Consider the following 54,447-nt stretch of genomic DNA (forward strand, 5'->3'; position numbering starts at 1 on the left):
TGCAGAAGCGCATCGAGATCGCGAACTACGAGAAGGCGATCCAGTCGGCGTTCCGCGAGGTGTCGGACGGTCTTGCCGCGCGCGGCACGTACGATCTGCAGATCGCCGCGCTCGAGCGCAACGAGCATGCGCAGCAGCGTCGCTTCGATCTGTCGGACCTGCGTTACAAGAACGGTGTCGACAGCTATCTGTCGGTGCTGACCGCGCAGACGGATCTGTATTCCGCGCAGCAGTCGCTGATCAGCGCGCGCCTCGCGCGCTGGACCAACCTCGTCGATCTGTATCGTGCGCTGGGCGGCGGCTGGATCCAGCACGCCGGCGAGACGCCGCGCGCGCCGGATGCGTCGGCCGATTAGCGCCCGGCGTGGTCATCCGGCTGGAGCGGTAAACGTCGAAACAGGGAGGCCGACCACGCCGGGACCGAAGCGATGTGCGGAGCGGACAGCTGCACCGAGACGATGTTCACGATGGCGAGACTGGATGGCTTCGTGCCAGCCGATCGTCCGCTGCGCCCGATTCCGCCGTCGGCGAATCCGCGTGGCTCCGGTATCAGATTGACTATAATCGCGCATCATTTGATACCTGCCAGGGAGCCGCCATGTTGCTCGTCACCCCTGAAGCCGTGGCTGCGGTCATGGAGTTGCAGCCGGTCCCGCACACGCTGGCGGAATTGGAGGCGCTCGTGCGCGACGGCCTGCCGAAGTCTGCGCCGTCCCTTCCGTCGTCGTCCGGGCAGCGTTCGACGTGCTGGTGAATCCGGCACATCCCGACGCGGCGCGAATCGTCGTGACAGATCCTCGACCCGTGGTGTGGGATGAACGCCTCTTTGCCATGCCACTGGCCGGGCAGTCATAGAAGTCGATGGTGGTCTGCCGCGGCTTCATACAAATAGCTGGGTCTTTGCAATGCCGCGCTCAGTGACAACCTTATTGCGCGGCGTGCAGCCTCACGACTTCCGCAGGGTTTCGGATGTCTGGTCAACGGCGACGGGCGAGGCGACATCTCCGCATCCCCGACGGTGGCGGCTTTATTTTGGTCTACGAGCGATGCATGACGTCGCCCGCCTCGGAATCGGGGCTACATGACACCGCGTCCCGTGGCATCCCGCTGCAGACCGCCGCGTCCACGAGATTTTTCAAGAATCCGACGCATTTGCCGTAATCTCGATAGACCCTTAACCTTTTCCTCGTCGTGGCGGGGATACCGCGTTGACGACGGCGATGAAAGTCGATCTGGCTACCCTCTACCTTCTAGTGATCGGCACCTTGTGGGCCAGTTCCGCCATGACATATTGGGAGCACGTATCGCATCCCAAGCGCAGCAACGAACTGCGAATGCTGGCGGCCGGATATGCGACGCTCGGGATCGGTTGCGCCGTGGCCGCGTTCCGGCTTGAACTGCTGGGCGCCGCGGGCGCGGCTGTAAGCAATCTCGTGATTCTGAGCGGCTATCTACTGGTTCTGCGCGCTGTGGCAATGTTCAACGGCCGGCGGTATCTCGCAGGCTCGATCGGCCTGCTGATCTTGATGGGGTTGACCTGGGCGGCGGCCGGCGCGCGCGGGCAGGCCGCCGTATGGCTCTATGCCAGCGCGCTGCCCATCGCGCTCGTCTCCGCGATGACGGCCCTCGAACTGACACGACGCGACGGGATGCCGGCCGTTCAAGCTCGACGCGTCGCTGTGGCGGTGACGGGCGTCCATGCACTGTTCTACGCTGCCAGAGCCTTCGTCCTGCCTTGGGTGGTCCCGGTCTTTGGAGCGAGCGCACTGTCGATTTCGAGCAAGATCACGATGTACGAAGGCGTGCTCTATTCGGTCGTTTTGCCGATGACGCTACTTCGGCTCACCCGCGAGGAGGTTCACGGCGAACTCCTGCAAGAGTCCCGTACGGATTACCTGACGCGCCTGGGAAATCGCAGGCTGTTCTTCGAAGAGGGGGAGCGAATCATCAACGATTGCGCGATACGTCGACGCCCGGTCACGCTCCTTGCATTTGATCTCGACCACTTCAAGAAGATCAACGATCGCTATGGGCACAAAACCGGCGACGAGGTGCTGAGATCGTTCGCGGGCGTGGTTCGCGCCAGTACCGACGCGAACACGATTCTGGCGCGCATCGGTGGTGAAGAATTCGCTGCTCTGCTGCCCGATCACGACAGCCATCGCGCGAACGAGATCGGCGAAAGCATTGCGAGCCAGTTTGCCAGGATGGTCCACAGCGCCGACGATCATCGGATTTCCGCAACCGTCAGCATTGGCCTGGCGACGTCGAATTCCGAGGTGCCTTCACTCACCGATTTGCTCGCAGCGGCAGATCAGGCGCTATATCGGGCGAAGTCGCAAGGCGGCAGTCAGCTGATTCATCATGCTGAAGGACGATAGCTAGACCAAGCCACACCTTGGCGTATCACTCCGAAGGATGGCACAGCATGCTGATCAGCTTGTCGCGGTACAGGTTCTTCTCCGCCGGATTGCGCTGTACGCAGACGTGGAGATTGCGCTGAGACCAGGGCTCGATTAGCGGGATGACCGCGACCTTGCCTTCGTCGGATGATTCAATCGCCGTCCGCGGAACGATGCCGATTCCGGCTCCCGACGATACGAGCCGAGCGATAGCCCGATAACCGGATACCTGCACGCGAATGTCGAGTCGTCCGTCGAGCGCGGCGGCATGATTCACCAGAAAGGTGTGCAGCGCAGCCCCTGATTGCAGACTGATGAACGGCTGACCCAGGCACGCCGCGAAGCTGACTTCGCTTTGCCTCGCGAGCGCGTGCGTCACGGGCGCGAGCAAGACCAGCTGGTCCTTCTTGTACGGTACGAATCGCAGCGCCGAATGCTCGGATTCCAATGCCACCACACCCACGTCCGCTCGACCGGCCACCACGGCGCCCACGATGTCGTGGCTGAGTCTTTCTTCCAGTGTGATGCGCACGCTCGGGAACGCCGCGAAGAAACGAGCGAGATCGTCCGGCAGATGGGAGCTGATCGCGTTGTTGTTGGCGAATACGGTGACGTGCCCGGTCAGTCCTTCGGCGAAAGGCAAAAGATCCGAGCGCATCTGGTCGAGTTGAGCGAGACAACGCCGTGCGTGCTCCACGAGCACCTGGCCCGCCGCCGTCAGCGCGACGCCTCTCGGATGCCGGCTCAGCAACGTCACGCCTACCGAGTCTTCAAGATTCTTCACGCGAAGGCTCGCGGACGATGGCGCAAGGTGGCAGCGTTCAGCGCCGCGCGAGACGTTGCCCTCTTCGGCGACGGCGACGAACACCTTCAGGTCAGTCAAGTCATAGCTCATCGTGTTCGAATTTCGCGAAGATGATGCCGGCTTTATAGCACAGGAGTACTAGCTGGCATGCATGCCGGCGATTGCTGCATTGCACGATTTCGTTAATCACGAACGATCCCTTCGTGAAATCTCGCTGTAATCGACCGCGGCGTTTTCCGATACTGATAGCCATCATCCCAACTCAGGAAGGCAGTGATGGTCGCATCAGTTGCTGAAACACCGTCGGCGAAGCCGCTCGCCGGCGTAGTCGTCGTCTCCATCGAACAAGCCCTGGCCGCGCCTCTGTGCACCGGTCGCTTGGCCGAAATGGGGGCGCGAGTCATCAAGATCGAGCGCGCGGAAGGCGATTTCGCGCGTGGCTACGACGCGGCCGCGAACGGCCAATCGTCGTATTTCGTGTGGACGAATCGCGGCAAGGAATCGGTCGTGCTGGACTTCAAGGACGCCGATGACGCCGCGCTCCTGCATCGGCTGATTGCGCAGGCCGACGTCTTCGTTCAGAACCTGGCTCCCGGCGCATTGGATCGAGCTGGATTCGGCAGTGAAAAACTGCGCGAAATGCACACGGGTCTGATCACGTGCGATATCAGCGGCTACGGCACGAACAACGCCGCGAGCAATCTCAAGGCGTACGACCTTCTCGTGCAGTGCGAAAGCGGTCTCGCGGGTATCACGGGCGCACCGGATGCGTGCGGGCGCGTGGGCGTTTCCATCTGCGACATCGGCGCGGGGATGAACGCGACCATTGCAGTGCTGTCGGCGCTCGCGCTTCGCTCGAGCACGGGCAAGGGCTCGGGTGTCTCGGTTTCGTTGTTCGACGGCGCGGCGGACTGGATGACGATTCCCTATGTTCACCAGGTTTACGGAAACGGAGCGCCTACGCGTCAGGGGCTGAAGCATCCTTCCATTGCGCCGTATGGCGCTTTCAAGACCAACGACGGCGACGACATCGTCATCAGCATTCAGAACGAGCGCGAGTGGCGCCAGTTCTGCTCGGCGTTCCTGCAGCAACCGGACGTGGCAGAAGACTCGCGCTTCTCGTCCAACACGAAGCGCGTGCAAAACCGCGAAGCCCTCGATCGGGTGATTGCCGAAGCGTTCGCGAGGCTCGACTCCAGTGAAGCACTGCAACGCCTGGCAGCTTCGAACACCGCCTACGGTCAGGTTCGCTCGGTTGCCCAGATGGCTGAACACCCTGCGCTGCGGACGTGGCCGATGACGGTCGACGGCGAAGAATTGCGCATGATTGCGCCGGCGGTTCGCGCGCCGTGGGACAGCCGGCACTTTGATGCAGCGCCTCGATTGGGTGAACACACGGAGCGCATTCGGGCCGAGTTCGCCACGAAGCAAGTGGGAGAATTCGCATGAGCGGCGTCGATATTGCGCACCTGCGCGAATGGATCGGCAAGAGCGAGTGCAGCCGTGACGTCCTGTCGTCGCGTCACGCGCGGCTGATGGCCGCGACGCTCGGCATTCCGCAGTCCGGCTTCGTCGACGGCGCACGCTTGCCTCCGCTTTGGCATTGGCTCTATTTCCTGAGCGGTGAGGCGCCTTCGGCGCTCGGCCGAGATGGACACCCCGCACGAGGCGGCTTCCTGCCTCCCGTGCCGTTGCCGAACCGCATGTGGGCCGGCGGCAAGCTCGAATTTCATGGCGACCTGCCGCTTGGCGCAGAAGTGGAAAGGCGTTCAAGCATCGCATCGGTCGAACACAAACAAGGACGCAGTGGCGAACTCGTCTTCGTGACCGTCCTGCATGAAGTCGTGCGCGAAGGGGAGGTGCTTGTCACCGAGCACCACGACATTGTCTACAAGGAAGCGTCGAAGGCCGGTGCTACACCTGCGCAAACGAACATGCCGCCACCGCAGCGGACGCGTCGCGTGAAACCCGATTCGACGATGCTGTTCCGCTACTCCGCGCTGACGTTCAACGGCCATCGCATTCATTACGACGCCGACTACTGCCGAGCGGTCGAAGGCTATCCGAATCTCGTGATTCACGGCCCCCTCAACGCAACGCTCCTTGCGAGCTTCGCCGAGGAAGTGAGCGGACGTCGCCTGAAGCAGTTCCATTATCGCGGCGTTCAGCCGTCGCTACTGGGCAACGAATTGGAGCTCAACGCCGCGCCAGACGGCGACCAGCTCGTCGTCTGGGTGAGCTTGCCCGGCGGTGCAGTGTCCATGCGAGCCGAAGCCTCGTTCTGAACGCACACACGCCTGCCTCGACAAAATTTCTCAAGATTGGAGACATAGATGCACCCGAACGCCCGTCATGGTCAGGCCGTTGCCTCGACCCAGTCGAAGGACTCGAAGCGCATTGAGCGCCGCGCCGCAATCGCAAGCGTCATAGGCACCACGATCGAGTGGTACGACTTCTTCATCTACGGCACCGCAGCCGCCCTGATTTTCCCGAGGCTGTTCTTTGCACACGGCAGCTCGGAAGGCCTCATGGAGTCGTTCGCCACGATTTTCGTGGGCTTTCTGTCGCGCCCCTTGGGCGGCGCCATCTTCGGGTACATGGGCGACCGTGTGGGCCGCAAATCGACGCTCGTCGCCACGCTGACCTTGATGGGCGTCGCGACGTTGCTCGTGGGCTTGCTGCCCACCACGCAACAGATCGGACCCGCTGCCGGCTGGCTGCTCGTCGGACTTCGGTTCCTCCAGGGAATCGGCGTAGGCGGCGAGTGGGGCGGCGCCGTGCTCCTCTCGATGGAGAGTCATCAAGGCAAGCGTCGCGGCTTCATGGCGTCGCTGCCGAATGTCGGCGTACCGCTCGGCCTCGTCATCTCGGTGCTGGTCTGGAGCGTCTGCAGCCGCTTGAGCGGCGACTCGCTGATGGACTTCGGCTGGCGAGTTCCCTTCTATGCAAGCGGTGTGCTTCTGGTGTTCGGCCTGCTGATTCGCATGGGCGTGCCGGAGACCAGGGATTTCGTCGAGGCCAACCAGTCGGTCGACCGCACCAGGAGTCCTGTTCGGGAAGCCATTAGAACCGAGTGGAAGGCGATATTGCTGTCGGCACTCGTCCGTCCCGGCGAACAGGCCGCGTTCTACATGCTCACGTCGTTCGCCATGCTGTACGGCTCGAAGAACCTCGGCCTCGGCAAGGGGTTCATCCTGAACGCGGTGTTGATTGCCGCCGTTGTCGCGTGTTTCGCGTTGCCGTACTTTGGGCATCTGGCGGACCGTATCGGCCGTCGCAAGACCTACATGTCGGCAGCCGTCTGCATGATGCTGTTCGCTTTCCCGTACTTCGCGTTGCTCAATACGAAGATTCCGCTCGCCGTCATTGCGGGCACGGTCATCATCATGGTCATTCATGCGGCGCTCTACGGGTCGCAGGCCGCCTTCATCGCCGAGTCGTTTCCTCCCGGCATTCGCTACAGCGGTGCGTCGCTCGGATACCAGGGCGCCTCGATCATTGCCGGCGGCCCCGCGCCGATGATTTCGCTGTGGCTGTTTCAGACGTTCCATTCCGCATACGCCGTTGCCGCTTTTCTCGCGGCCATGTCTCTCGTCAGCGCCTGCGCCGCGTTCTTCCTCGGCCGGCAACGGACGGTCGAACCGAAGGCGGTATCGGAGCGTCTCGTAGAGGCTGCGCACTAAGGAAAGCAGCGGGCGCTCTCGATCGCTTGTCGCGATGCCACTGCGGTCGCGTCTCATCAGGACGCCCGCTCACCTCCAGGACAAATCTTATGTATCCGAGATCCTATTTGTTCGTTCCCGGCAATCGACCGGAACGATTCGACAAGGCGTGCGCTGCGGGCGCAGACGCAGTCATCCTCGACCTTGAAGACGCCGTGCCATCCACCGCGAAAGCGCAGGCTCGTGACGCCGTCGTGTCGTGGCTTGGAAAAGGCGGGCGAGCGTACGTCCGAGCGAACGCGGTCGGTACCGCGTGGTACCAGGACGATATAGCGGCCCTTCGGACCTGCCCGAGCCTGCAGGGCATCGTGGTCCCCAAGGCCGAGCGAGCCGACCTGCTCTCGAACCTCGCGAACGAGATCTCCGATGAAGCGGTGTTGCTGCCGCTCATCGAGACCGCGGTTGCATTTGACGACCTCCGCTCGCTGGCGAAGGCGCCGAAAGTCGCGCGCCTCTTGTTTGGCACCTTGGACTTTCAGGTCGACACCGGTATTCAAGGTGACGGCGATGAACTCGTGTATTTCCGCTCACAACTGACCATCGCGTCACGGATTGCCGGCATCGCGGCCCCGGTGGACGGAGTCACTGCTGCAATCGATGACGCTCAGCGGATCCGCAGCGACACGGTTCGAGCCCGCAATCTCGGTTTCAGGGGCAAGCTGTGCATCCACCCAAAACAGATCGAGCATGTACACGCGGCTCTGCGCCCTTGCCCGGAAGAGCTCGCGTGGGCGCGACGAGTCCTTGCTGCCGTTCAGGAAAGCGACGGCTCGGCCATTAGCGTCGATGGAAAAATGGTGGACGCTCCTGTCATTGCCAAAGCGAACGACATCGTAAGCAGTTCGGCCAGCGCATGCGATCTTCTTCCTGAAATGCCTGCGCATTCCCAGGAATTCCACGTTGAACGATAGAGGAGGGGATCGAGGTTTCCGGACGGAGTGGGGCGTCGGTCGGCTAGACCGTCAGGACATCGACGCGGCGCTGACGAAGATCGTCGACAAGCGCTCCTGCCGAGCGCGCCAGCCGGCCAACGTTATGACGCAGCCCGATTAATTTATCGCTTTATATCGCTTGGGATACCGGGATCGGCGGAACAGAATGCCCGCTGCCGGAACGCAATCACGTCAGCCTGTCGACGCGCCCGCGTTCCGTCGAAATCCTGCCGATCGCGAATGCACCAGCCTGGGCTCCGGCTCCACGCCGGCCTCGGCGTGCATTCCGCCAAACCCCAAGGAATGCGATGAGTTCGATCGATCTAAGCCCTGCCACACCGGTTTCCGCTCCCATCCGCTCGGCCAGCGACGTCGCGCGCCTGATCAATACCGTGGACAGTTCGGTCAGCCATGCGCGGATGATCGTGCTGCTGGCGCTCGGCGGCGTGTTTCTCGACGCGTACGACCTCACGACGCTGTCCTACGGCATCGACGACGTCGCGCGCGAATTCGGGCTGACGCCCGCGCTGACCGGGCTCGTCGGTTCGGCGATCATGATCGGCACGATCTTCGGCAGCCTGATCGGCGGCTGGCTGACCGACCGGATCGGCCGCTATCAGGTGTTCATGGCCGACATGCTGTTCTTCGTGGTCGCGGCGATCGCGGCCGGCCTCGCGCCGAACGTCTGGGTGCTGATCGCGGCCCGCTTCGTGATGGGGCTCGGCGTCGGCATCGACCTGCCCGTCGCGATGGCGTTTCTCGCGGAATTCTCGAAGTTCAACGGGCGCGGCAACAAGGCGTCGCGGCTCGCGGCGTGGTGCCCGATGTGGTACGTCGCGTCGTCGGTCTGCTTCCTGCTGATCTTCGGCCTGTATTTCCTGTTGCCGGCCGAGCATGCGGGATGGCTGTGGCGCGCATCGCTGATCTTCGGGGCGGTGCCGGCGCTCGTCATCATCCTGTTCCGCAACCGGTTCATGAACGAATCGCCGCTGTGGGCCGCGAACCAGGGCGACCTGGCCGATGCCGCGCGCATCCTGCGCGAGTCGTACGGCATTCACGCGCATGAGGCCGACGATGCGCGGCGCGAGCCGAGTCCGCCGCCCGTGCGGATCCGCGTGCTGTTCCAGCGCCCGTATCTCGGCCGCACGATCGTCGCCAGCGCGATGAACCTGTGCATTCCGTTCGAGTACACGGCGATCGCGTTCTTCCTGCCGTCGATCCTGTCGCAGTTTCTCGGCGCGGGCGTGTTCGAAACGATCGCGGCCTCGCTCGCGCTGAACGTGCTGTTCGCGTTCACCGGCGGCTTGCTGGGCATGCGCCTCGCGTATCGCTATCCGTCGCGCCACGTCGCGATCGCGGGCTTCGCGCTGCAGACGATCGCGCTGGTCGCGCTGGCGCTCGCCGGGCATCCGCACGGCGCGATCGCGGTGGGCGTCGTGCTGCTGATGCTCGGGACCTGGCTGTTCGCCGAAGGATTCGGCCCCGGTGCGCAGATGATGATCTATCCGACGCTGTCGTATCCGGCCGCGATCCGCGGCACCGGCGTCGGCTTCGGACGCTCGCTGTGCGGCATCGGCCAGGCGCTCGCGCTGTTCGTGCTGCCGATCCTGCAGGCGCGTCTCGGCACCGACATGTTCTGGGTCGTCGCGGTCAGCGCGGTCACGCCGATCGCGTTCCTGCTGATCGTGCGGTACGAACCGACGGCGCACGACATCGACGACGAAAGCGTCGCGTGAACGCGCGGGGCATCGACCGCCCCGAAAAGCGCCAACGGCTTCGTCGAACCGCACGAAGCCGTTGGTATTGCAGCCGGTCGGCCCGCACGCGGGCAGACCGGCCTCGACATCCCGCTACGCGCCGACCGCCTCGCGCTCGGCTTCGCGCTTGACCTGCTCGATATTGCGAAACTGCGCGGCGGGATGCTCGTCGGGCAGCCGCGCCGCGCCGCCGAACAGCTTTTCGCGCAGCGTGCCCGGCGCATACGCGGTCGGATACACGCCGCGGCGCTGCAACTCGGGCACGAGATGACGCACGACATCCTCGAAGGTTTCGTGCGCAACCGCATACGCGAGATTGAAGCCGTCGACGTCGGTCGCCGCGACCCATTCCTGCAGGATGTCCGCGACGGTCGCGGCGGAGCCGACGAACACCGGCCCCATTCCGCCGATACCGCCCCACGTGGCCAGCGCCTCGATCGTCCACGCGGTGTCGCCGCCCGCCAGGTGCTCGACGGCCGACACGATGGCATTCGTTTCGACGCGCCGCACGGGATCGGTCGGCGCGTACTGGCCGAAGTCGATGCCGGTCCAGCCCGACATGAACACCAGCGAGCCATCGTACGACACGTAGCGGCGGTACTCGTCGAACTTGGCCTGCGCCTTTTCGTCGGTTTCGTCGACGATCACCGTGACGAGGTTGTAAATCAGCACCTTGGCCGGATCGCGGCCTGCCGCGGCAGCCTGCGCACGCACGTCGGCCACGTAGCGTGCGAGCTGCTCGCGGGTGGGCGCGGCGACGAACACGCATTCCGCGTGCTGCGCGGCGAACGCCTTGCCGGGGCCGGACGCGCCGGCCTGGAACAGCACCGGCGTGCGCTGCGGCGACGGTTCGCACAGGTGGTAGCCGGGCACGTCGAAGAAGCGGCCCTTGTGGCCGATCTCGTGCACTTTCTCGGGATGCGTGAACACGCGGCCGTCGCGATCGCGCACCACCGCGCCATCCTCCCAGCTGCCCTCGAACAGCTTGTACAGCACCTCGACGTATTCGGCCGCGACCGCGTAGCGGTCGTCGTGCGTGCGCAGGCCCTGGTCGCCGACGTTCTTCGCGCCGCTCTCCAGGTACGACGTGACGATGTTCCACGCGAGCCGGCCCTTCGTGTGATGGTCGGCCGTCGACAGGCGGCGCGCGAACGTGTACGGGTGCTCGAACGTCGTCGACGCGGTAATGCCGATCCCGAGATGCTCGGTCGCCATCGCGATCGGCGCGGCGAGCTGCAGCGGATCGTTGACCGGGATCTGCGCGGCCTGATGCAGCGCGTGATAGTTGCTGCCCTGGTAGACGTCGTAATAGCCGATCACGTCCGCGATGAAGATCGCGTCGAAGATCCCGCGCTCGAGCACGCGGGCGAGGTCGGTCCAGTAGTCGAGGTCCTTGTACTGCCACGAGCGGTCGCGCGGATGCGCCCACAGGCCCGGCGACTGGTGGCCGACGCAGTTCATCTCGAACGCGTTGAAACGGATCGTCTTGCTCATCGTGCGCCTCCCGCTTCCACGCCGGTGCCCGCACCGTTGCCGACGCGCCAGACGAACGGCGGCGTGCGGCCGTTGATGACCCAGTCGCCGACGATCCGCGCCTTGTAGACGAGCGGATTGTGCGACGACACCGTGCGCGCGTTGCGCCAGTGGCGGTCGAGTGCGGTCGTGGTGCGCGTCGCGGACGCGCCGAGCGCGTCGAACCGGCGCGTCGCCGCGCGCAGCACGAGTTCGGACACGACGAGCTGGCTCTGCGCGGATTCGATCTCGGCCGCGACGTTCGCCGCGTGCTCGGTCGCTTCGTCGTCGCCGAAGCGCGCTTCATAGGCCTGTTGCAGCGGCTGCGCGGCGCGCAGCGCGAGCGCGTCGGCCGCATACGCCCACGACGCGATCTCGCCGATCACCTGCTGCAGCTGCACGTCGTCGCCCGCGCGCGGTGCGTTGCCGTGGCTGTACACGCGCGTCCGGTTGCGCACGAGCTCGCCGGCGTCGCGTACGATCGCGTGGCCGATGCCGGCCAGCGTCGCGACGTGGAACAACTGGTAGAACGCGGTCTGGTACTTGAAGCGGCGCGCGAAGTCGATCACGTGGTCGGCGTCGACGGTCGCATCCTCGAAGCGCGTGGTGCCGCTGCCGGTCGTGGTCTGGCCGAAGCCGTCCCAGTCGTCCTCGCGGATCACGCCGGGCTGCGCGGTCGCGACCGCGACGATCACGTCGCTGCCGTCGTGCGCGCGCTGCGCGAACACGTCGATCCAGTCGGCGAACAGGCTGCCCGTGCTGTAGAACTTCCGGCCGTTCAGCACGAGCCGGCCGTTGCGCTCCGACACCTTCGTGACGGTCTGGCCGAGCGGCACGTCGCCGGCCTCCGACCATGCGTTGCCGACCAGCTGGCCGCTTGCGAAGCGATCGAACCAGGTCGTGCGCTGCGGCCCGGACGGGGCGTTCAGCCAGTCCTCGACGAACGCGAAATGCCCGCGCAATGCCTGCGGCAGATTGGAATCGGCGGCGGCTAGTTCGGTCAGCAGCCGGAACAGCTGCGGCAGCGAGGCGCCGGCGCCGCCGGCGCTGGCCGGCAGCCGCACCGCGCCGAAGCCTGCGGCCTTCAACCAGCCGATCGCCTCGTGCGGCAACTCGCGGCGGCGTTCGCGTTCGGCGGTGCCCGTGGCGATGCGCTCGAAGATCGGCCTGAACCGGCTCGCGAGTGCGTCGTAGTCGGTACCGGTGGATAGGTCGGGGGCAGCGTGCAACGAAGTCATGCGGTGTTCCTCGAAGAGCGGGCCGATTGCGCCGGGAGGCCAGTATAGGAAGCGCGACATGCGCGTTCCAATAACGGATTCGCAGATCGTTATCGTCGCTGGGTATTACCGCAGGTGCACCGCGATGCGGCGACGCCGGCGCGTCGATTGCGGCGCCGAAGCGCGTGTCGCCGGCGTCGATCGGGTCGTTTGTTATCCGGAGGAATATCGTTCCGAGAATCGCTCGTTTTTCCGGCCCGCGCTGCGCTGCTAGATTGAGTGCTTTCGCCATTCGACAGGAGAACCCGATGTCAGACACGAGCGCGACGATTCAGGAGCAGCCAGCCGATGTGCAACCACCCGCGGCCCGCGTGATCGCCGACGATGCGCAGGCGATCGCAGCCGCGCACGCGCTGGCGAAGCGGCTCGCGGAAGATGCCGCCGAGCGCGATCGCACGCGCCGTCTGCCGCGCGACGAAATCGAATGGTTCTCGCAGTCGGGGCTGTGGGCGATCACGGTGCCGAAGGCATACGGCGGCGCAGGCGTGTCGCATGTCACGCTGACCGAGGTCGTCAAGATCGTCGCGGCGGCCGATCCGTCGCTCGGGCAGCTGCCGCAGAATCATTTCGGGCTGGTCGACGTGATCGCGCTCACCGGCACCGACGCGCAGAAGCGCCATTTCTTCGCGGAGATACTGAGCGGCAAGCGCTTCGGCAACGGGTTCTCGGAGAAGGGCACGAAGCACGTGCTCGACCTGAAGACGCGCGTGCGCCGCGACGGCGACGACTACGTCGTCGACGGCACGAAGTTCTACTCGACCGGTGCGCTGTTCGCGCATTACGTACCGGTGCTCGGTCTCGACGACGCACGCCAGGCATGGCTCGCGTACGTGCCGCAACCGACGCCGGGGCTGGCCGTGATCGACGACTGGTCGGGATTCGGGCAACGCACGACCGCGAGCGGCACGGTCGTGCTCGATGCGGTGCGCGTTCCGGCGTCGCACGTGCTGCCCGCGCAGCGCGTGTCGGACGTGCCGACGCTCAACGGCCCGCTGTCGCAGATCATCCAGGCCGCGATCGACGCGGGCATCGCGAAGGCGGCCATCGACGATACGCTGGCGTTCGTGCGGACCCGCACGCGCCCGTGGGTCGACAGCGGCGTCGATCGTGCAGTCGACGATCCGCTGACGATTCGCGAGATCGGCCATCTGCACATCCAGCTGCATGCGGCCGAGGCATTGCTCGAACGCGCGGCACGCACGCTCGACGAGATCACGGCGCGCGGCGACGTGACCGAAGACGACGTCGCGCGCGCATCGGTCGCGGTCGGCGAGGCGAAGGTGCTGACGACCGAGGTGGCGCTGCTCGCGGGAGAGAAGCTGTTCGAGCTGGCCGGCACGCAGTCGACGCTCGCCGAGCACAATCTCGACCGGCATTGGCGCAACGCGCGCACGCATACGCTGCACGATCCGGTGCGCTGGAAATATCACCTCGTCGGCAACTACTACCTGAACGGCGTGCGTCCGGCACGCCATGCGTGGAACTGAGCCGCTCGTGGGCCGCCGATCGCGGCCCGATCGATCGTCGCGTTGGCGATCGGCCGCGCGGTACCGTCGAGCTCGAACCCGAGTGCATCGACGACGAGAATCACGGCCGTCGGTTCGGAATACGCGCGCCGATCATGAATGCTCGAGAAGACGAGTAATGTTCTCACGCAGTTGCATCGTCGCGATGGCCCGCATCGATGAACGTCCGCTGTTGCGTGCGGATTCGCCCCGTCGCGTGCCGACGCGACGGTGAGATGGACATTCGGCCGTTGCGGAATCCTACGTCGATGCGCGGGGACGCGCTTCCGACTCCTGCTTCAACGCATCGGCGATATCCAGTGCCGCCTTTTGCAGCTCCGGCACATAGCGGCGCACGGCGTCTTCGAGCCGCACCGCGCGTGACAGGAAGATGACGTTGAGACTCGCGATCACGCGCTCGTCCGCGCTGATCGCGACCGCCACCGCACCGATCTTCGCCTGCGCGGTCCAGTCACCGTGGTTCGATCCGAAGCCGTCGTCGCGCACACGCCGGATCAGCTTGCGCACGAGCGCATCGTTTCTCGCGAACGCCTGTTGCTCGTCACCGCCCACACCGGAGCGCAGCAGCTCCAGAATGTCCTCGCGCTCCTCGTCGGGGCACATTGCGAAGTAGGCGCGGCCCGCAGCCGTCAGCAACATCGGCAGGCGCCGCCCGACCATCGCGCGATGAAACGACAGCCGGCTGAAGCGATGCGTCGTCTCGCGGATGATCATCGCGTCGCCATCGGGCGTGGTCAGATCGGATGGCCATGCCACGCGCTGCAGCAACTGACCCATGATCGGCGGCGCCACGGTCGCGATGCGCTCGGTATCGGTGAATCCTTCGCTCAACGAACGCACCGCGAGCGTCAGGCGGAAGCTGTCGTCCGATGTGCTGCGGCGCACGAAACCTTCTTCCATCAGCGTCTCGAGCAGACGGCGCACCGTGGTGCGATGCAGGCCGGTCAGATCGGCGAGTTGCTGACTCGTTGCATGGCCGTCTTCCATCGCGTTCAGCGCCCGCAGCACCTGCAGGCCGCGCGCCAGGCCGCGCACGTTTGTGTAGGTTGTCATGGAAAAAATCCCATTTAAATCAATCATGTGCATTCTATGCACATTCCTGAGATTTTGTTGAGGGGGTTTTCAGCCATCCCTAAACTGCGTCCATAAGCTGAACGAGCGACAGCCACGCGCTGCGTCGATTCAGCACAACGAACAAGCCCAGTCAGGAGACAAGCATGCGCCCCGCTTTTGAACCGGCGGCCGGCCTCGGCCGCGCTCATCCTCACGAAACGACACATCGCTCGATCGACGCCGATGTCGCGATCATCGGTGCTGGCCCGGTCGGCCTGATGATCGCGAACATCCTCGGCCTGCAGGGCGTGCGCGTCGTCGTTGTCGAGAAGCTCACGCAGATCATCGACTATCCGCGCGCCATCGGGCTCGACGACGAAGCACTGCGCGTATTCCAGTCGGTCGGCCTCGCAGAGGCGCTGCTGCCGCACACCACGCCGAATCACTGGATGCGTTTCACGCTGAATGGGAAGTGCTTCGCGTCGATCGAGCCGCGCACCGACGAGTTCGGCTGGCCGCGCCGCAACGCCTTCATCCAGCCGCTCGCCGATCAGATCCTGTACCGCGGTCTCGAGCGTTTCGACCATGTGTCGACGCTGCTCGGCCACAACGTCGACCGCTTCGCGCAGGACGAAAGCGGCGTGACCATCGACGCGACCGATGCGCACGGCGTGCGCACGACGATCCGCGCCGCATACATGGTCGGCGCGGACGGCGGCAACAGCTTCGTGCGCCGCACGCTCGACGTGCCGTTCGAAGGGCGCACGAAGCCGAATCAATGGATCGTGATCGACGTGCGCAACGATCCGATCGGCTCTCCGCATGTCTATCTGCATTGCGACGCGCGGCGGCCCTACGTGTCGGCGGCGCTGCCGCACGGCATCCGGCGCTTCGAATTCATGGTGATGCCGGGCGAGACGGAGGAGGAGCTGTCGAAGCCGGAGAACATGGCGGCGCTGGTGCGCGGGGTGGTCGACGATCCTGACAAGGTCGACTACATCCGCCAGCGGGTCTATACGCACAACGCGCGGCTCGCGAGCGTGTTCCGCGTGAAGCGCATCCTGCTCGCGGGCGACGCCGCCCACATCATGCCCGTGTGGCAGGGGCAGGGTTACAACAGCGGGATTCGCGACGCGAGCAATCTCGGCTGGAAGCTCGCGATGGTCGTGAAGGGCGCGGCGCGCGACGCGCTGCTCGATACCTACACGATGGAGCGGCGCGCCCACGCGCGCTCGATGATCCACCTGTCGGAAGTGGCCGGCGACATCTTCGCGCCGACGAGCTTCGTCGGAACGCGCGTGCGCGACGCGTTCGTGCGCTGCTTCGACGTGCTGCCGTCCCTGAAGCGCTACTTCGTCGAGATGCGTTTCAAGCCGATGCCGCGCTATGAAGACGGCGTCGTGCTGCTGGCACGACGCGCGCGGTCCGAAGGCATGCTCGCGCGGCTGATCGCCAGCCGGGGGCACGGCGCGTTCGGGAGGCTGGTCGGTCTGATGAGCGAGAAGCGTGAATCGTTGCTCGGACGGATCGTGCACGGCCGCGATGCGCAGGCGGGGACGCCAGTGGGCCGCATGTTCATCCAGCCGCGCGTGCGTGTCGCGGATGGCAGCATCGTCCGGCTCGACGATGCGATCGGCAACCGCTTCGCGATCCTGAGCTGGGGCACGGACCCGACCTTCGGCCTGACGCCCGAGGCGCGCCGCATCTGGAGCGCGCTCGGCGGATGCTTCGTGCTCGCGAAGCCCGACCCGCAGCTCGGCTTCCGCGACGACGTACCCGCAGACGTGATCGCGATCGGCGATGTCGACTCGCGCCTGCGCGACTGGTTCGCGCGGGTGCCGGAGTCGGTCGTGCTGTTGCGGCCGGACCGCTTCGTGGCAGGCATGTGCTCGCCGCAATGCGTATCGGAATGCGTGTCGCAGCTCGCCCAACGGCTGTCGCTTTCCGTGGCAACGGGCGCGCAGGCCGACGACGCGACGTTCGCGCCGGCCGCAGGCCTGGTGGGAGCCTGAGATGCCGATCCATCTCGAATGCATGTCGCACACGCCGCTGCACGGCTATTTCGATCCCGCGCCGGCAGTCGTCTCGGAAGTCGAGCGCGTGCAGCGCGCGGCGCGCGAGCGGGTCGACGCGTTCGATCCGGAGCTGGTGATCGTGTTCGCGCCGGATCACTACAACGGCTTCTTTTACGACGTGATGCCGCAGTTCTGCATCGGCGCAAGCGCGACGGCCGTCGGCGATTTCGGCAGCGCGGCCGGCCCGTTGCCCGTCGCGCGCGATGCGGCGCTCGCGCTCGCCGATGCGGCGCTCGCGAGCGATATCGACGTCGCCGTGTCGTATCGGATGCAGGTCGATCACGGCTGCGCCCAGGCGCTCGAGGTACTCACGGGCCGCATCGACCGCTTTCCGGTGGTACCCGTCTTCATCAACTCGGTTGCGCCGCCGATGGCGTCGTGCCGCCGCGCGCGCCTGCTGGGCGACGCGATCGGCCGTGCCGTCGCGCGCATGAACCGGCGCGTGTTGGTGATCGGCTCGGGCGGCATCTCGCATGAGCCGCCCGTGCCGGAAATCGCCGGCGCGGACGACGTCGTCGCGGAACGGTTGATCGCGGGCCGCAACCCGTCGCCCGCGTCGCGCGATGCGCGGCAATCCAGCACCGTCGCGGCGGCCAGGGCGTTCGCAGCGGGCGACAGCCGCCTGCATCCGCTCAATCCCGCATGGGATCGCAGGTTCCTCGAATTGCTCGAACGCGGTGACCTCACCGCCGCCGATGGCCTCACGAACGAAGCGATCACGCGCGATGCGGGCAAGTCCGCGCACGAGATCCGCACGTGGGTCGCCGCATTCGGCGCACTTGCGGCGAGCGGCCCGTACGCGGCGTCGATCGATTACTACCGCGCGATTCCCGAATGGATCGCGGGTTTCGGCGCGATGCACGCGCGAGAGCGGACCCTTTCCAGGAGATAGAACCATGTCGGATGACAACAGCATTGCTTCGATGGCCGCGCGCCTGCGTGAAGCACAGGCGTCGGGCCGGACGATCGCACCGCTGCGCGATACGTGTCCGGGAGGCGACGCGACGCTCGCCTATGCGATCCAGCAGATCAACAACGACTTGCGCAAGACCAACGGCGAGCGTGTCGTCGGCAGGAAGATCGGCCTGACTTCGCCTGCGGTGCAGAAGCAGCTCGGCGTCGATCAGCCGGACTTCGGTGCGTTGTTCGCGTCGATGGCGTACGGCGACGGCGAGCCGATGCCGCTTGCGTCGTTGATCCAGCCGAAGGTCGAAGCGGAGATCGCGCTCGTGCTCGAACGCGACCTGACCGCAGAAAAACACACGTTCGCGGACCTCATCTCCGCGACCGCGTATGCCGTGGCCGCGATCGAGGTCGTCGACAGTCGCATCCGCGACTGGGACATCCGCTTTTTCGACACCGTCGCGGACAACGCATCGAGCGCGCTGTTCGTGCTCGGCAGCCGGCCGGTCCTGCTGCGCGACATCGATCTGACCGCGTGCGCGATGACGCTCGCGCAGGACGGCGAAGTCCTGTCGCGCGGCAACGGCGCTGCGTGCCTCGGCAATCCGCTGAATGCGGCCGCGTGGCTCGCGGACCGGATGGTCCGACTCGGCACGCCGCTGCGTGCGGGCGACGTCGTGCTGACGGGCGCGCTTGGCCCGATGGTCGCAGTGAAGGCGGCCGGCACCTATGCGGCGCACATCGACGGGCTCGGCAGCGTGCGCGCCACTTTCACCGAATGACGGACGGAGACATTCCCATGGCAACAGACAACACCCGGTGCAAGGCCGCGATCATCGGCTCCGGCAACATCGGCACCGACCTCATGATCAAGATCATGCGCAGCGGCAAGCACCTCGAAATCGCCGCGACGGTCGGCATCGATCCGGCCTCGGACGGCCTCGCGCGCGCCGCGAGGCTCGGCGTGGCGACGACGCATGAAGGCGTGGAAGGGCTCGCGCGCCTGCCCGTGTTCGACGAGATCGACTTCGTGTTCGATGCGACGTCGGCCGGCGCACATGTGAAGAACGACGCGTTCCTGCGCGCGCTCAAGCCCGGCATTCGGATGATCGACCTGACGCCCGCTGCCATCGGCCCGTACTGCGTGCCGGTGGTGAATCTCGACGCGCATCTCGATGCGCCGAACGTGAACATGGTCACCTGCGGCGGGCAGGCGACGATCCCGATGGTCGCCGCGGTGTCGCGCGTCGCAAAGGTGCATTACGCGGAGATCGTCGCGTCGATCAGCAGCAAGTCGGCAGGGCCGGGCACGCGCGCCAACATCGACGAGTTCACGGAGACGACGTCGAAGGCGCTCGAAGCGGTCGGCGGTGCCGGCAAGGGCAAGGCGATCATCGTGCTCAATCCGGCCGAGCCGCCGCTCATGATGCGCGACACGGTGTATCTGCTGTCCGAAGCGGCGGACCGCGCGCTGATCGAAGCGTCGGTCAGCGAGATGGCCGCTGCGGTCCAGGCCTATGTGCCCGGCTATCGGCTGAAACAGTCCGTGCAGTTCGACGACATCCCCGCCGCTGCGCCGTTGCATATCCCCGGACTCGGCCGTTTCAGCGGACTCAAGACTTCGATCTTCGTCGAAGTGGAAGGCGCGGCGCATTATCTGCCGGCCTACGCCGGCAATCTCGACATCATGACGTCCGCCGCGCTGGCAACGGCCGAGCGCATGGCCGCGTCGCTCGTGAACGCCTGACGCAAGGAGCACTCGATCATGGACAAGAAACTCTACATTTCCGATGTGACGCTGCGCGACGGCATGCACGCGATCCGTCATCAGTATTCGATTCAGAACGTGCAGGACATCGCCCGCGCGCTCGACGAGGCGAAGGTCGACAGCATCGAGGTCGCACACGGCGATGGCCTGCAGGGTTCGAGCTTCAACTATGGCTTTGGCGCGCACAGCGATCTGGAATGGATCGAGGCGGTAGCCGAGGTGGTGAAGCACGCGCAAATCGCGACGCTGCTGTTGCCCGGCATCGGCACGATTCATGACCTGAAGGCCGCGTACGACGCGGGTGCGCGTGTCGTCCGTGTCGCAACCCATTGCACGGAAGCGGACATTTCGAAGCAGCACATCGAATACGCACGCAGCCTCGGCATGGATACCGTCGGCTTCCTGATGATGAGTCACATGACGACGCCCGACCATCTCGCGATCGAAGCGAAGAAGATGGAAAGCTATGGCGCGACCTGCGTGTACGTGGTGGATTCCGGCGGCGCGATGAACATGCACGACATCCGCGCGCGCTTCCGGGCGCTCAAGGCAGCGCTTCGCCCGGAGACCCAGACGGGCATGCATGCCCATCACAACCTGAGCCTCGGCGTCGCCAACTCGATCGCGGCGGTCGAGGAAGGTTGCGATCGCATCGATGCGAGCCTGGCGGGCATGGGCGCGGGAGCGGGCAACGCGCCGCTCGAAGTGTTCATCGCGGCGGCCGAGCGCCTTGGCTGGCACCACGGCACCGATCTCTATCGGCTGCTCGACGCGGCCGACGACATCGTGCGCCCGTTGCAGGACCGGCCGGTGCGGGTCGACCGCGAAACGCTCGCGCTCGGCTATGCGGGGGTGTATTCGAGCTTTCTGCGGCATGCCGAAATCGCGGCGAAGAAATACGGCCTGAAAGCCGTCGACATTCTCGTCGAACTGGGCAAGCGACGCATGGTGGGCGGTCAGGAAGACATGATCGTCGACGTCGCGCTCGATCTGAAGAAGCGCGAAGCACGCGCCTGAACCATCCGATATGCCAGGCGCCACGAAGAGCGCTGCATCGTTCAACCTGGAGACAACAATGAACACGTCAACGGCTTCCCCCCCGCGCGTCGGCGGCGCCATCACCATCGGCCTGTGCCTCGCGGTCGCGCTCCTCGAAGGGCTCGATCTGCAATCCACGGGCATCGCTGCGCCGCGCATGGCACGCGAGTTTCATCTCGCGGTGGCGCAACTCGGCTGGGCATTCGGTATCGGCGCGCTCGGCTTGTTGCCGGGCGCGGCGCTTGGCGGCAGGCTCGCCGATCGCATCGGCCGCAAGCGCGTGCTGATGATGTCCGTCGCGCTGTTCGGGATATTTTCGATTGCAACGACCCAGGTGTGGGATCTGCAGAGCCTGCTCGTCGCGCGCTTTCTCACGGGCCTCGGCCTCGGCGCGGCGATGCCGAACCTGATCGCGTTGTGCGCGGAGGCAGCGCCGCCCCGACAGCGCAGCACGGCGGTCGGCGCAATGTACTGCGGCATGCCTTTCGGCGCGGCGCTCGCGGCCGTGATCGGCATCGTCAGCCCGGGCGCCGAGGGCTGGCGGCAGATCTTCTATGTCGGCGGGATCGGGCCGCTGCTGACCTTGCCGCTGCTGGCGCTGTGCTTGAAGGAGTCGACGCAATTCGCCGCGGCGAGCCAGGGTGCGAGCCGCGCGTCGAAGGACGGCATCGTGCGCGCGCTCTTCAGCGACGGACGCGCGGGGACGACCATCGCCCTGTGGATCAGCTACCTGGGGACGCTGATCGTGCTGTATTTCCTGATGAACTGGCTGCCGTCGATGGTGCTCTCGCGCGGCCTCACGCCGGTCCAGGCGAGCGTCGTGCAGATGATGTTCAACATCGGCGGCGGCATCGGCGCGATCGTGATCGCGGGGCTGTCGGATCGCATCGGCAAGCGGCCGGTCGTGGTCGGCATGTATGCCGGCATCGCGCTTGCGTTGCTGGCGCTCGCCGGTGCGACGGGGAGCGTGTCGATGGCATGGGGCGGCCTGCTGGCCGGCCTGTTTCTCGTCGGCACGCAGTCGGTGCTGTATGCGCTCGCCGGCGCGACGTATCCGACGCGGGTGCGGGGCACGGGCGTCGGCGCAGCGGTGGCCGTCGGCCGCATGGGTTCGATGATCGGCCCGCTGATCGCCGGGCAACTGCTGGCGTTGGGCCAGAGCGCGTCGCTGCTCGTGATCTCGAGCATTCCGCTCATCGTCATCGCGGCGCTCGGTGCGCTCACCGCAGTCGCGAAATCTCCGCGCGAGTCGGTCAACGGCTCGCACACCCTTGGAACCGAATCGATCTGACGAAGGACATCGACATGACTGACACTGTGATTCATACCGAAAGCGCGACCAGCAAGTACGTGAACGTGGTGGAAGACGGCACGGAACTGCGCGTGCACTACAACGACACGGGCACCGGCAACGAAGCGCTCGTTCTGCTGCACGGCTCGGGGCCGGGCGCGACCGGCTGGGCGAACTTCCATCGCAACGTGGACGCATTCGCGAACGCGGGTTATCGCGTGATCCTCGTCGACTGCCCCGGCTGGGGCAAGAGCGATTCGATCGTCTGTACGGGCTCGCGCTCCGACCTCAACGCGCGCGTGCTGGCGGGCGTGCTGGATACGCTCGGCATCGGGCGCGCGCATCTCGTCGGCAACTCGATGGGCGGGCATAGCGCGGTGGCCTTCGCGCTGTCGTATCCCGAGCGGGTCGGCAAGCTGGTGCTGATGGGCGGCGGCACGGGCGGTCCGAGCCAGTTCGTGCCGATGCCGACCGAAGGCATCAAGCTGCTTCAAGCGCTGTATCGCGACCCGACGCTCGAGAACCTGAAGAAGATGCTCAACGTGTTCGTCTACGATGCGAGCACGATGACGGAAGAGCTGATGCAGACGCGGCTCGAGAACATGCTCGGACGGCGCGATCATCTGGAGAATTTCGTGAAAAGTCTGACGGCCAATCCGAAGCAGTTTCCGGATTACGGTCACCGGCTGAGCGAGATCAAGGCGCCCGCGCTCGTGATTTGGGGCCGCGACGACCGGTTCGTGCCGATGGATGTCGGGCTGCGGCTCGTCTGGAATATGCCGAACGCCGATCTGCACGTGTTCGGGCGCTGCGGGCACTGGGCGCAATGGGAGCACGCGGAGCGCTTCAACCGGATGGTGCTCGAGTTCCTGCGCCGATAACGAAGGGTGGCATCGGTGGCGGCCGGTTGCTCGGCCTAACGACGTAAATCAGTCCAAGAAAATGGCCGCATCCCCGAAATCAACGGCGGCCTTTATGATCCGCCGCCGGCGAAGCTGAACAACCCCTTTGTCCGCCAAGGAATCGCAACGACCCTGTCAAAAGTGTCAGTTTCAATTCCATTAATATTTTGTTTTAATCGTCGTCCCTATTCCGAGGGCCACCAATAAATTGCCGGTGTCGTGAGTAGTCGTTCGTATGAAGATGCGCATTCGGCGCGATTCGATCGATTGCTTCTTCAAAACCGGTGTCTAAAAGTACCAGCCGTGCTTACGCCAGGCTGGCGCGTTGAAACTAAATCGCAAAAGAGTCAGGGCGGTGATCGCTGTTCATCTGCGCCTTGCGCCAGCGTGCGTACGTCGACATGTTCGGCTCGAGCACCGCAGACTCGAGTCGACTCCAGCCGTAGAACGCGCCATCCCATCCGGGAACGGGCAGCGGCCGGATTGACGGAACCCCCATCATGCCCGCGCGGTAGGCCTGAAATGGCCAATACAACGGCATGATGCGACGGGCTTCCATTTCCCGGCGCAGTGGGGAAATGTCGCCTTCATCTGCCACGATGCCGCACTGGAATGCCCATTCGTCGGCGTCCCACACGAGAAAAACACTCGGCTGACCACTGGCGTCGAACATCAGCACGGCGTTCTGATCGAGACGCCAGTAATATTCCACGATCCGTTCCCGCTCGACGATGGTCTGCATCACCGCCAGCGCTCTCGCGTCGCAGTACGTGGATCCGACGTCGTTGGCGCTGATCATTCCTCGCTCGGCACAGTGGCGTGCCTTCGCCTCCGTCAGCGCGCGGGTCAGCTTCTCCGTCATGTCCGGCGCGGACTTCTTCACGTACAGGTCGATGACGCCGGCGTTGAACGCCTCAACGGCTTCCCGCTCCGTCGCCACGCCCGTCAGCAAGATCTTCGTACACGGCATGTCGGCCAAGGCCGCGAAAACCTCGACGCCGTTCATTTCGTCCATCTCGTAGTCGGCAACGACGGCGGCCACTTCGTCGAATCGCGTCACGTCGGTCAGCGCATCGAGCCCCAAGGCATTGAAGCTGCGCTTTTCAAAATCGGAAAATTGCGATCCCGATAGCCGCTCGGGCGTGCCGCGACGGTGTTGCGATGTCAGGAAGTTCAATGCTTCGCGCGGTGAGCTGAAAAAGCGGTTCAGAGGCCCGTTCCGATAGGTTCCACGTAGCGCGTCGAGGAAGCCCGGATGATCGTCGACAAATACCGTGGACACGGGATAGAACACCGGCTGCCTGACAAAGCGACGCATAGCTGATCCGAGAAACGTGAATTAAACGAGCGAGCCATCCCGCATCGGGATATGGCGCCGCGCACCAGCGTCAGATTATCGGACATCTCAAAGGCGACCGGCAACTGCAGCCCATTTTGTCCGGGTACGACCAACAAAAATAGGGCAAATCCAAAATGGGACACGCCCTCATGCCGAAGGCGTGCGTTGCTGCCGCTTGCAGTCGTTCTTCTGGAAAAAAATCCATGTTGACGCGAAACGCAATCCCTCAAATCCTGCTCAATAACCCGGAGCTGCTGTCGTCGGAATTAAACACGGCTGCGCCTCACAAGACGTTCCATCACGTGATCGACATTTATCTGAAAGATTCCAATGCATTCATGAACACGTATTTCGCACGCTATTTCGAGTGGCAGGGCGTATGTCGTGAGCGCTGGTTCCACGAGTGCATTCACAACAATCTGCTGGCTTCCGGCGGCACGTTCGTCACGAAACGTGCGCACCAGGAGTACGTCCAGGAGACGTTCCCGTTTCAGCGCGTCGATTGCTACCTCAATACGCTGCAGGTGCGGCAGTGCTCGGCCTATCTGGTGTTCCGCTTCTGCGTCGACGAACGCACGGTTTCGCTGGGATACCAGCAGATCCTCTTCGCGGGAACCGACAAGCGGATCCGCCGCTTCCCGGCCGGCATCATCGAGCGGGTCAAGGAATATGAACTGAACCTGCCGTCGCTCGAAAGCTAAGCTGTGTCGTCCCGCCCGGCGCGCCAGTGCCGGGCGGGCGCCGTATCGGCACGCCGGTCACCTGCGCGACGCAGGTGACCCGGCCTCAGGCAAGCGAATCGTGAAGGTCGTCATGACGCCCGGCACCGACTCGCACGAAATCTGACCGCCGAACATCTCGCAGACTCGACGGCAATACGCCAGCCCAAGGCCAGCGCCGCGGCCGTGCGACTTCGTGGAATAGAACGGATCGAAGATGTGAGGCAGAACATTGGCGTCGATGCCGGTACCGGTATCTCGAATCTGGAGCACGCAAGAACCGTCGTCTCGCTCGGCGAGGATCTCGATCCTGCCCGTTGTGCCGCCCGTCGTTGCGTGCAGCGCGTTTTTCAGCAGGTTGAACACGACGAAAAGCATCAGCGAATCGGACCCGAAGTACTGCAGCCGCGGGTCGATCGGCGCGACGTCGACACGCTCGCGTTCCCCGGCGGAAAAAGGATAGCAATCGAGCGCAACGTCGATGCAGCGCCCGATCGAATGAGTCGAGAAGCTTTGGCGATCGACGCTGTCCAGCGTAAACATCGCCAGCGACATTTTGACCATCGCATGCGTGCTGTCGACCTGGTGGCGTATCGCAGCGGGCAGCGCCGGAAGTCGCTCGAGCTGCTCGGTGTCCAAATCGCCATCCACGAGCCGATGCGTCACGGCGAGCTGATATCCACGTAGCAGGGCCGGCAGCGCTCGGTCGATTTCTGCCACATACATGCCGATCGTCGCAAGCGGGGTGGTCACTTCATGCGCTACCGTCGCCGCGACCAGGAACGGCCGCATCAGCCGATAGCGAACGATCGTCACAGCGAGGATGCCGAGGCTGAGCGCGATGAAGACGACGCCCGGCGGATAAAACGGGTAGCCGTAATTCACGGCGTAGTCGATGGCCGCGAGCGAATACAGCCCGAGGCTCAGCAGGCAGAGATCGAGGAGCTTGCGCTCGTCCCGGCCGCGAGCCGCCCGACGGCGCGCGGTGACCAGGAGCCAGCCGCTGCGACCGGCGAGGACGATCGTTTGCACGACGTGCACGGGATGCAGACGCCCGGCGCGGGGATAATCTCCGAAAGCAAATTGACGAACGCCGTCGACGACCTCGTTGCCGGTGAGCAGCAGTACCGCCAGCACCGCGCTGATGGCATATGACGCCAGCAGCAGCGGGCGTTCGTTTCGCCGGGCAACGGTTGCCGTTACAAAGTGATAGAACGTCGTCGGCAGGAACATGATGAACAGATAGCCGACCTTGGCCAGCACGCGGGCAACGTCCGGCTGGCTGGTCTGAAACAGAAAGGCCCACGTCCCCTGCCAGACGAAGGTGGTCATGCACATCAGCACGAAGGGCGTCGATCGTCGGGTCACGCCCTCGGTCAGCCATACATAGACACCAAATCCGAGAAAGAGGGCGGACACAAACGCCGGCAAGATCGAATACATGCAACTCGGTTCCGTTTCACAGGGTTGCCTACAGCGGACTGCTTAGTGCAGGGTTGAAGTTTCGTCGTCGATTCCGATAGCTGGCGGGCCATTCCGGCGCTGCGACGTGGGCGCGTACGTTGAATACACCGTCTCATGTGACGCCCGCCAAGTGTCACTACCGCATAACGCCCGTGCCAGCGGCGGACTCGTTCAACGATCGCATGGCTTGCCTGCTTCGATCGCGCCGCCTCCGGCATTCCGTTGCGACGCAAACAGACGGATTGCGGCACGGAAGGCCGCGGTACGCCCCAGCCTCGAGAATATCGACGGTATTCTGCCTTGGAGGTCATCAACGATACCAGAGGATGAATCACGGTCGTGACGGTCAGCTTCAGATACTCGAGCGCGAGCATTTCGCTTTGGTTTTCGATTGCGTCATGTTTTTACTTTTCCGTGCGGGCGTTGGCACTTGCCGCCGCCCGTTTAAGAAAAAGCGCCGACGGGTGTGAACCGGTCGGCAGATGGAGTCCCGGCATCCGAGGGTTGAATTGCATTGTCGAAACCGGGCAAAAGGGGACGCCGTCGTGGATTTACGATCGGCTTCGTTCTTGCCAGTCGATCAATTCGGTCTCCATTGTCGGGAGGTGCTGCGACGGCTTTTCTTGATGAGCAGGGCAGGCACGCCGTCATGTGTACCCCAAGGCGCAGGAGATTGAGTCACGCGGGACATGGCCTCGACGGAGGCACCTTCGCCAATCTCGCATCCCGGTAGTACGGAACCCGCGCCGATCGTTACGTGGCGGCCTAACCGCGCGGAAGCGATGTCGACACCTGGACGTTGTTCGGGCGGTACCAGCCAATGGCGCCTTCGACAGTCTCGAGGAAAGTCATCCGGATCAGTGGGGTGGCTCACAGTTGTAATTCTCTCGACATCGGCAGGAGTTTCTTGGTGTGCGTACAGACGCGATTCGATGGCGGGGATTACTGCCGGTGTCGATAACGCCGGTTGCATCGCATGTCGGTTGCGAAGTGTGCGAGCCTGAGGCGCCGCAAAGTGGTGCATCCACGGCGGCATCATCGGGCGAACTTTCGCGCCGTGCGCGCAAGAGTGGGTGGACTTTAATTGCAGCCAGCGAACGCGGCGTGCCGCGTTGTGCTGATTAAATCAGACGCGCTCCAGTCGAGGCGGTGGTTGCGCGCTGGGAAGCCCTCGCGACGGGCGTTCGGATGTATATCACGGGTCGCCTGGTGCGCACCGCGCGCTGCCAGCCGAATGTCCCTCAATGTTGCCGAATGTCCGATTCGGCCACCAGAGCCCTAAATCGGCGACATTTGGTTCGTCGGACGGTACACGGACCGACTTACCTCCCCACGCTCGCCCCCTTGCCCGCATGAAATCGGCGTGCTAATTTTTCATGAAATTCACCTGCAAAAATTTCACGAAAACCCGCATGTTCGTGCAATCCGACCGTCACGTCGCCAGCTACTACGCCGCTGCCCACCCGGCACCGATCCCGCAGCGTCCTGAACTGGACGAGCGTATCGACGCCGACGTGCTGGTCGTCGGCGCCGGCTTCAGCGGCCTGCATACGGCATTGCGCCTCGCGCTCGCCGGCAGGCGCGTCGTCGTGCTCGAAGCGAGCCGGGTCGGATGGGCCGCGTCGGGGCGCAACGGCGGGCAGGCGCTGCTCGGCTGGTCGTGCGACATGCAGCCACTCGAGGATGCGCTCGGCCGCGATGGTGCGCGCCTGCTCTGGGACAGCATGCGCTGGGCCGCCGCCGAAGTGCGCGAACTGCCGGTGCGGCACGGTTTCGACATCGATTACCGGCCCGGCAGCCTGTGGGCCGCGGTGCGGCCGCGGCGCGTCGCGCTGCTCGCGCAGGCGCGCGACGAGGCCGCCGAGCGCTGGGGCTACGACCGCTTGCGCGTGATCGGCAAGGACGAGATGCCCGCATGGATCGGCAGCGCACGCTATCTCGCGGCGCTGCACGATCCGGAAGCGGGCCACCTGAATCCGCTCAAGCTCGCGCTCGGCCTCGCGCAGACGATCGAACGCGCAGGCGCGCGCATCTACGAGCAAAGCCGCGTGCTCGACTGCCGCGAGACGCCCGACGGCCATATCGCCCGCACCGCGCGCGGCGAAGTGCGCGCCGACGTGCTGGTGCTCGCGTGCAATGCCTATGTCGACCGGCTCGATCCGGCGCTGTCGCGTCGGCTGTTGCCGGTCGGCACGTATCAGGTGGCGACCGCGCCGCTCGCGCCGGCGCTCGCACGCTCGCTGCTGCCGCACGACAGCTGCGTGATCGACAACCAGTTCGTGCCCGACTACTTCCGCCTGAGCCCGGATAACCGTCTGCTGTTCGGCGGCGGCTGCACCTATCTCGGCGGCATTCCCGCGGACATCGCGGCCGCCACGCGCCCGCGTCTCGAGCGCGTGTTCCCGCAGTTGGCGGGCGTGCGGCTCGACTACGCGTGGGGCGGCCATATCGACATCAGCATGCGGCGCACGCCCGACATCGGCCGCCACGGTCAGCGTTTCTGGCTGCAGGGCTTCTCCGGGCACGGCGTGCTGCCGACGCTCGCGGGCGCCCGCGCGGTCGCGGACGCCGTGCTCGGCGACGATCGTCTGCTCGCCCAGTATCAGCGCATCCGCAACCCGCGCTTCCCCGGCGGCGAGCGCTTCGCCGCGCCGCTCGAAGCGCTCGGCAAGGCCTGGTACCGTTTGCGCGATACCGTCTGACGCACCGGAACTCACGATGAACGAACAGGAAGAAATAGAAAGTCTGGCGATCCTGATCCGCGATCTGCGCAAGCATCGCAAGGTCACGCTCAACGATCTCGCGGAGCGGATCGGCCGCTCGGTCGGTTTTCTGTCGCAGGTCGAACGCGGGCTGTCGCGTCCGACCGTCGCCGATCTCACCGCGATCGGCGAGGCGCTCGGCGTGCCGACCACGTACTTCTACAGCCTCAGCAAGCCGCGTAGCGTGCCGTGGGTCACGCGGCCCGACGAACGCCGCACCGTGTATTACGCGGCCGGCATCACCGACATCCTCGTCTCGCCGAACATGCGTTCGCGCTTCTCGGTTCTCGAAAGCCATCTGGCGCCCGGCGCGAACAGCGGCGAGCGCCCGGTGGACGACAGCGACGAGCAGGGCGGCTTCGTGCTCGAAGGCGAGCTGACGATCTGGCTGGACGGCGACGACACGCCCGTCACGCTCGGCCCGAACGACGCGTTCCAGCTGCCCGCGCACAAGCGGTTCCGCTACGCGAACCTGGGCGACGTGCCGGCGCGCGTGATCTGGGTGTTCACCTGAGCGATTGCATGCGGCCGGCAGGTCCTGCCGCATGGCGGTTGCCCGTTACGCAGTACCGATTGACGGCTGCATGCGACGTGCCGCATGCCGATGAAGCGGTTCGCCGCGCCGCGGCGCCGCATACATGGAAAGGATTGAGACATGGCTGACGTCGTTCCCGCGCTGGTCGATGAAGTCCGCGCATTTCGGCACGCGTATCCCGAGATCCGTTATGTCGACCTGATCTGCCTCGACCTGCCGGGCCATTTCTACGGCAAGCGCTATCCGATCGATGCGCTCGAGAAGGTCGCGACCGGCTCGCTGCTGAAGCTGCCGCAGAACTGCGTGCTGCTCGGCACGCAGGGCGGGCTCTACAAGATCGGCGACTACTGCTTCAACGACGGCGACCCGGACGCGCCGCGCCGGCTGATTCCCGGCACGCTGAAGCCGGTGCGCTGGGAGCGGCAGCCGCTCGCGCAGATGCTGATCAGCTCGGACGGCACCGACGCGCCGATCGAGTTCGAGCCGCGCGAGGTGCTCGCGCGCGTGCTGCGACGATTCGCGGCGCGCGGCATCCGGCCGGTCGTCGCGTTCGAGCTGGAGTTCTACCTGTTCGCCGCACAGCTCGCCGACGGCATGCCGCAGTATCCGCGCGACCGCCTGAGCGACGACGCCGACGATCAGCCGAACATGCACATCGAGCGTCTGTCGCGTTTCTCCGACGTGCTGCACGAGATGGTGGAAGCGGCGCGCGAGCAGGGCGTCGACGCGACCGTGATCACCGCGGAGCTCGGGCCCGGCCAGTTCGAGATCAATTTCGGCCACAGCGACGACGCGCTGCGTGCGGCCGACTGGTCGGCGCTGTTCTGTCGCAGCACGCGCGGCGTCGCGTTGCGGCACGGCTATCGCGCGAGCTTCATGGGCAAGCCGTACCTGCATGCGCCCGGCAGCGGGATGCACGTGCACGTGAGCCTCTACGACGAAGCTGGCCGCAACGTGCTCGCGGCCGACGATCAGCGGCCGCTGCGGCACGCGGTGGCCGGCTGTCTCGCGCTGCTGCCGCATTGCATGCCGGTGTTCGCACCGAATCACAACGCGTTTCGCCGCTACGGGTCGATGGTGAACGCGGCGAGCCGCGCGAGCTGGGGCTTCGAGGATCGCGACGCGTGCCTGCGGATTCCGGAGTCCGATGCGCGCAATCTGCGCATCGAGCATCGGCTCGCGAGTGCCGACGCGAATCCGTATCTGGTGCTCGCGGCGATTCTCACCGGCATCGAGCACGGGCTCGACGCGCGGCTCGAACCGATCGCGCCGCTCAACGACGATCGCGGCAGCGGCATCGACTTCCCGAAGGAGATGCTGTCGGCGGTCGCCGCGATGCAGGATCATGCGGCCGTGCGCGATGGGCTCGGCAGCGAATTCGTGATGGTGTACTGCGAGAACAAGCGGCAGGAAGAGCTGGATTTTCGCAACGAGATCGGCGCGCGCGAGTATCGCTGGTTTCTGTGAGCGCGGCGCGATGACGGTCCCGCGCCGCGACCGAGGCGTGGCACGGCGCGGAACCGGGGCAACGCTCAGTCGCCGAGCTTGGCCGTGACGCAGCCGGTGCTCGTGCACTCGCGTTCACGTTCGCGCAGGAACGTCAGCCGCGATTGCGTTGCGTCGATCGCGCATTGCAGGTTCACGAGGTAGCCGTCGTCGCGCGTTTCGCTGCAGCGGTCGTCGCGCTGCTTCATCCACGCGAGCTGGCCGGACTTCAGCTTCGCTTGCTGGTCGCCGCTCAACTGCTTGCGCAGGCGGCCGTATTCGTCGTTGAGTTCGCGATCGAGCTGCGAAAACTCGTTGCTGCTGCAATACACCTGGTCGAACGCGCTGCGCGGTTTCCCGCAACCGGCCGCGTGCGCCGCGAACGGCACGGCGAGCGCGAACAGCGCGCAGGATGCGAGAAGATTCTTCTTCTTCATCGTAGTGCTCCTCACTGGGTAAAACCGTTGAAAGCGGGCGGCCGCGTCTTCAGCGGGCCGCCGTACATGCGTCGATGCCGCCGGCGATCGCCGCGCCCAAACGCTGGATCGTGTCGCGCTGCGCGAGGCGCTTTTCCTCGTCGGGATTGACGATCACGCCGGCTTCGACGAGCACGGCCGGAATCGGCGCGGTGCGCAGCACGACCAGATCGTCGAAGCGGTGGATGCCGAGCTGCGGATCGATCAGCGGCCGGTTCTCGCCCTTGATCGGCTGCGCGTGATACAGCGATGGCCGTTCGCCGGCCGCGAGCAAGTGCTCGGCGATCGACTTCGCGCAGCGCAGGCTTTCCGCGTAGTGCGGATTGCGCTCCGACACGAACACCGCGAACCCGTGGAATTCGCGCTGCCGCCCCGCGTCGATGAACTGCTGCTGCATCGAATCGTGATGGATCGACACGAACAGGTTCGCATCGGGCGCCTGCGTCGAGCGCTGGTCGAGCGCGATCTCGCGGCCGTCGGCCGACGTGCGCAGCACGCGGTCGCCGTGGGCGACGAGCGTGTCGGCGACGGCGGTGGACAGATCCAGGTTGTAGCGGTATTCGACGCGGCCGCTCGCGCCGGTCGCGCCCGGATGGGCCGGCGTATGGCCGGTGTCGACGACGATGTAGCGGGCGGACGGCGGCGGCGCGTCGGGGCCGGCGGCGCGGGCCGCGCCAGCCACGAGCGGCGCAGCCAGCAGCGGCATGCACGCGAGCAGGCGCGCAACGGCGCGCGTGGACGAACGAAGGCGTCGAACGGTTCGGTTTGTCATTGTTGTCGTCGAGATGGGCATCCGGCGCGTCGCATCCCCGTCGCGCCGACGGCCTGCTCAAGCAGTCGGAATGTGGCGCGATTATAGCGGCTGCGCGCGGCGAGGCAATGACCGAATGCGCGGCGCGCACGCGTGCTCGGCGCGGCAACGTGGGTGCCGCCGCGGGCCGCGTCAACGGCAAGCGGTGCGGATCGGACGAAGCCGCCGTCGCGCCGCATTGCGCTCGAGTCGAGCGCGCGCTCGATTGATTTTCGCGGCGAATTCTCCTACGATTGCGTCCATGCCTTCGGGACAGACCCGAAGCGTTTCAATCTCTTGAGGGAGCCTCATGAGTACGCAACAGAACCGGCGCTTCGACGCGCTCGTTTTCATTGGTCGTTTCCAGCCTCCGCATCGTGGCCACCTGAACGTGCTGAAGTCGGCATTGAGCCGCGCCGAGCGCGTATGCGTGCTGATCGGTTCGACCGACAAGCCCCGCACCGTCAAGGATCCGTTCTCGTTCGACGAGCGTCGCCAGATGCTCGCGTCGTTGCTCGACGCGTCCGAACGCGAGCGCGTGACGATCGCAGCGGTGCAGGATTCGACGTACAACGACGGCGACTGGGTGCGCTGGGTGCAGGACGCCGTGGCAAGCGCGCTCGGCGACGTCGCGCAGCGCAAGGTGGGGATCATCGGCCACGAGAAGGACCCGACGTCGTATTACCTGCGGATGTTCCCGCAATGGGAGTTCGTCGACGCCGATGCGTCCGAAGACATTTCCGCGACCGACATCCGCGACCACTATTTCGCGGAACGCACCAACAGCTTCGTGCAATGGGCGGTGCCGGAGCCCGTGTTCGGCTGGCTCGAGCGCTTCCGCACGCAGCCTGAATTCGCGCAGCTGAAGGCCGAGGCCGAGTTCATCGCCGCGTATCGCAAGGCGTGGTCGGCCGCGCCGTATCCGGTCACGTTCGTGACGGTCGACGCGGTGGTCGTGCACTCGGGCCATATCCTGCTGGTGCGCCGGCGCAGCGAGCCGGGCCGCGGGCTGTGGGCGCTGCCGGGCGGCTTCGTGAACCAGGACGAGCGGCTCGATGCGGCGTGCATCCGCGAGCTGCGCGAGGAGACCGGCCTGAAGCTGCCGGAGCCCGTGCTGCGCGGCTCGATCAAGGATCGTCAGGTCTTCGATCATCCGACGCGCTCGCTGCGCGGCCGCACGATCACGCACGCGTGCCTGTTCAATTTTCCGACCGGCGAGCTGCCGCGCGTGAAGGGCAGCGACGACGCCGACAAGGCGCGCTGGGTGCCGCTCAACGAATTCGCGCAGATGCGCAACGTGATGTTCGAGGATCACTTCGACATCGCGTATCACTTCCTGGGGAAGCTGTGATCCGCTGATTCCCCGGATACCGGTCCGCCGCGACAGACGCGGCGGCACTTCAACGGCCTAGAGGAGCTCTAGCCATGCAAGATCGTTCCGGCGGCTTTGCCGCAGTTCTCGCCAATCCGATCCTCAACACGGATTCGTACAAGGTTTCCCACTTCCTGCAATATCCGCCCGACGCGCAGGCGATGTTCTCCTACGTCGAATCGCGCGGCGGCCGCTACGACCGCACGTTGTTCTTCGGCCTGCAGATGCTGCTGAAGGAGTATCTGTGCCGGCCCGTCACGCACGCGATGATCGACGAGGCGCGCGATTTCTTCGCGGTGCACGGGCTGCCGTTCAACGAGGACGGCTGGCGCCATATCGTCGAGCGCTACGACGGCTTCCTGCCGGTGAAGATCCGCGCGGTGCCGGAAGGCTCGATCGTGCCCGTGCACAACGTGCTGATGACCGTCGAATGCGACGATCCGAAGGTGTTCTGGCTCGCGTCGTATCTGGAGACGATGCTGCTGCGCATCTGGTATCCGGTGACGGTCGCGACGCGCAGCTGGCATCTGCGGCAGACGATCCGCCGCTTCCTCGAGAAAACCGACGACGATCTCGCGCAGTTGCCGTTCAAGCTGCACGACTTCGGCGCGCGCGGCGTGTCGAGCGCCGAGTCGGCCGCGCTCGGCGGCGCCGCGCACCTGGTGAGCTTCATGGGCTCGGATACCGTGCTCGGCGTGCTCGCCGCGAACCGCTTCTATCGCGAGCCGATGGCCGCGTACTCGGTGCCGGCGGCCGAGCACAGCACGATCACGTCGTGGGGCCGCGAGCACGAGGCCGATGCGTACCGGAACATGATCGAGCGCTTCGGCCTGCCTGGTGCGATCGTGTCGGTCGTGTCGGATTCCTACGATCTGTTCGCCGCGCTCGACATGTGGGGCGGCCCGCTGCGTCAGGCGGTGCTCGATTCGGGCGCGACGCTCGTCGTGCGGCCCGACTCCGGCGACCCGGTGACGATCGTGCTGCAGACGGTGCGCGCGCTCGACGCGTCGTTCGGCTCGAACGTGAACGGCAAGGGGCGGCGCGTGCTCGACCACGTGCGCGTGATCCAGGGCGACGGCGTCGACGAGCAGTCGATCGAGGCGATCCTCGCCGCACTCGACGACGCCGGCTACGCGGCCGGCAACGTCGTGTTCGGAATGGGCGGCGCGCTGCTGCAGCGGGTCGATCGCGACACGCAACGCTTCGCGATGAAATGCTCGGCGATCCGGCGCGGCGACGTTTGGCACGACGTCAGCAAGGATCCCGTCACCGATTCGGGCAAGCGCTCGAAGCAGGGGCGGCTCACGTTGCTGCGCAATCGGCACACGGGCGAATACCGGACGGTGGCGCTGCCGGTCGCATGGGACGATCGCGCGCTCGAAGGCGAGTGGGACGATGCGCTCGAGACGGTGTTCGACACCGGGCGGATGCTCGTCGATGCGACGTTCGCCGAGGTGCGGGCGAGGGCGCACGCGGCCGAAGTGTGAAGGTCGGCGTCGGGGCGCTGGTTCGCCCCGACATGCGCCGCGACGCCGGCGAGCGTCATCGTTCGCCGGCCAGCGTGGACCCGCCGTGTTCCGCGCGCCGTGCCGCGTCCATGGCGCGCGCGAGCGCATCGAATACCGCCGGCCCCTTGCAGCGCGACACGTTGAAGCGCATGAACGACGTCGCGCTGCGCGACGCGCTGAACACGTCGCCGGGCGCGAGCACCACGTCATGGTCGAGCGCATGGCGCGCGACGCGCGCCGCATCGAGCCCGTCCGGCAGCGCCGCCCATATGAACAGACCGCCGCGCGGCTCCGTCCAGATCCGGAGCCCCGCGCGTGCGAGCCGCCGGATCGTTTCGCCCATCGCATCGGCCAGCTGCGCGCGCAGGCCGTCGAGATGCCGCCGGTACGTGCCGTCCACCAGCAGCCGATGCACGACGTTCGCGCCGATCTGCGCGTTGCCGAACGACGTCGCGAGCCTCAGGTCGACCAGCGCGTCGATCCATTCGGGGCGCGCGGCGACATAGCCGCAGCGGATCGCGGCCGACAGCGTCTTCGAGAAGCTGCCGATCGACACCACGCGCGACAATCCGTCGAACGCCGCCAATCGCGGTGCGGGCGTGCTCTCGAAGTCCGCGAAGATATCGTCCTCGACGATCAGCAGCCCGTGCTCCGCCGCCAGCGTCAGCAGCCGATGCGCAACGGGCGGCGCGAGCGTTGCGCCAGTCGGGTTGTGCAGCGCGGCGTTGGTGATGTACAGGCGCGGCCGGTGTTCGACGAGCGCCTGTTCGAAGCGCGCGAGATCGGGGCCGTTCGGCGTGTACGGCACGCTGACGATGCGCGCACGATGCGCGCGCAGCAGCGCCTGGAAGTTGAAGTAGCACGGATCGTCGAGCACGACCGTGTCGCCCGGCTCGAGCAGCAGCCGGCACACCAGATCGAGTGCGTGCGTGCCGCCGTCGGTCAGCATGATCTGCGCGGGCTCCGCGTGGATGCCGTGCTGGGCGAGGCGCCACGCAAGCTGCTGACGCAGCGCGGGCAGCCCGAGCGGCGTCGCATAGTCGGTCAGCGCATCGGGTTCGTCGCGCGACACCGCGCGCAGTGCGCGGCGCAGACTCTCGTCCGGCAGCCACGACGACGGCAGCCAGCCGCAGCCGGGCTTCACCGAGCCCGGCGCCGCCTCGAGCGCCTGGCGCGACAACCACAGCGGATCGAGCTCGCGATCGAGCCGCGGGCCGAGCTCCGCGAGCGCGAGCGGCGGCGCATGGCCCGCCACGTAGAAGCCCGAGCCGCGCCGCGCGACGAGCACGCCCTCGCTCGCGAGCCGCTCGTACGCATCGACGACGGTCGATTTCGACACGCCCAGCGCGTCGGCCATCATCCGGATCGACGGCACGCGCGCACCGGGCATCAGCGCGCGGCTCGCGATCCGCGCGCGCAAGGTGTCCATCACGGTTTCCACGCGGGTGCGCGATGGTGCGGGCGCAGTGGGCAACACGGGAATCGGCACGGCACGGCTCATGGCTGAAAAGAACTGTACGGACGGTTGTTCAGTACAGTTTGGCGGAATTGTATTGGGCTGTAGCTTACGCGCTTTTCGCGCGCGGCGGATCATCGGTGATCTCCATTCGACGATCAGGATTTCCCGTGCAAAAGACCACCGACGGATGGCTCAGCGGCCTGCTGGGCGTGATCATCTTCAGCGGCTCGCTGCCCGCCACGCGCGTCGCGGTGCAGGGGCTGGATCCGCTGTTCCTCACGTTCGCGCGCGCGACGATCGCCGGCGTGCTCGGGCTGATCCTGCTCGTCGCGTCGAAGCAGAAGCGGCCGACGCGCGCCGAGACCGCCTCGCTCGCCGTGGTCGCGCTCGGCGTCGTGGTCGGCTTTCCGCTGCTGACGGCGCTGGCGCTCAAGCACGTGACGTCCGCGCACGCGATCGTGTTCGTCGGGCTGCTGCCGCTCGCGACCGCGCTGTTCGGCGTGTGGCGCGGCGGCGAGCGGCCGCGGCTGCCGTTCTGGATCTTCTCGCTGGTCGGCAGCGGCGCGGTGGCCGCGTTCGCGCTGCGCAACGGCGGCAGCGCGTCGGTGGTCGGCGATGCGCTGATGCTCGCGGCGATCGTCGCGTGCGGGCTCGGCTATGCGGAAGGCGCACGCCTGTCGCGTCAGCTCGGCGGCTGGCAGGTGATCTCGTGGGCGCTCGTGTTGTCGCTGCCGGTGATGCTGCCGCTCGCCGCGTTCACGTGGCCCGCGACGTTCGACGGCGTCGACGCCGCCGCGCTGTGGGGGCTCGCGTACGTGTCGCTGTTCAGCATGCTGATCGGCTTCGTGTTCTGGTATCGCGGCCTCGCGCTCGGCGGGATCGCGGGCGTCGGCCAGCTGCAATTGCTGCAGCCGTTCTTCGGCTTCCTGCTCGCCGCCGGGCTGCTGCACGAGACGGTGCCGCCGTCGATGCTCGTCGTGACGGCGGTCGTGGTCGGCTGCGTGGCCGGCGCGAAGTACTTCTCGAAGATGGCGCCGGTGCAGCGCGCGGGCTGACGCGTGACTGCGCGGCGGCGGGTCAGGCGACGACGTTCAACGATCGCCGCGAGCGCAATCGCCTGACAACGAAACGGCCGCGCATGCCGGTAGCGGCATTGCGCGGCCGTTGGCGTTCGGCTCGCCGAACGCGGCGCGGGCGCGGGTGCGGATTTGGGCGGCGCGCGTTACTCGAAGGTCTCGAGCGCGAGCAGTTCGCCGATCGTCTGCCGGCGGCGGATCAGCCGCGGCGTGCCGCGATCGACGAGCACTTCCGGTGCGAGCGGCCGGCTGTTGTAGTTCGACGACATCGACGCGCCGTATGCGCCCGCATCGTGCAGGAACAGCAGATCGCCGATCTGCGGCTGCGGGAGCTTGCGGTGCGTGACCACGCCGCCCGCGTCCTGCGTGAACACGTCGCCGGACTCGCACAACGGGCCGGCGATCGCGATGTCGACGAGCGGGCGGCCGGCCGGCAGCGTGCCGTCCGGCGCGTGCACCGACACCGCGTGGTAGCTGCCGTACATCGACGGACGCATCAGGTCGTTGAAACCCGCGTCGATCAGCACGAAGTCGTGCTGCGGCCGGCGGTTCACGGCCTGCACTTCGGTGACGAGCGTGCCGGCCTCGGCGACGAGGAAGCGGCCCGGTTCGATCTCGATGCGCACCGCGTGGCCGAGATGCCGTTCGATCCGCTTGCGCGCGGCATCCCACTGGTTGAAGTAGTGACCGACGTCGACGCGCGGCTCGCCGTCGCGATACGGAATCGACAACCCGCCGCCCGCCGAAATGGCGTCGATGTCGTGGCCGAGCGACGTGACGAGATCGACCATCGCGTCGCACACCTGCGACAGGTGGCCGTAGTCGACGCCCGAACCGATATGCATGTGGATGCCGACCAGTTTCAGCCCGTAGCGGCGCACGATCTCGATCGCGCGCGGCACGTCGTCGATCCAGATGCCGTGCTTGCTCTGCGGGCCGCCGGTGTTGGTCTTGTTGCTGTGGCCGTGGCCGAAGCCGGGGTTCACGCGCAGCCACACGCGATGGCCGGGCGCATGCTCGCCGACGCGCGCGAGCATGTCGAGCGACCCGGCGTTCACCGTCACGCCGTGCTTCAGCACGGCCGCGAGCGTCGGACGATCGATCAGGTCGGCGGTGAACACGACGCCTTCCGGCTCGCCGGCCGGGCTGAAGCCGGCCGCGAGGCTGCGCTCGATTTCGCCGAGCGACACGGCGTCGACGCACGCGCCTTCTTCGCGCATCAGCTTCAGGATATGCAGGTTCGAGTTCGCCTTCTGCGCATAGCGGATCACGTCGAACTGGCGCAGTTGAGCGATGCGTTCGCGAATGACGTCGGCGTCGTACACCCACAGCGGGGTGCCGTATTGCTGCGCGAGCGTCGCGAGCTGGCGGGAATCGAGGGACATGGCGGTGGATCGGTCGAATGAACGGATAGCCGCAATGATGCGCCGGATCATCTATACAGTAAAATGCCTGTTTATATGTATTCGATTCATTCCTGATATATTGGTGGCCATGCTGACACACCGGCACATCGAGGTCTTCCGCGCGCTGATGGTCACCGGCAGCACCACGCGCGCGGCCGAAATGCTTTATACGTCGCAGCCGACGATCAGCCGCGAGCTCGCGCGGATGGAGCAGGCGGTCGGCTTCGCGCTGTTCGAGCGCTCGCACGGCCGGCTGCGGCCGACGATGGCCGCGCTCACGCTGTTCGACGACGTGCGGCTCGCGTATGTGGGGCTCGAGCGCGTCGCGGCGACGGCCGCGCGGTTGCGCGAGTTTCGCGACGGCCAGCTGTCGGTGATCGCGCTGCCGGCGTTCGCGCATGCGATTCTGCCGGGCGCGTGCCGGCGTTTTCACGACGCGCATGCGGGCGTCAGCGTGTCGGTCGCGACGCAGGAGTCGCCGGTGCTCGAGGAGTGGCTGACCGCGCAGCGCTACGACCTCGGCTTGACCGAGCACGACGTCGCGCCGGCCGGCACGGTGCTCACGCCGCTGCTCGAGGTCGACGAGGTCTGCGTGCTGCCCGACGGCCATCCGCTGCTCGACAAGCAGGCGATCGATCTGGCGGATCTCGCCGATCGCCCGTTCGTGAGCCTGTCGCTGAACGACCCATACCGGATCCTGATCGACGAGGCATTCGCGCAGCTCGGCGTCGCGCCGCGTTCGGTAGTCGAGACGCCGTCGGCCGTGTCGGTGTGCGCGTTCGTGCGGCAGGGGCTCGGTGCCGCGATCGTCAATCCGCTGACCGCGCTCGATTTCGTCGGGCGCGACCTGCATGTGCGGCCGCTCACGCGTTCGTTTGCGTATCGCGTCAGCGTGATCCTGCCCGAGCATCGGCCGAAGAACCTGCTGGTCGATGCGTTCACCGACGCATTGCGCGACGAAGCGACGGCGATCCGCAGCCGGCTCGCGGCCTTGCCGGGTTAGTGCGCGGGTAGCGCCGGCCGTATGATGGACGTTTCGCTGCATGCAGCCTCGCTTCGACGGAACCCGCGATGACCGACACTTCTTCGTTGCCCGCACAACCGACGCTCACCGGCGAGCACATCGTGCTGCGGCCACTCGCGCTATCCGACCGGCAGGCGCTGCTCGATGCGGCGGCGGACGGGGAGTTATGGAATTTGAAGGTCACGGTCGTGCCGGACGAACGCACGGTCGACGCGTATCTCGACACCGCGCTGCAAGGCCGCGCGGCCGGCACGGTGATGCCGTTCGCGATCGTCGAGCGGCCGTCGGGCCGCGTGATCGGCAGCACGCGCTTCTGGAAGATCGACCGCAACAATCGCAAGCTCGAAATCGGTCATACGTGGCTGAGCGCATCGGCGCAGCGCACGCGCGCGAATACCGAAGCGAAATGGCTGCTGCTCGCCTACGCATTCGACACGCTGCAGTGCGTGCGCGTGCAGTTCACGACCGACGAATTGAACGAGAAGTCACGCGCCGCGATACTGCGGCTCGGCGCGAAGCAGGAAGGGATCGTGCGTCACGAGCGGATCATGCCCGACGGGCGCAAGCGCAACTCGGTGCGCTTCAGCATCATCGACGACGAGTGGCCGGCCATCCGCGATCGGTTGAAAGCGAAGCTCGCGACCTGACGCTTGCCGTGTAGCGTCCGGTGATGCGCGTCGCGTGGCGTTGCCCGAGGGGAACGGCGGCGCGACGCGCGGGGATTCGGCATGCCGCCGCGCACGGCGCGCGGCGGTGCGTCGCGTTACTGCGCCGACGCGAGGTGATGACGCTGCGCGAGCTTCTGCGCGTCCGCGTAGTGCGCCTGCAGGATCGGCAGCGCCTGACGTGCGACTTCCTTCAGCTTCGCATCGCGGCCCGACGCGATTTCGGCCTGGAATGCCGAGATCGTCTTCTGCTGGCCGGCGAGCGCGACCTGCTCGATGTACGCCTTGTCGAACTCGGCGCCGCGCAGATTCTTGATGCCGTCGAGCACGGCGCGGTCGGGATCGTTGGCCGGCACGTCGACGCCGCGCGGGCTCGCGGCGCGCATCGCCTGGATGATCTTTTCATCGTCGGTCGACACGCGTTGCGCGAACGCCTTCACCTGGCTGTCCGACGTGCGCGAATCGGCGATGCGCGCGGCGTCGTGCTGGGTCGACACGGTCTTCGTGCCGTCGGTGATGAAGGCCTGGTCGGCTTCGTGGATGCGCGCTTGCGTCGTCGCGGCCGGCGCGGACGCCGACGGCTGCGCCGTTTGCGCGGTCGCCGTCACGGCGACGAGAAGCAGGCCAGCGGCAGACAGTGCAACGCGCGTGACTTTGGGAAAGCGGTTCATGGGACCTCCTTTCTATCGGGGCTCTGTTCAATGGACGGATCGCGTGATCCGCTGCTGTTGCGAGAGGCCGGGGCGCGGCCCGGGCCGGGCTCGAGCGCCGCTCTGCCGAGGCGGCTGTCGAAGTGTTTCCCGGCCCGACCGATTCTAGGAGAGCGTCTGCGTCGCAGGTGCAACCGCGCTGTGGTTTGTGTAACGGATGGTAAGACGAATGGAAGGGCTCGCGAGCGTGCAGGTAGCGGCTACCTGCGGCGCGCTTTCATGGCGGCAAAATTTGCGTGCCTGACGTGCATCGGCCCGGCCGCGCTCGGCGCGCGTGTCATCGGCGTGTCATCGTCGAATCTGCAACGCGGCGCGTGAACACGCGCCGCGCCGCTATACGCGATCGAGCAATGCGTCGAGGCTCGGCAGCAACGGTGTGTCGCAATGCGGCTGCAATGCGTGCGGCGTCGTATAGCCCCACGCGACGCCTTGAAATGCGATGCGCGCGCGGCGCGCGGCCTCGGCGTCGCGGATCTCGTCGCCGACGTACAGCACGTCGGCCGGTTGCACGCCTGCTTCACGCACCAGCGCACGCAGCCTGCGCGCCTTGCCGAACAGCGGAATGCCGCACGCGAACGTATCGACGCGGCCGCTCGCATGCGGGCCGAGCCGGTCGCGCACGACGTCCTCGCTGTTCGACGTCGCGATCGCGATGCGGATGCCGCGCGCGGCGAGCGCGTCGAACGTGGCGGCGACGCCGGGGAACAGCTCCACCTGCGCGAGGCGCGGGCGCATCAGCCGGCGCACGTCGAGCGTCACGCGCGGCACCTTCCAGACGGGCACCTCGAGGGCGCGGATGATCTCGCGCGCGGACATCCCGCGCAGCGCCGGCCGCAGCTCGGGCGTCGCGTCGCGAAAGCCGTGCAGGCGCGAGGCGTCGGTCAGCGCCGACAGGAAACAGTCGAGGGAATCGGCGAGCGTGCCGTCGAAGTCGAATGCGATGAGTCGATAGGGCATGAAACGGTGCGGGATATTCATCGAGCGGCCGACGATAGCACCGAATCGGAAGCGCTGCTGGGCGGTTTGGCCGCGACGCGCGGGCCACGGCGCACCTCGCGCCGCAGCCCTTCGCTGCGCGGCCGGGCTGCTTGCCGCTCGTCCGGGCGCGCGCTATCGTGGCTGCTCCGCCCGCGACTCCCGGAGACCGACGTGCCCGATATCCCGCCCGCCACGCTGAGAATTTCCACCGACAAGCGCGAACTCGACGTCGACGCGATCTTCGAGTTCCTGCATCGCGACGCGTACTGGTCGCAGGGCATCCCGCGCGACGTCGTCGAGCGTGCGATCGAAGCTTCGCTGTGCTTCGGCGCCTACGTCGACGGCCGGCAGGTCGGCTTCGCGCGGCTCGTGACCGATCACGCGACGTTCGCCTACCTGTGCGACGTGTTCGTGCTGCCGCACGCTCGCGGCAACGGCTACGGCCGCGCGTTGATCGACTACGTGTTCGCGCAGCCGATGTTGCAGGGCCTGCGCCGCGTCATGCTCGTGACGACCGATGCGCACGCGCTGTACCGGCCGGTCGGCTTCGAGCCGCCCGCGCATCCCGAGCGCATCATGGAGATCCGCCGCCCGGACGTGTACGTGAAGCGCTGACGCGCGGGGCGAAGCGCATGCGGCCCGAGCGGCGCATACAATACGCGCTTTCGTCTTGCAGAAGGAACGCCCATCATGACCGAACAGGAAGCCGAACAGCTCGCCACCCATCGCCACTACAAGGGCGGCCTCTATCGCTATATAGGCGTCGCGCGCCATTCGGAAACGGAGGAAGCGGTGGTCGTGTACGAGCACCTGTGGCCGCATGCGCGCGGCCTGTGGGTGCGCCCGGAAGCGATGTTCAACGAGAATCTGCCCGACGGCACGCCGCGCTTTCGCAAGCTGCGCGACTGATCGCCCGACCGATACGCCCGGCTGATAAACCCGACCGAACCGCGCGTCAGCCGCCGCGGCGGGCGCCGTGCGATGCGTGGTCGCGCATCGCCATCGCGAAGAACCGCCGGATCTCGTCCATCAGCTCCGCGCGTGCCGACGCGAAGTCGAATGCGCGCCGGTTTTCCTGCGCGTGCACGCGCCGCCACTCGTCGGCCGCGTGGCGCGCTTCGCGCGCGCGCAGCGCATCGAGCTCGGGTGTGCGCAGCGCGTGATCGGCGATCAGCGTGACGCCTTCGCGGCTCACTTCGAGCACGCCGCCGGCCACCAGAATGCGGCGCCGCTCGCCGCTCGGCGCATCGACGAGCGTGACGACGCCGGGCCGGATGCGCGTGAGCAGCGGCGCGTGGCGCGGATAGATCCCGAGCTCGCCGCTTTCGCCGGGGACGACGACGAAATGCGCGTCGCCCGAATACAGCACGTTCTCGACGCTCAGGATGTCGAGCTTCATCGACGTGTCCATCGTCGCCTCCTTCACTCGTTCAAACGGCCGCCGCGCCCGCGACGATCTCGCACAGCTCGGTGGTGATCTGCGCCTGCCGCGTCTTCTGGTAGAGCCGCCGCAGGTCGCGCAGCACGCGGTCCGCGTTGTCGGTCGCGGTCTGCATCGCGAACATGCGCGCGCATTGCTCGCAGGCGTCGTTCTCGACGACGGCCTGGTACAGCATCGATTCGACGTAGCGCAGCAGCAGCGTCTCGACCGCCGGCCGCGGCGCCGGTTCGTACAGATAGTCGGACGACACGCTCTCGCTTGCCGGCGCGGCGTCGTCGGGCGTGGCGAGCGGCAGCAGCATGTCGATGCGCGGCTCGTACGCGAGCGGGCTCGTCAGACGGTTGTAAGCGATGTACACCGCGTCGAGTTCGCCGTCGACGAACGCGGTCAGCGGCACGAGCAGCGCGCCGAGCACGGTGTCGAAATGCGGTTGCGCGGCGAGGCCGCCCGAGCGCGCGACGATGGTCGCGCCGTGACGCATCAGCGGCTGCAGCCCGCGCGCGCCGATCACGCTCAACTCGCACGCGATGCCGTCGTGCTCCCATCGTTCCAGCGCATCCAGGCATTGCACCAGCAGCCGCGCGTTCAGCGGCCCGCACAGCCCGCGGTCGGTGCTGACGACGATCAGCCCGACGCGCCGCACCGTTGCGCGTGGCGTCATCAGCGTCGAGCCGTAATCGGGCCGGTCGCGCAGCACGCGTTCGGCGATCGCGCGCACGCGCTCGGCATACGGCCGGAAGTCGCGGGCGCGCCGCTGCGCGCTCGCCATTTTGGTCCGTGCCATCATCTCCATCGCCTTGGTGATCTGGCGCGTGGACGAGGTGCTGGCGATTTTCGAGCGAATTTCGCGGATGTGCATGGTCGGCAAGGAAGGGGATGCGAGGCAGGACGCGCCGCGTATGCAGGCGGGCTGCCATCGATGCGTCATGGTGCGATTTCATGCTATCGGGACTTCACCTGAAACGATTGATGCGGGTCAAACAATCGTCTGCGGATTCGCACCAGAATCGGTTCACGCGTTCCTCCACGAACCTTCACGAGAGGCAGTCATGTCCGACTCCCGGCAGCATCAGAAATACGACGCGCTGATCGCGCGATGCCGTACGGTGCGGCCGGTGACGGTCGCGGTCGTCCATCCGTGCGACGAAGTGTCGTTGCGTGCGGCCGTCGATGCCGCGCAGGCCCGCATCATCACGCCGGTGCTGGTCGGCCCCGCCGCGCGCATCACGGCGCTGGCCGCGACGATCGGCGTCGACGTGTCGGGCTTTCGGCTCGTCGATGCGCCGCACAGTCACGCGGCGGCCGCGTTGGCCGTCGCGCTCGTGCGCGCGGGCGACGCGCAGGCGCTGATGAAGGGCAGCCTGCACACCGACGAGCTGCTCGAAGAAGTCGTGCGGCCCGATACCGGGCTGCGCACGCAGCGGCGGTTGAGCCACGTGTTCATCATGGACGTGCCGACCTACTACAAGCCGCTGTTCATCACCGATGCGGCCGTCAATATCCGGCCGACGCTCGAGCAGAAGGCCGACATCGCGCAGAACGCGATCGATCTCGCGCATGCGCTCGGCATCGCGCAGCCGAAGGTCGCGATCCTGTCGGCGGTCGAGACGGTCAGTTCGAAGCTGCCGTCGACGGTCGATGCGGCCGCGCTGTGCAAGATGGCCGAGCGCGGCCAGATCACCGGCGCGCTGCTCGACGGGCCGCTCGCGCTCGACAACGCGATCAGCCCCGAAGCAGCGCGCCTCAAGCATCTCTCGTCGGCCGTCGCCGGCGACGCCGACATCCTGCTCGCGCCCGATCTCGAAGCCGGCAACATGCTCGCGAAAGAGCTGACGTTCCTCGCCAATGCCGATGCGGCCGGCATCGTGCTCGGCGCGCGCGTGCCGGTGATCCTGACGAGCCGCGCCGACAACGAGCGCACGCGGCTCGCGAGCTGCGCGATCGCGGCGCTGGTCGCGGACGCCGCGCGTGGCGCGGGCGTGCCCGCGGCCGTGGTGTCGCCGGCATCGGCCACGCCGGCCGAGGCGGCGGTGCTGGCGTCGGCGCAAGCCGCATCACGGTGAAGGAGGCGGCGATGCGGCATCCGGTGCTGGTCCTGAACGCAGGCTCGTCGAGCCTGAAATTTTCGGTGTACGACACGCGTGACGACCGGTCGCTCGACGCCGGCGTGCATGGGCAGATCGACAGCCTGCACGTCGCGCCGCGTCTCACCGTGGTCGATGCGCACGGCGTGCTGCTCGCTGATCGCGCGGTCGCACGCCCCGGCCATCATGCGGCGATCGAAGCGCTGCACGCGTGGTTCGCCGATCACGTCGGGCGCGAGGCGGCGTTCGACGGCGTCGGCCACCGCGTCGTGCACGGCGGCCCGTATTTCACCGCGCCGGTGCGGATCGATGCGCGCGTGCTGGAGACGATCGCATCGCTGGCGCCGCTCGCGCCGCTGCACCAGCCGCATCATGTCGATGCGATTCGTGCGGTCGCCGCGTTCGCGCCCGAGCTGCCGCAGGTCGCCTGTTTCGACACCGCGTTCCATGCGACGATGCCCGCGCTCGAGCGCGAATTTGCGCTGCCGCGCGCGCTCACCGAACAGGGCATCGTGCGCTACGGCTTTCACGGGCTGTCGTACGAATATGTGTCGGGCGTGCTCGCGGAACTCGATCCCGCGTGGCGGCAGCGCCGCACCATCATCGCGCATCTCGGCAACGGCGCGAGCCTGTGCGCGCTCGAGCAGGGCCGCAGCGTCGCGACGACGATGGGCTTCACCGCCGTCGACGGGCTGCCGATGGGCACGCGCACGGGTAGCCTCGACCCCGGCGTGATCCTGTACTTGCTGCGACACGACGGGCGTTCCGTCGATGACGTCGAGCATCTGATCTATGCGGAATCCGGGCTGCTCGGTGTGTCCGGCGTGTCGAGCGACATGCGCACGCTGCTCGCGAGCGATGCGCCTTCGGCCGCGCATGCGGTCGAGCTGTTCGCGTATCGCGTCGCGCGCGAGATGGCCGCGCTGGCCGGCGTGCTCGGCGGCGTCGATACGCTGGTGTTCACCGCGGGCGTCGGCGAGCATGCGCCGCGCGTGCGCGAGCTGATCTGCGCGCGCGCCGCGTGGCTCGGCATCGCCGTCGACGCAAGCGCGAACGCGGCCGGCCGCGCGGTGATCTCGACCGACGCGTCGCGCGTGACGGTTCGCGTGATGCCGACCGACGAGAATTTGATGATCGCGCGTCACACGCGCCGCGTGCTGGACGGCGCGGTATTTTCTCCTTCGACCTCGAGCGCCTCACTATCCCGATGAAATCCACTCACCGACCCGCGACGGCGTCGCTGCCGATCTTCTGGCCGATGGCGGCCGCCGCCACGCTGTTCGAAGCCGGCTCCGAACTCACTGCCCGCAATCTGCGATTCGTCGCGGAGGAGGAGAAGCTGCACTTCGGCCAACGTCCGGCGCTCGCCACGGAGAACCGGCCGCTGCTCGAGCTGCGCACGATGATCTTTCGCGACTACTCGACGGCGCAGCCGCAAGGGCTGCCGACGATCGTCGATGCGCCGTATGCCGGCCACAGCGCGATGATCGCCGATTACCAGCCGGGGCAGAGCCTGATGCAGACGCTGCGCGAGCACGGCGTCACGCGGCTCTACCTGACCGACTGGCGTTCGGCGACCGAGGACATGAAGGATCTCGAGATCGACCAGTACCTTGCCGAACTGAACGTGTGTGTCGACGAGCTGGGCGGGCGCGTGAACCTGGTCGGGCTGTGTCAGGGCGGCTGGATGTCTGCGATGTACGCGGCGCGCTTCCCGCACAAGGTCGCGAGCCTCGTGCTCGCGGGCTCGCCGATCGACACGGACGCGGGCGACGGCCCGATCAAACAGATGGCGCATACCTATCCGCTGTCGTTCTACGAGGAGCTCGTTGCGATGGGCGGCGGCCTGATGCGCGGACGTTTCATGCTGCGCGGCTGGAAGAACATGCATCCCGACCAGCATTATCTGGCCGACCACGTCGATCTCTACGAACATCTCGACGACCCGGATTATCTGCGCAAGCGCGAGATATTCGCGAGCTGGTACGAGAGCCCGATCGACCTGCCGGGCCGCTGGTATCTGCAGGCGATCCAGCAGATCTTCAAGGAAAACCGGCTCGCGCGCGGCACCTTCGTTGCACTGGGCCGCACGCTCGACCTGAAGGACGTGCGCTGTCCCGCATTCCTGCTCGCCGGCGAAACCGACGACATCACGACGCGCGAGCAGGTGTTCGGCGCGCAGCAGTATCTCGGCACGCCGGCGGAGCAGGTGACGAGCCGGCTCGTGCCGGGCGGCCACATCGGGCTGTTCATGGGCTCGCGCACGTTGAAGGACACGTGGCCGGGGATCGCCGCGTGGATCGCGCAGCAGCGTTGATGCGGGCAGTTGGCGCGGCGAGTCCGGCGCGCCCACCCGCTCACGCGCCGGCCAGTGCCTTTGCCAGCTCTGGCGGCGCGTGCGCGACCGTCACCTGCGGCGTGCCATGCCACGCCGCCAGCCGTTGCACGGCCTTCGCGACATCGGCCGCGAGCCCCGTGCCGAATCGCACGCCGGGCTCGACGTGCACGGCCTTCAATTCGAACGTGCCGAGCGCGCGATGCGCTTTCGCGTCGACGCGTCCGATCAGCCGGCCGCGATGCAGCACCGGCAGGCAGAAGTAGCCGTAGCGCCGCTTGTGCGCAGGCGTATAGCACTCGATCGTGTAGTCGAATCCGAACAGCGTCGACGCACGCCGGCGGTCCCACACCACCGGATCGAACGGCGACAGCAGCGTCGTCACCGTCGAGCGCAGCGTGTCTGCCGCGGCGGCCGGCAGCAATGCGTCGAGCGAGCGATGCACGTAGGCCGGCTCCTTCCAGCCGGCCACTTCGACCGGAATCAGCTCGCCCGCGCCCGCGAGCGCGTCGAGTTCGGCACGATACGAGCGGCGCGGCAGCCGGTAGTAATCGGCGACCCAGTCCGCGCGCACGACGCCGAGCGCGCGGCAGGTGTAGTCGAGCAGCGCCGGCAGCACCGCCTCGCGCGGCGGCAGGTCGCACGCATCGTCCCAGTCGGGCAGCACGCGTTCGCGCACGTCATAGATCCGCTGGAAATTGCGGCGCTCCGATACCATCAGCTCGCCTAACGTGAACAGCACTTCCAGGTGCTTCTTCTCGGGTTTGCGGTCCCACCAGCCGTTGCCTGTTACGCCATCCTCACGGACGAAATCCGCCGATTTCACCGGGCCTTGCGCGCGGATCCGCGCCAGCAGCGAGTCGATCTCCGCGCGATTCTGCGCGTGCCAGTCGGCCGCGTATTTCCATCCCATTCCGCGCGGGTCGAGCATCTTGTAGCGCATCAGCCCGAACTGCTCGACGGGCAGGAAGCACGCTTCGTGCGACCAGTATTCGAACAGGCGCGCTTCGGCGAGATGCTCGTCGAGCCAACGCGGGTCGAAGTTGCCGACGCGGCTGAACAGCACCAGATACGGGCTGCGCGCGACGACGTGAATGGTGTCGATCTGCAATTGCGCCATGCGGCGGATCGCATCGAGGACGTCGGCCTTCGTGGCCTTGCGGCGCGGCGGGGTCAGCAGGCCCTGCGCGGCGAGATGCAATGCGCGGGCGGCGGCGGGCGAGAGCGTGAGCATCGGGACGGCGGCTGAGGTGGCGGTCGGGCATCACTGTAGCGCGAAAGCGGCGCGCGCGTGCACGCCGCGTGTCTGACAATGCTTGACAGATGCGCGGCCCGAGTTTCCTTATAGTGCTGCCATGACGCGATGAAACAGGCGCGCAACGATTCGGCTTCCGACGCACATATGTCAATGGCACGCAGGAAGCAGATCCGGGATTCTCAACCCCCACGAGGAACCCGGAGCCCTGAGCGGACATCCATGCGGCTGTGCACCGGCCCCGTGTGGATGTCCGCTGTTTTTTTCGTGGTCCGTCACGAGCCGAATCCTGTTCTTCAGCCCATCTGGCGCATCATTTCCGCTTGCCGCGCGCGACCTCGTCGCCGGCGCCCGGCGGCAGCCGGCGCGTGATCGGAATCGACGCGAACGAGCACAGCCCGACCACGACGAACGCCGGCCAGAAGTCCGACCACACCATCGTCTGATGCCCCTGCAGCCAGTGCGACAGATGCAGCACGAGGCCGGCGACCGTCACGCCGAGCCCGAGCGACATCTGCTGGACGACGCTGCCGAGGCTCGTCGCGCGCCCTGCATCGGCCTGCGAAATATCGGCGTAGATCATCGAGTTGAGGCTCGTGAACTGCAGCGCGGGAAAGATTCCGCCCACCAGCACGATGGTCCAGATCGCCCAGGTCGGCATGCCCGGATGGAACACGCCGTATGCGGCGATCGCGAGCCCGGCGAACGCGGCGTTGTAGATCAGCACCGTGCGAAAGCCGAAGCGGCGCAGCGTATGAGTGGCCGTCGAGCGGCTCACCGCGCCGCCGAGCGCCGACGCGCAGGTGATCAGCCCGGAGTGGAACGCGCTCATGCCGAGCCCTTCCTGCAGCGCGAGCGGCAGCAGGAACGGCACCGCGCCGAGGCCGATCCGGAACAGCGAGCCGCCTACCACGCTCGCGTGGTAGGTCGGAATCTTCAGGAAGCTCAGATCGAGCACCGGCCGCGTCTTGCGGCGCGCGTACGGCACGTACAGCGCGAGCATCGCCGCGCCGACCGCGCACATCGCGATCGCGTTGCCGCGCGACGTGAGCGCGCCGTCGATCAGCGTCAGCCCCATCAGCAGCAGCGCGGCGCCGCTCGCCGACAACAGGAACCCGAACCAGTCGAGCGGGCCGGGATCGGGCTCGTGCGTATTCGCGATGTGCTTGCTCGCCAGATAGATGCCGTAGATGCCGATCGGTACGTTGATGAAGAAGATCATCCGCCAGTGCAGATAGGTCGTGATGAAGCCGCCGACCAGCGGCCCGAGCGTGGGGCCGAACAGCGCGGGAATCGCGAGGTAGTTCATCGCGCGCACGAGCTCGGCGCGCGGCACCGCGCGGAAGATGATGATGCGGCCGACCGGCACCATCATCGCGCCGCCGACGCCCTGCACGAAGCGCGCGAAGGTCAGCAGGCCGAGCGAGTTGGAGGCCGCGCACAACAGCGAGCCGGCGACGAAAATGCCGATCGCGGTGCGGAATACCGAACGTGCGCTGAAGCGGTCGGCGAGCCATCCGCAGATCGGGATGAAGACGCCGAGGCCGACCACGTAGGCCGTGATCGCGATGTTCAGGGTGACGGGACTGTGCCCGAAGTCTCTCGCCATCGCGGGCAGCGCGGTGACGATGATGTTGGCGTCGACGCTTTCCATGAACAACGCACAGGCAACGATGAGCGGTGCTAGAAAGACGGGCGACATGGGCAGGGCGCGCGGTAAAGGCGCCATTATGCCCACATTGTGGGGATCGCGTCACGCAGCCGTGCGCGTGTTCCGCATGTTGCAATAGTCGTTCCTGTTACGGCGTCGCGAAGCAGAGACGACTGCGCCGGCGCCTCGGCTCCCGGCGACGCGCCCCCCCGACTTGCGCGCGTCGCGCGTTTCGTGCGACAGTCCACCCACATCTGCGAAACACCACAATGCGCATCGATCGACGGCCATCGAGACGAGCGCCCGCGCGAACGAGACCCCTGCCGATCCACTGGCCACCGAAAGGAGGGGACACGTCATGACATCGCGTCGTGCCGAATCGATCGCATCACATCCCGGTCTGCATCCGTCCACGCCCGCGCCGCGTCCGCGCTGGGCGGCGGTACTTGCCATCGCTTATCTTGCCGTCGCCGGCTGCGCCGCACAGGCCGACAATGCGAACCACGCGGCGAGCCAGCCCGCGATGCAGACGGCCGCAGCGCCGGCAAGCGCCGCAGCGGGCGCGCTGCTGCCGCCGCCTAGCCAGCTGTACGGCGACCTGTTCGTCGCGGTGCAGACCGCGCAGCTCTATCCCGACCAGAAGACGTTCGTCGACGCGACGCCCAATACCGATCCGGCGACGATCGTCCAGTTGTATCAGCAACAGAAATCCCAGCCGGGCTTCTCGCTGAAGGCGTTCGTCGACCAGTACTTCACGGCGCCGCCGCAGGGTGGCGTCACGCCGCCCGCGAACCTGACGCTGCGTCAGCACATCGACTGGCTGTGGCCGCAGCTCACGCGGACCACGACGAGCGTGCCGCCGTACAGTTCGCTGGTTCCGATGCCGAAGCCGTACGTCGTGCCCGGCGGCCGGTTCCGCGAAGGCTACTACTGGGACACCTATTTCACGATGCTCGGGCTGCAGGTGTCGGGGCGCGAGGATCTGGTCGACGACATGCTCGACAACTTCGCGTACCTGATCGACACGGTGGGCCACATCCCGAACGGCAACCGCACGTACTACGCGAGCCGCTCGCAGCCGCCGTTCTTCGCGTACATGGTCACGCTCGCCGCGCGGGCGGAAGGCGACACGGTCTACCAGAAGTATCTGCCGGCGCTGCGCAAGGAGTATGCGTACTGGATGCAGGGCGAAAGCGCGGCGCCGCGCGGCGAGGCCGTGCGCCACGTGGTCGCGATGCCGGACGGCGCGGTGCTCAATCGCTACTGGGATGCGAGCGACACGCCGCGCGACGAGTCGTATCTCGAGGACGTGACGACGGCGAAGGCCGTGCCGAGCCGTCCGGCGAACGACGTGTACCGCGACCTGCGCGCGGGCGCCGAAAGCGGCTGGGACTACAGCTCGCGCTGGTTTGGCGACGGCAGGACGCTCGCGACGATCCGCACGACGTCGATCGTGCCGGTCGACCTGAACAGCCTGATGTTCCATCTCGAGACGACGATCGTGAAGGGCTGCACGGTCGCGCGCGACGTCGGATGCGTGGTCGATTTTTCCGCGCGGGCCGCGCGCCGCGCCGCCGCGATCAACCGCTATCTGTGGAACCGCCACGGCTATTACGGCGATTACGACTGGCAGTTGCGCAAGCCGCGCGACGGCGTGACGGCCGCTGCGCTGTATCCGCTGTTTGCCGGCGTCGCGTGGCCGGAGCGCGCGAAGGCGACCGCGCGCGAGGTACGCAAGACGCTGTTGCAGCCGGGCGGCCTCGCGACGACGACGCAGAACACCGGCCAGCAGTGGGATGCGCCGAACGGCTGGGCGCCGCTGCAATGGATCGCGATCGAAGGGTTGCGGCGCTACGGCGAAGCGGCGCTCGCGAAGGACATCGGCACGCGCTTTCTCGCCGACGTGAAGCACGTGTATGCGACCGAAGGCAAGCTCGTCGAGAAGTACGTGGTGGAGGGCGCCGGCGAGGGCGGCGGCGGTGGCGGGGAATATCCGCTGCAGGACGGCTTTGGATGGACCAACGGCGTCACGCTGAAACTGCTCGGGTTGTATGGGGAGTAGCGGCGGTTGGCGCTGACGTGTGGCGACTAACGTGCGTTGGTCGAGACCTGATCTCCCGGTCAGCGGGAGATCAGGTCGGGGATTGCTTTGGGGTTGCTTCGTCAAGGGGGCGCGATCGACCCTGAGCGGTCAGTCAGGTTTGCCGTTAGCGGTCATTCAGCTTGAGGCTTGTGCTGGTAGGATTCACGTCCGGTTGGATGAATCGGAGCAATTCAGCAAATGAAATTCAACATCGAAGGGAAGGCGGAAATCATCGCGCCAACGCCACGACAGATCACTCACGCACTGAAATCGCTGCGCAGCTATGGCAAGTCATCTTATGCGTCTTTGACTGATGCTAGTGGTAGCTATGTGCAGGTAGCGGGCGGCGGCGTAAGTTGCATGATTGAGCGTTTCCAGTTCGGTGCGCAACGGTGGAGAGCATTCCACGACAAATCGTCACCTGTACGCCCAGACGGCACCATCCTAGTCTTCCGGGCGGGCAACATTCCGATGCGCTCAGACGAATGGTTCATGGCTGACCAGGTTGTGGAGGTATTTCTGGCCTTCCTCAACGGCGCACCGTACCCACCATTTGTTCATTGGCGGCCAGCGCCGGGCTTTTAAGGAGGCATCCGCCAGGAGACACTTTCTGCCGGCTTCTGTATCCCGAACTGTCAACGTTTCGAGGTTCGCGTTCGACTGACCGAAAATGGCCGAACCGAGTCAGCCGATCTGGTTCTGTCTATTTGGTCTAGCCGGCCTTAATACAGCTAACGGCAATCGGCTGCGACCGACGGGGATCAGCTGCCGCAGCAGTAGCCGAAGCCCAATCCCCAAGCCGACTGCCCGTTCGACCACGCACCGCACTGCCGCGCGAGCGACGGTGAGGTGCGGCACCTCCCACCC

The 54,447-nt window shown here is 66.4% G+C and carries 48 protein-coding genes and 1 pseudogene; 33 read left to right on the forward strand and 16 right to left on the reverse strand.

Annotated elements, in window-relative coordinates:
* The 4 genes and pseudogenes from C3Y15_RS20895 to C3Y15_RS20905 all read left to right on the forward strand — a co-directional run.
* Nucleotides 1-356: TolC family protein (locus C3Y15_RS20895; protein WP_134206861.1), on the forward strand; the 356-nt coding region annotated here is incomplete at its 5' end.
* 242 nt (nt 357-598) lie between these two features.
* Nucleotides 599-754 carry a hypothetical protein gene (locus C3Y15_RS31810; RefSeq protein ID WP_155121979.1) on the forward strand — a complete coding sequence of 52 codons (156 nt, stop codon included), beginning with the start codon at nt 599-601 and terminating at the stop codon, nt 752-754.
* A pseudogene (locus C3Y15_RS32365) lies at nt 712-855 on the forward strand (RES domain-containing protein); the annotation flags it as partial. The gene C3Y15_RS31810 and the pseudogene C3Y15_RS32365, both read left to right, overlap by 43 nt.
* Nucleotides 856-1,220: 365 nt before the next feature.
* Nucleotides 1,221-2,381 (forward strand): GGDEF domain-containing protein, encoded by a 1,161-nt coding sequence (locus C3Y15_RS20905; RefSeq protein WP_059562585.1) that lies wholly within the window; start codon nt 1,221-1,223, stop codon nt 2,379-2,381.
* Nucleotides 2,382-2,406: 25 nt separating this feature from the next.
* Here the strand turns inward: C3Y15_RS20905 and C3Y15_RS20910 are convergent, their stop codons facing one another.
* Complete coding sequence (locus C3Y15_RS20910; protein WP_224019615.1) at nt 2,407-3,285, reverse strand: LysR family transcriptional regulator; 879 nt, start codon at nt 3,283-3,285, stop codon at nt 2,407-2,409.
* A gap of 198 nt (nt 3,286-3,483) precedes the next feature.
* Here C3Y15_RS20910 and C3Y15_RS20915 point away from each other — a divergent pair, with 198 nt between their 5' ends.
* The 5 genes from C3Y15_RS20915 to C3Y15_RS20935 all read left to right on the forward strand — a co-directional run bounded on the left by C3Y15_RS20915 (nt 3,484) and on the right by C3Y15_RS20935 (nt 9,597).
* The gene (locus C3Y15_RS20915) at nt 3,484-4,656 is read left to right on the forward strand and encodes a CaiB/BaiF CoA-transferase family protein (protein ID WP_069240394.1); all 1,173 of its coding nucleotides are present in this window, start codon (nt 3,484-3,486) and stop codon (nt 4,654-4,656) included.
* Nucleotides 4,653-5,492, forward strand: a complete 840-nt coding sequence (locus C3Y15_RS20920; RefSeq protein ID WP_045577789.1) for a MaoC family dehydratase N-terminal domain-containing protein — start codon at nt 4,653-4,655, stop codon at nt 5,490-5,492. Before C3Y15_RS20915 ends, C3Y15_RS20920 begins: the two co-directional genes overlap by 4 nt.
* Before the next feature lie 48 nt (nt 5,493-5,540).
* On the forward strand, nt 5,541-6,890 hold the full coding sequence (locus C3Y15_RS20925) for an MFS transporter (RefSeq protein ID WP_045577790.1): 1,350 nt from the start codon (nt 5,541-5,543) through the stop codon (nt 6,888-6,890).
* An 89-nt stretch (nt 6,891-6,979) separates the two neighbouring features.
* Nucleotides 6,980-7,840: a CoA ester lyase gene (locus C3Y15_RS20930; RefSeq protein ID WP_069240393.1), complete on the forward strand. Its 861-nt coding sequence runs from the start codon at nt 6,980-6,982 to the stop codon at nt 7,838-7,840.
* A gap of 329 nt (nt 7,841-8,169) precedes the next feature.
* Complete coding sequence (locus C3Y15_RS20935) at nt 8,170-9,597, forward strand: MFS transporter (protein ID WP_034194530.1); 1,428 nt, start codon at nt 8,170-8,172, stop codon at nt 9,595-9,597.
* Nucleotides 9,598-9,711: 114 nt separating this feature from the next.
* On the opposite strand, the gene C3Y15_RS20940 is transcribed toward C3Y15_RS20935, so the two are convergent.
* Both C3Y15_RS20940 and C3Y15_RS20945 read right to left on the reverse strand, forming a co-directional pair.
* Nucleotides 9,712-11,112 (reverse strand): LLM class flavin-dependent oxidoreductase, encoded by a 1,401-nt coding sequence (locus C3Y15_RS20940; RefSeq protein ID WP_011882657.1) that lies wholly within the window; start codon nt 11,110-11,112, stop codon nt 9,712-9,714.
* Nucleotides 11,109-12,368, reverse strand: coding sequence for an acyl-CoA dehydrogenase family protein (locus tag C3Y15_RS20945; RefSeq protein WP_069240392.1), 1,260 nt, complete (start codon nt 12,366-12,368; stop codon nt 11,109-11,111). Before C3Y15_RS20945 ends, C3Y15_RS20940 begins: the two co-directional genes overlap by 4 nt.
* A gap of 287 nt (nt 12,369-12,655) precedes the next feature.
* On the opposite strand from C3Y15_RS20945, the gene C3Y15_RS20950 reads away from it, so the two are divergent.
* A complete protein-coding gene (locus C3Y15_RS20950; RefSeq protein WP_011882655.1) occupies nt 12,656-13,894 on the forward strand; it encodes an SfnB family sulfur acquisition oxidoreductase in 1,239 nt (412 codons plus the stop codon).
* 279 nt (nt 13,895-14,173) lie between these two features.
* Here C3Y15_RS20950 and C3Y15_RS20955 read toward each other — a convergent pair whose 3' ends face one another.
* Nucleotides 14,174-14,986, reverse strand: a complete 813-nt coding sequence (locus C3Y15_RS20955) for a DNA-binding transcriptional regulator (protein ID WP_069240391.1) — start codon at nt 14,984-14,986, stop codon at nt 14,174-14,176.
* Nucleotides 14,987-15,150: 164 nt separating this feature from the next.
* Between C3Y15_RS20955 and C3Y15_RS20960 the strand changes: the two genes are divergently transcribed.
* The 7 genes from C3Y15_RS20960 to C3Y15_RS20990 are packed head-to-tail and all read left to right on the forward strand — an operon-like array spanning nt 15,151 to nt 22,942.
* Nucleotides 15,151-16,998: a bifunctional 3-(3-hydroxy-phenyl)propionate/3-hydroxycinnamic acid hydroxylase gene (locus tag C3Y15_RS20960; protein ID WP_069240390.1), complete on the forward strand. Its 1,848-nt coding sequence runs from the start codon at nt 15,151-15,153 to the stop codon at nt 16,996-16,998.
* 1 nt (nt 16,999) lies between these two features.
* Nucleotides 17,000-17,953: a 3-carboxyethylcatechol 2,3-dioxygenase gene (locus tag C3Y15_RS20965; protein WP_069240389.1), complete on the forward strand. Its 954-nt coding sequence runs from the start codon at nt 17,000-17,002 to the stop codon at nt 17,951-17,953.
* Nucleotides 17,954-17,957: 4 nt separating this feature from the next.
* Nucleotides 17,958-18,746, forward strand: coding sequence for a 2-keto-4-pentenoate hydratase (gene mhpD, locus C3Y15_RS20970; protein WP_011882651.1), 789 nt, complete (start codon nt 17,958-17,960; stop codon nt 18,744-18,746).
* Nucleotides 18,747-18,763: 17 nt separating this feature from the next.
* Nucleotides 18,764-19,711: an acetaldehyde dehydrogenase (acetylating) gene (locus C3Y15_RS20975; RefSeq protein WP_069240388.1), complete on the forward strand. Its 948-nt coding sequence runs from the start codon at nt 18,764-18,766 to the stop codon at nt 19,709-19,711.
* A 15-nt stretch (nt 19,712-19,726) separates the two neighbouring features.
* Nucleotides 19,727-20,749 (forward strand): 4-hydroxy-2-oxovalerate aldolase, encoded by a 1,023-nt coding sequence (dmpG, locus tag C3Y15_RS20980; protein ID WP_311732205.1) that lies wholly within the window; start codon nt 19,727-19,729, stop codon nt 20,747-20,749.
* A 58-nt stretch (nt 20,750-20,807) separates the two neighbouring features.
* Nucleotides 20,808-22,061 (forward strand): 3-(3-hydroxy-phenyl)propionate transporter MhpT, encoded by a 1,254-nt coding sequence (gene mhpT / locus C3Y15_RS20985; protein WP_059562552.1) that lies wholly within the window; start codon nt 20,808-20,810, stop codon nt 22,059-22,061.
* A gap of 14 nt (nt 22,062-22,075) precedes the next feature.
* On the forward strand, nt 22,076-22,942 hold the full coding sequence (locus C3Y15_RS20990) for an alpha/beta fold hydrolase (RefSeq protein ID WP_011882647.1): 867 nt from the start codon (nt 22,076-22,078) through the stop codon (nt 22,940-22,942).
* Nucleotides 22,943-23,294: 352 nt separating this feature from the next.
* On the opposite strand, the gene C3Y15_RS20995 is transcribed toward C3Y15_RS20990, so the two are convergent.
* The gene (locus C3Y15_RS20995; protein ID WP_011882646.1) at nt 23,295-24,281 is read right to left on the reverse strand and encodes a response regulator; all 987 of its coding nucleotides are present in this window, start codon (nt 24,279-24,281) and stop codon (nt 23,295-23,297) included.
* A gap of 224 nt (nt 24,282-24,505) precedes the next feature.
* On the opposite strand from C3Y15_RS20995, the gene C3Y15_RS21000 reads away from it, so the two are divergent.
* Nucleotides 24,506-25,003, forward strand: a complete 498-nt coding sequence (locus C3Y15_RS21000; RefSeq protein ID WP_011882645.1) for a thioesterase family protein — start codon at nt 24,506-24,508, stop codon at nt 25,001-25,003.
* A gap of 57 nt (nt 25,004-25,060) precedes the next feature.
* On the opposite strand, the gene C3Y15_RS21005 is transcribed toward C3Y15_RS21000, so the two are convergent.
* Entirely contained in the window at nt 25,061-26,464 is a 1,404-nt protein-coding gene (locus tag C3Y15_RS21005; RefSeq protein ID WP_059463032.1) for a sensor histidine kinase, read from the reverse strand.
* 1,433 nt (nt 26,465-27,897) lie between these two features.
* Here C3Y15_RS21005 and C3Y15_RS21015 point away from each other — a divergent pair.
* The 3 genes from C3Y15_RS21015 to C3Y15_RS21025 all read left to right on the forward strand — a co-directional run bounded on the left by C3Y15_RS21015 (nt 27,898) and on the right by C3Y15_RS21025 (nt 31,249).
* Complete coding sequence (locus tag C3Y15_RS21015) at nt 27,898-29,187, forward strand: FAD-binding oxidoreductase (RefSeq protein WP_069246443.1); 1,290 nt, start codon at nt 27,898-27,900, stop codon at nt 29,185-29,187.
* A 16-nt stretch (nt 29,188-29,203) separates the two neighbouring features.
* Nucleotides 29,204-29,761: an XRE family transcriptional regulator gene (locus C3Y15_RS21020; protein WP_011882642.1), complete on the forward strand. Its 558-nt coding sequence runs from the start codon at nt 29,204-29,206 to the stop codon at nt 29,759-29,761.
* Nucleotides 29,762-29,902: 141 nt separating this feature from the next.
* The gene (locus C3Y15_RS21025) at nt 29,903-31,249 is read left to right on the forward strand and encodes a glutamine synthetase family protein (RefSeq protein ID WP_011882641.1); all 1,347 of its coding nucleotides are present in this window, start codon (nt 29,903-29,905) and stop codon (nt 31,247-31,249) included.
* Between the two features lie 65 nt (nt 31,250-31,314).
* Here the strand turns inward: C3Y15_RS21025 and C3Y15_RS21030 are convergent, their stop codons facing one another.
* Both C3Y15_RS21030 and C3Y15_RS21035 read right to left on the reverse strand, forming a co-directional pair.
* A complete protein-coding gene (locus C3Y15_RS21030; protein ID WP_011882640.1) occupies nt 31,315-31,704 on the reverse strand; it encodes a lysozyme inhibitor LprI family protein in 390 nt (129 codons plus the stop codon).
* 49 nt (nt 31,705-31,753) lie between these two features.
* On the reverse strand, nt 31,754-32,515 hold the full coding sequence (locus C3Y15_RS21035; RefSeq protein ID WP_059463034.1) for an N-acetylmuramoyl-L-alanine amidase: 762 nt from the start codon (nt 32,513-32,515) through the stop codon (nt 31,754-31,756).
* 328 nt (nt 32,516-32,843) lie between these two features.
* Between C3Y15_RS21035 and C3Y15_RS21040 the strand changes: the two genes are divergently transcribed.
* The gene (locus tag C3Y15_RS21040; protein WP_059463035.1) at nt 32,844-33,884 is read left to right on the forward strand and encodes a bifunctional nicotinamide-nucleotide adenylyltransferase/Nudix hydroxylase; all 1,041 of its coding nucleotides are present in this window, start codon (nt 32,844-32,846) and stop codon (nt 33,882-33,884) included.
* Nucleotides 33,885-33,958: 74 nt separating this feature from the next.
* Nucleotides 33,959-35,392, forward strand: a complete 1,434-nt coding sequence (locus C3Y15_RS21045) for a nicotinate phosphoribosyltransferase (RefSeq protein WP_069246444.1) — start codon at nt 33,959-33,961, stop codon at nt 35,390-35,392.
* Nucleotides 35,393-35,447: 55 nt separating this feature from the next.
* On the opposite strand, the gene C3Y15_RS21050 is transcribed toward C3Y15_RS21045, so the two are convergent.
* Nucleotides 35,448-36,914: a PLP-dependent aminotransferase family protein gene (locus tag C3Y15_RS21050; RefSeq protein WP_045577800.1), complete on the reverse strand. Its 1,467-nt coding sequence runs from the start codon at nt 36,912-36,914 to the stop codon at nt 35,448-35,450.
* A gap of 125 nt (nt 36,915-37,039) precedes the next feature.
* Between C3Y15_RS21050 and C3Y15_RS21055 the strand changes: the two genes are divergently transcribed.
* Nucleotides 37,040-37,927 (forward strand): DMT family transporter, encoded by an 888-nt coding sequence (locus C3Y15_RS21055; protein ID WP_034194546.1) that lies wholly within the window; start codon nt 37,040-37,042, stop codon nt 37,925-37,927.
* 167 nt (nt 37,928-38,094) lie between these two features.
* On the opposite strand, the gene lysA is transcribed toward C3Y15_RS21055, so the two are convergent.
* Complete coding sequence (lysA, locus tag C3Y15_RS21060; RefSeq protein ID WP_046423731.1) at nt 38,095-39,333, reverse strand: diaminopimelate decarboxylase; 1,239 nt, start codon at nt 39,331-39,333, stop codon at nt 38,095-38,097.
* A gap of 109 nt (nt 39,334-39,442) precedes the next feature.
* Between lysA and C3Y15_RS21065 the strand changes: the two genes are divergently transcribed.
* Both C3Y15_RS21065 and C3Y15_RS21070 read left to right on the forward strand, forming a co-directional pair.
* Complete coding sequence (locus C3Y15_RS21065; protein WP_041494217.1) at nt 39,443-40,357, forward strand: LysR family transcriptional regulator; 915 nt, start codon at nt 39,443-39,445, stop codon at nt 40,355-40,357.
* Between the two features lie 68 nt (nt 40,358-40,425).
* Entirely contained in the window at nt 40,426-41,025 is a 600-nt protein-coding gene (locus C3Y15_RS21070) for a GNAT family protein (protein WP_014725423.1), read from the forward strand.
* 116 nt (nt 41,026-41,141) lie between these two features.
* On the opposite strand, the gene C3Y15_RS21075 is transcribed toward C3Y15_RS21070, so the two are convergent.
* Both C3Y15_RS21075 and C3Y15_RS21080 read right to left on the reverse strand, forming a co-directional pair.
* Nucleotides 41,142-41,714 carry a DUF4142 domain-containing protein gene (locus tag C3Y15_RS21075; protein ID WP_014725422.1) on the reverse strand — a complete coding sequence of 191 codons (573 nt, stop codon included), beginning with the start codon at nt 41,712-41,714 and terminating at the stop codon, nt 41,142-41,144.
* Between the two features lie 372 nt (nt 41,715-42,086).
* Complete coding sequence (locus tag C3Y15_RS21080; RefSeq protein WP_034194550.1) at nt 42,087-42,710, reverse strand: HAD hydrolase-like protein; 624 nt, start codon at nt 42,708-42,710, stop codon at nt 42,087-42,089.
* A 192-nt stretch (nt 42,711-42,902) separates the two neighbouring features.
* Between C3Y15_RS21080 and C3Y15_RS21085 the strand changes: the two genes are divergently transcribed.
* Together C3Y15_RS21085 and C3Y15_RS21090 are read left to right on the forward strand one after the other, a co-directional pair.
* Entirely contained in the window at nt 42,903-43,346 is a 444-nt protein-coding gene (locus C3Y15_RS21085) for a GNAT family N-acetyltransferase (RefSeq protein WP_059621768.1), read from the forward strand.
* Between the two features lie 75 nt (nt 43,347-43,421).
* Nucleotides 43,422-43,640, forward strand: coding sequence for a DUF1653 domain-containing protein (locus C3Y15_RS21090; protein WP_009687837.1), 219 nt, complete (start codon nt 43,422-43,424; stop codon nt 43,638-43,640).
* Between the two features lie 46 nt (nt 43,641-43,686).
* Here the strand turns inward: C3Y15_RS21090 and atpC are convergent, their stop codons facing one another.
* Nucleotides 43,687-44,142, reverse strand: coding sequence for an ATP synthase F1 subunit epsilon (gene atpC / locus C3Y15_RS21095; protein ID WP_011882628.1), 456 nt, complete (start codon nt 44,140-44,142; stop codon nt 43,687-43,689).
* Nucleotides 44,143-44,161: 19 nt separating this feature from the next.
* Nucleotides 44,162-45,031 (reverse strand): ATP synthase F1 subunit gamma, encoded by an 870-nt coding sequence (gene atpG, locus C3Y15_RS21100; protein ID WP_034194551.1) that lies wholly within the window; start codon nt 45,029-45,031, stop codon nt 44,162-44,164.
* A 67-nt stretch (nt 45,032-45,098) separates the two neighbouring features.
* On the opposite strand from atpG, the gene C3Y15_RS21105 reads away from it, so the two are divergent.
* Genes C3Y15_RS21105 through C3Y15_RS21115 form a run of 3 tightly spaced genes read left to right on the forward strand, consistent with a single transcriptional unit; the run spans nt 45,099 to nt 48,573 of the window.
* Nucleotides 45,099-46,235 carry a phosphate acetyltransferase gene (locus tag C3Y15_RS21105; RefSeq protein ID WP_081335143.1) on the forward strand — a complete coding sequence of 379 codons (1,137 nt, stop codon included), beginning with the start codon at nt 45,099-45,101 and terminating at the stop codon, nt 46,233-46,235.
* Nucleotides 46,236-46,246: 11 nt separating this feature from the next.
* Complete coding sequence (locus tag C3Y15_RS21110) at nt 46,247-47,467, forward strand: acetate/propionate family kinase (RefSeq protein ID WP_011882625.1); 1,221 nt, start codon at nt 46,247-46,249, stop codon at nt 47,465-47,467.
* Nucleotides 47,464-48,573, forward strand: coding sequence for an alpha/beta fold hydrolase (locus tag C3Y15_RS21115; RefSeq protein ID WP_011882624.1), 1,110 nt, complete (start codon nt 47,464-47,466; stop codon nt 48,571-48,573). The genes C3Y15_RS21110 and C3Y15_RS21115 overlap by 4 nt, the downstream gene beginning before the upstream one ends.
* 40 nt (nt 48,574-48,613) lie before the next feature.
* Here C3Y15_RS21115 and C3Y15_RS21120 read toward each other — a convergent pair whose 3' ends face one another.
* Together C3Y15_RS21120 and C3Y15_RS21125 are read right to left on the reverse strand one after the other, a co-directional pair.
* Entirely contained in the window at nt 48,614-49,825 is a 1,212-nt protein-coding gene (locus C3Y15_RS21120) for a crosslink repair DNA glycosylase YcaQ family protein (protein WP_069246445.1), read from the reverse strand.
* 334 nt (nt 49,826-50,159) lie between these two features.
* Nucleotides 50,160-51,548, reverse strand: coding sequence for an MFS transporter (locus C3Y15_RS21125; RefSeq protein ID WP_014725415.1), 1,389 nt, complete (start codon nt 51,546-51,548; stop codon nt 50,160-50,162).
* 307 nt (nt 51,549-51,855) lie between these two features.
* On the opposite strand from C3Y15_RS21125, the gene treA reads away from it, so the two are divergent.
* Both treA and C3Y15_RS21135 read left to right on the forward strand, forming a co-directional pair.
* Nucleotides 51,856-53,559: an alpha,alpha-trehalase TreA gene (gene treA, locus C3Y15_RS21130; protein WP_069246446.1), complete on the forward strand. Its 1,704-nt coding sequence runs from the start codon at nt 51,856-51,858 to the stop codon at nt 53,557-53,559.
* A gap of 219 nt (nt 53,560-53,778) precedes the next feature.
* The gene (locus C3Y15_RS21135; RefSeq protein ID WP_080957615.1) at nt 53,779-54,165 is read left to right on the forward strand and encodes a hypothetical protein; all 387 of its coding nucleotides are present in this window, start codon (nt 53,779-53,781) and stop codon (nt 54,163-54,165) included.
* Nucleotides 54,166-54,447: the final 282 nt, after the last annotated feature.

The sequence above is a fragment of the Burkholderia sp. B10 genome (assembly GCF_004368385.1).
Classification (GTDB): domain Bacteria; phylum Pseudomonadota; class Gammaproteobacteria; order Burkholderiales; family Burkholderiaceae; genus Burkholderia; species Burkholderia vietnamiensis.

Bases quoted from the DNA above. Each gene is read 5' to 3' on its own strand.
- C3Y15_RS20950 (WP_011882655.1), top strand. From the start codon at position 12,656: ATGTCAGACACGAGCGCGACGATTCAGGAGCAGCCAGCCGATGTGCAA.
- C3Y15_RS21050 (WP_045577800.1), bottom strand. From the start codon at position 36,914: ATGAGCCGTGCCGTGCCGATTCCCGTGTTGCCCACTGCGCCCGCACCA.
- atpC (WP_011882628.1), bottom strand. From the start codon at position 44,142: ATGGACACGTCGATGAAGCTCGACATCCTGAGCGTCGAGAACGTGCTG.
- C3Y15_RS21125 (WP_014725415.1), bottom strand. From the start codon at position 51,548: ATGTCGCCCGTCTTTCTAGCACCGCTCATCGTTGCCTGTGCGTTGTTC.
- C3Y15_RS20920 (WP_045577789.1), top strand. From the start codon at position 4,653: ATGAGCGGCGTCGATATTGCGCACCTGCGCGAATGGATCGGCAAGAGC.
- C3Y15_RS21020 (WP_011882642.1), top strand. From the start codon at position 29,204: ATGAACGAACAGGAAGAAATAGAAAGTCTGGCGATCCTGATCCGCGAT.
- mhpD (WP_011882651.1), top strand. From the start codon at position 17,958: ATGTCGGATGACAACAGCATTGCTTCGATGGCCGCGCGCCTGCGTGAA.
- C3Y15_RS21005 (WP_059463032.1), bottom strand. From the start codon at position 26,464: ATGTATTCGATCTTGCCGGCGTTTGTGTCCGCCCTCTTTCTCGGATTT.
- C3Y15_RS21115 (WP_011882624.1), top strand. From the start codon at position 47,464: ATGAAATCCACTCACCGACCCGCGACGGCGTCGCTGCCGATCTTCTGG.
- C3Y15_RS20915 (WP_069240394.1), top strand. From the start codon at position 3,484: ATGGTCGCATCAGTTGCTGAAACACCGTCGGCGAAGCCGCTCGCCGGC.
- C3Y15_RS20960 (WP_069240390.1), top strand. From the start codon at position 15,151: ATGCGCCCCGCTTTTGAACCGGCGGCCGGCCTCGGCCGCGCTCATCCT.
- C3Y15_RS21135 (WP_080957615.1), top strand. From the start codon at position 53,779: ATGAAATTCAACATCGAAGGGAAGGCGGAAATCATCGCGCCAACGCCA.
- C3Y15_RS21110 (WP_011882625.1), top strand. From the start codon at position 46,247: ATGCGGCATCCGGTGCTGGTCCTGAACGCAGGCTCGTCGAGCCTGAAA.
- C3Y15_RS21025 (WP_011882641.1), top strand. From the start codon at position 29,903: ATGGCTGACGTCGTTCCCGCGCTGGTCGATGAAGTCCGCGCATTTCGG.
- C3Y15_RS20930 (WP_069240393.1), top strand. From the start codon at position 6,980: ATGTATCCGAGATCCTATTTGTTCGTTCCCGGCAATCGACCGGAACGA.
- C3Y15_RS21080 (WP_034194550.1), bottom strand. From the start codon at position 42,710: ATGCCCTATCGACTCATCGCATTCGACTTCGACGGCACGCTCGCCGAT.
- C3Y15_RS20940 (WP_011882657.1), bottom strand. From the start codon at position 11,112: ATGAGCAAGACGATCCGTTTCAACGCGTTCGAGATGAACTGCGTCGGC.
- C3Y15_RS31810 (WP_155121979.1), top strand. From the start codon at position 599: ATGTTGCTCGTCACCCCTGAAGCCGTGGCTGCGGTCATGGAGTTGCAG.
- C3Y15_RS21000 (WP_011882645.1), top strand. From the start codon at position 24,506: ATGTTGACGCGAAACGCAATCCCTCAAATCCTGCTCAATAACCCGGAG.
- C3Y15_RS20965 (WP_069240389.1), top strand. From the start codon at position 17,000: ATGCCGATCCATCTCGAATGCATGTCGCACACGCCGCTGCACGGCTAT.
- C3Y15_RS21105 (WP_081335143.1), top strand. From the start codon at position 45,099: ATGGTGCGATTTCATGCTATCGGGACTTCACCTGAAACGATTGATGCG.
- C3Y15_RS20975 (WP_069240388.1), top strand. From the start codon at position 18,764: ATGGCAACAGACAACACCCGGTGCAAGGCCGCGATCATCGGCTCCGGC.
- treA (WP_069246446.1), top strand. From the start codon at position 51,856: ATGACATCGCGTCGTGCCGAATCGATCGCATCACATCCCGGTCTGCAT.
- C3Y15_RS20990 (WP_011882647.1), top strand. From the start codon at position 22,076: ATGACTGACACTGTGATTCATACCGAAAGCGCGACCAGCAAGTACGTG.
- C3Y15_RS21030 (WP_011882640.1), bottom strand. From the start codon at position 31,704: ATGAAGAAGAAGAATCTTCTCGCATCCTGCGCGCTGTTCGCGCTCGCC.
- lysA (WP_046423731.1), bottom strand. From the start codon at position 39,333: ATGTCCCTCGATTCCCGCCAGCTCGCGACGCTCGCGCAGCAATACGGC.
- mhpT (WP_059562552.1), top strand. From the start codon at position 20,808: ATGAACACGTCAACGGCTTCCCCCCCGCGCGTCGGCGGCGCCATCACC.
- C3Y15_RS20995 (WP_011882646.1), bottom strand. From the start codon at position 24,281: ATGCGTCGCTTTGTCAGGCAGCCGGTGTTCTATCCCGTGTCCACGGTA.
- C3Y15_RS20955 (WP_069240391.1), bottom strand. From the start codon at position 14,986: ATGACAACCTACACAAACGTGCGCGGCCTGGCGCGCGGCCTGCAGGTG.
- C3Y15_RS20945 (WP_069240392.1), bottom strand. From the start codon at position 12,368: ATGACTTCGTTGCACGCTGCCCCCGACCTATCCACCGGTACCGACTAC.
- C3Y15_RS21070 (WP_014725423.1), top strand. From the start codon at position 40,426: ATGACCGACACTTCTTCGTTGCCCGCACAACCGACGCTCACCGGCGAG.
- C3Y15_RS21120 (WP_069246445.1), bottom strand. From the start codon at position 49,825: ATGCTCACGCTCTCGCCCGCCGCCGCCCGCGCATTGCATCTCGCCGCG.
- C3Y15_RS21090 (WP_009687837.1), top strand. From the start codon at position 43,422: ATGACCGAACAGGAAGCCGAACAGCTCGCCACCCATCGCCACTACAAG.
- C3Y15_RS20925 (WP_045577790.1), top strand. From the start codon at position 5,541: ATGCACCCGAACGCCCGTCATGGTCAGGCCGTTGCCTCGACCCAGTCG.
- C3Y15_RS21015 (WP_069246443.1), top strand. From the start codon at position 27,898: ATGTTCGTGCAATCCGACCGTCACGTCGCCAGCTACTACGCCGCTGCC.
- C3Y15_RS20935 (WP_034194530.1), top strand. From the start codon at position 8,170: ATGAGTTCGATCGATCTAAGCCCTGCCACACCGGTTTCCGCTCCCATC.
- C3Y15_RS21065 (WP_041494217.1), top strand. From the start codon at position 39,443: ATGCTGACACACCGGCACATCGAGGTCTTCCGCGCGCTGATGGTCACC.
- C3Y15_RS21045 (WP_069246444.1), top strand. From the start codon at position 33,959: ATGCAAGATCGTTCCGGCGGCTTTGCCGCAGTTCTCGCCAATCCGATC.
- C3Y15_RS21035 (WP_059463034.1), bottom strand. From the start codon at position 32,515: ATGACAAACCGAACCGTTCGACGCCTTCGTTCGTCCACGCGCGCCGTT.
- atpG (WP_034194551.1), bottom strand. From the start codon at position 45,031: ATGCACATCCGCGAAATTCGCTCGAAAATCGCCAGCACCTCGTCCACG.
- C3Y15_RS21075 (WP_014725422.1), bottom strand. From the start codon at position 41,714: ATGAACCGCTTTCCCAAAGTCACGCGCGTTGCACTGTCTGCCGCTGGC.
- C3Y15_RS21040 (WP_059463035.1), top strand. From the start codon at position 32,844: ATGAGTACGCAACAGAACCGGCGCTTCGACGCGCTCGTTTTCATTGGT.
- C3Y15_RS20905 (WP_059562585.1), top strand. From the start codon at position 1,221: ATGAAAGTCGATCTGGCTACCCTCTACCTTCTAGTGATCGGCACCTTG.